Source organism: Paenibacillus sp. J22P15, from assembly GCF_056269345.1.
The window spans coordinates 115343-173013 of sequence record NZ_JBWDNT010000009.1; the positions used below are offsets into that span (position 1 = coordinate 115343).

Below are 57671 nucleotides of genomic sequence, written 5' to 3' on the forward strand. Positions count from 1 at the left end.
AGCCCATGAAGGAAGAGGCACCTTCAAATGTTGCGATAATGGGGCGTTATATTCTTAGTCCAAAGATTTTTGGCATTCTTGAGAATCAAAAGCCTGGGGCTGGCGGTGAGGTTCAATTAACTGATGCCATTGCGGAATTGAATCGGGTAGAAGCTGTATATGCTTACGATTTTGAAGGTGTTAGGTATGATGTGGGGGAGAAGTTAGGGTTTATAAAGACTAATGTGGAATTTGCTTTGCAACGGGAAGATTTAAAATATGACTTACTCAAATATTTTAATAGCATAATTGATCAACAGGGTCTATTAATTAAGAAATAATTATTTTATTATCGATGGAATTTTCTGATAGGGGAAGATAAGAGATGGCAAGTCAGACCGATAATATGACTAAGAATAAAATCTACCTCTCATCACCACATATGAGTGATGAGGGTTATGAAATGCAATATATTAAGGAAGCATTTGATACTAATTGGATAGCACCTCTTGGGGAAAATGTAAATGAATTTGAAAAAGAACTGGCAGCAAAGGTTGGATCAAAAGCTGCAGCGGCACTCTCTTCTGGAACTGGAGCCCTCCACCTAGCACTTAGAGCAGCTGGAGTGGGAGAAGGGGATGTTGTGTTCTGTCCAACATTAACATTTTCTGCAACGGCTAATCCGATTATCTATCAGAATGCAATCCCAGTATTTATAGATAGTGATTTTGAAACTTGGAATATGTGCCCTATAGCATTGGAAGAGGCTTTTGGGAAGTACCCGGATGTAAAGGCGGTAATAGTAGTTCACCTTTATGGTCTTTCTGCTGATATGGATAAGATTATGGAGATTTGCAAGAAACACGATATTGTAGTTATAGAAGATGCAGCAGAATCTTTGGGTGCTTACTATAAAGGGCAACACACTGGAACATTTGGTGATTATGGAATTTTTTCTTTTAATGGTAATAAGATTATCACTACTTCTGGTGGTGGAATGTTAGTTTCTAATAATGAAGAAAGAATTGCTAAGGTGAGATTTTGGGCTACACAAAGTAGAGATCAAGCAAGGCACTACCAACATACCGAATTAGGATTTAATTACCGTATGAGTAATGTGGTTGCCGGGATCGGCAGAGGGCAGCTTAAGGTATTAGATAAAAGAGTTGAGAAGAAGAAATATATATTTGAGTTTTATAAGAGAGAGCTTGGAGGCCTTGAGGGTGTTGAATTCATGCCTAGCAATGAATGGAATGAACCTAACTATTGGTTAAGCTCAATCACTTTAAGTGGCCATGTTAGACCAATAGATATTATGACAGTTCTTGAAAAAGAGAATATCGAATCCAGGCCAATTTGGAAACCAATGCATATGCAACCGTTTTTTGAAAAGTACGATTATGTTGGAACAGACGTGTCGGAGAAACTATTTGAGAATGGTGTGTGCTTGCCATCTGATACAAAGATGTCAGATGGGGATTTGGAGAGAGTTGTGCAGATTATTAAAAAGTTGTGGTGGAAATAATGGAGCCTTCTAAAGGTGGTATCTATAGAACATTTATAAAAAAACCAATGGATTTTTTACTATCTTTGATTGCAATTATTGTTTTAAGTCCAGTACTAATAATTGTTACTTTGTTGGTAAGGGTTAAGTTAGGAAGCCCGGTGATTTTTAGTCAGAAAAGACCTGGGTTAAATGAGAAGATTTTTACCATGTATAAGTTTAGGACAATGACAGATGAGAGAGATGTGAATGGCGAATTACTACCTGATAGTGTTCGTCTTACGCAGTTTGGAAAGTTCTTACGTTCTACTTCACTTGATGAGTTGCCAGAACTATTTAATATCCTTAGAGGGGATATGTCAATAATAGGGCCTAGACCATTACTGGTGCAATATCTACCTTTATATAATAAACAACAAAAACGACGTCATCACAGTAGACCTGGATTATCAGGTCTAGCTCAAGTGAGTGGTAGGAATGCGATTAGTTGGGAAGAAAAGTTTAATCTCGATGTAGAATATGTAGAGAATATAAGTTTTATCAGCGATTGGAAGATTATTATTTTAACCTTTAAGAAGGTTTTTATAAGAGAAGGTATTAATTCAGGGACTGCTGTAACGATGAAACCTTTTAAAGGAAGTTCAAAGGAAAGTATGGGGTTATGAAAAAAAACATCTCATAATTGGTGCTAGTGGCCATGGAAAAGTTGTTGCAGACATCGCATTGAAAATGAATAAATGGAAAAGTATATCTTTCCTAGATGATGACGAAAGCATTAACTCATCAATGGGACTAGAATTGGTTGGCAAATCAAGTGATACCTTTAGAAATGTGAAAAATTGCGACATCTTCATAGATATTGGAAAAAATGCTACAAGAGAGAAGCTCCAGGAATGGCTTGGAGCTGAAGGGGCTAGTATACCTGTTTTGATTCACCCTAGTGCTATTATCGGAGAACAGCAGTTGGGTAGGTATTGGAAGCGTAGTAAGTAATAACATAAACATAACTAGTGATTGCAAAGTGGGGGCTGGAGCAGTGGTGATCAAAGATCTATCCGAAACTGGAACATACGTAGGAGTTCCGGCGAGGAGAGTATAAGGCATGAATATACTTTTTTTAACACTTTTGGATTTTATAACGATTGATGAAAGCGGCATATATACTGATTTGATGCGTGAATTCGTAAAAGATAACCATAAAGTATATATTATTTCTCCAACTGAAAAAAGGAAAAAACAACCTACAAGATTAATTGATAATGGAAATAATAAAATACTGAAATTACAGATTGGTAATACTCAAAAAACCAATATGATTGAAAAAGGTATTTCAACTCTTACCTTGGAATCTAAATTTCAAAGAGGCATTAAAGATTATTATTCCAATGTTAAATTTGATCTAGTAATTTATTCAACACCACCAATTACATTACAAAAAGCGGTTGAATATGTAAAGAAAAGAGACAAGGCTAAAGCATATTTATTATTGAAAGATATATTCCCACAAAATGCTGTAGATCTCGGCATAATGAGAAAGACTGGAATCCAAAGCATTTTATATAACTATTTTAGAGCAAAAGAAAAAAAGTTGTATGAACTATCGGATTATATAGGTTGTATGTCACAGGCAAATGTAGATTTTATTTTACAACATAATCCAAAAATATTACCTGATGTTGTTGAGATATGTCCCAACAGTATCGATCCATTACTAATAATACAAGAGGAACAAAAGATAAATATAATTAAAGAAAAATATAACATACCATCTAATAAGACTGTGTTTATATATGGTGGAAATCTTGGTAAACCACAGGGCGTTGACTTTCTTATTAAGTGCTTGGATGCTAATAAAGCTAATGAACAAGTGTATTTTGTTATTGCTGGGGCAGGAACAGAGTTCAATAAAATTAAAGAATACTTTGATAAAGAACAACCAACGAATGCACAATTGTTTCAACAGTTACCCAAAAGCGATTATGAAATTTTGGCAAACTCATGTGATGTTGGACTTATTTTTCTTGATAAAAGATTTACAATACCCAATTTTCCATCAAGACTTCTTTCATATATGAATGCATCAATACCAATCTTAGCTGCCACTGATATTAACACTGATATTGGCAATGTAATAGGAGATGGGAAATTCGGGTATTGGTGTGAGAGTAGAGATGTTAAGGAATTTAATCAACGTGTGCAACTACTTTGTGATGCGCAATTGAGAAAGCAAATGGGCAAAAACGCTAGGAAGTATTTAGAAGAAAATTACACAGCAAAGCATACATATGAAATTATTATGAAGCACTTTAAATAAAATGAGAGAGGTTTGACTAAATGTTTGGAAATAAAACGTTATTAATTACTGGCGGAACAGGTTCATTTGGAAATGCAGTTATGAAAAGATTTTTAGATACAGATATAAAAGAAATTCGAATCTTTTCTCGTGATGAAAAGAAGCAAGACGATATGCGAAAACTTTATAAGAGTGAAAAACTCAAATTTTATATAGGCGATGTAAGAGATTTAGCTAGTGTAAAAAATGCCATGTATGGTGTAGATTACATCTTCCACGCGGCAGCATTAAAGCAAGTTCCATCTTGTGAATTTTTTCCATTGGAAGCTGTGAAAACAAATGTCATAGGGACAGATAACGTTCTGACAGGAGCAATTGAAAGTGGTGTGAAGAAAGTTATCTGCTTATCAACAGACAAAGCTGCTTACCCTATAAATGCAATGGGAATCTCTAAAGCAATGATGGAAAAGGTAACTGTTGCAAAATCAATGACGGTAGATCCAGATAGGACTTTAATCTGTGGTACACGTTACGGGAATGTTATGGCTTCTAGAGGTTCTGTAATTCCATTATTTATTGAACAGATAAAAAATGGACAGCCGTTAACGGTTACAGATCCTAATATGACAAGATTCTTGATGAGTCTTGAAGAAGCTGTAGAACTTGTAGTATTTGCATTCGAAAACGCTGAACCTGGGGATATCATGGTACAAAAATCACCTGCATCGACTATTGGAGATCTAGCAAAAGCAATCAAGGAGTTATTTAATGCAGACAATGAAATAAAAGTTATTGGCACTCGTCATGGTGAAAAACTATATGAAACCCTACTCACTAGGGAAGAACATGTAGTTGCACAAGATTTAGGAGGATTTTATCGAGTACCCGCTGATAAAAGAGATCTTAACTACGATAAGTATTTCGTAGACGGTGATGAGAAATTATCTTCTGAAGACGAGTACAACTCTCATAACACAGAGAGATTAAATATTGAGGAGATAAAAGATAAGTTACTAATGCTTGACTATGTTCAGGAAGAATTGAAGGGTTGGAATAAACGATGAAGATACTAGTGACCGGAGCAAAGGGGTTTATTGGTAAAAATCTTGTTGCAGAATTGAGAAACCGGAACTATACAGATATCTTTGAATATGGTAGAGACACTGATTCTACTTTATTTGATGTGTATTGTAAGGAAGCAGATTTTGTATTTCATCTTGCTGGGATAAATCGTCCCCAGGATCAATCCGAATTTATGGACGGTAACTATGGTTTTACATCAACACTACTAGAAACGTTGGAAAAACATAAAAACACTTGTACAGTAATAACCTCATCTTCTATCCAAGCTGAAGTGGATAACCCATATGGAATTAGTAAAAAAGCAAGTGAAGACTTACTTTTTAAATACAGTAAAGAAACAGGAGCAAAAGTGCTCGTATATCGTTACCCAAATGTTTTTGGAAAATGGTGTAGACCGAATTACAATAGTGCAGTAGCAACATTCTGTCATAACATTGCTCATGAATTCCCGATCACTGTAAATGATCCTAGTGTAGTGATGAACTTAGTTTATATTGATGATGTAGTGGAAGAACTGATAAATGTTTTAAACGGTAATGAAAACTCAGTTGGGGATTTTTGTGAAGTCCCAGTAGTTCATACTATTACTCTTGGAGAAGTCGTTGATTTGATTTATTCTTTCAAAAAAAGTCGGGAAGAACGTTCTATTCCTAATATGTCAAATGCATTCACGAAAAAATTATATAGTATGTATTTAAGCTATTTGCCAGAAGATGAATTCAGTTACGATCTTAAGATGAATGTAGATCAAAGAGGTTCTTTCACAGAGTTTATTAAGACCCCTGATAGAGGGCAAGTGTCTGTTAATATATCTAAACCTGGTATTACTAAAGGGAACCACTGGCATCATACAAAGAATGAAAAGTTTCTTGTGGTAAGTGGAAAAGGGGTTATTCGTTTTAGAAAGATTGACTCAGATGAAATCATTCAATATTTTGTAAGTGGAGATAAAATGGAAGTAGTGGATATACCTATTGGCTATACACACAATATTGAAAACCTTGGTGAAACCGATATGGTCACTATTATGTGGGCAAATGAGTTCTTTGATCCAAAGAAACCAGATACTTACTTCTTGGAGGTATAAATGATGAAGAAATTAAAAGTCATGACAGTCGTAGGTACCAGACCTGAGATTATAAGACTGTCAGCTGTAATTAATAAATTAGAAGAATCAAATGCAATAGAACATATACTTGTTCATACAGGACAGAATTATGATTATGAATTAAATGAAGTGTTTTTTAAAAATTTTAAATTAAAGAAACCGGATTATTTTCTCAATGCAGCGACTGGAACGGCAGTTGAAACAATAGGGAATATCCTGATTAAAATTGATCCTATTATGGACGAAGTTCAACCAGATGCGATCTTAGTGCTGGGAGATACAAATAGTTGTTTATGTGCTATCGCTGCTAAGAGAAGACAAATTCCAATCTTTCATATGGAAGCAGGAAATAGATGCTTTGATCAGAGAGTACCAGAAGAAACTAATAGAAAGATTGTCGATCATATAGCAGATATTAACCTAACCTATAGTGATATAGCGAGAGAATATCTATTAAGAGAAGGGTTACCTGCTGATAGAATCATCAAAACAGGAAGTCCTATGTTTGAAGTAATAAATTCTAGAAGAGATGATATAGAAAACTCAGACGTACTAGAAAGATTAGACCTTGAAGAAGGAAGATATTATGTAGTGTCTGCTCACAGGGAAGAAAATATCAATTCGGAAACCAATTTCTTAGATTTAGTTGATAGCTTGAATGCTATTGCTGAAAAATACAGTATGCCTATAATTGTAAGTACACATCCTAGGACAAGAAATATGATAAATGCTAAAGGAATAGAGTTTAACCCATTGGTCAAAACGATGAAACCTTTAGGATTTAATGATTATATAAAACTCCAATTCAAAGCAAAAGCAGTACTTAGTGATAGCGGAACTATAAGTGAGGAATCTTCTATTCTTGGGTTTAGGGCTTTAAATATTAGGCAGGCTCATGAAAGACCTGAAGCGATGGAAGAAGCATCTGTTATGATGGTAGGCTTAAAGAAAAAAAGAATTATGCAGGGACTGGAGATTCTAGAAACTCAAGAGAAAAGTACATTAAGGCTTGTTGGGGATTATAGTATGCCTAATGTATCAGATAAAGTACTAAGGATAATATTATCATATACAAATTATGTGAATAGAGTTGTTTGGGGGAAAGTTGAATAATATGAAATTATATGAAGCAATAAAGAATAAAAAAGAAAAAATCTCTGTAATTGGGTTAGGATATGTTGGTATGCCGTTAGCTGTAGCTTTTGCTAAGGTCGCGAATGTAGTGGGATTCGATATGTCAAGAGAAAAGGTGCAAAAATATATAGAAGGTATAGATGTAACTAATGAAGTTGGTAATGAAGTTATTCAGCAAACAAGTGCTATGTTTACGTGGGAAGAGGAGAAAATTAGAGACTGTAAATTTCATATAGTAGCAGTACCAACACCAATTAATCAGGACAAAACCCCTGACTTAAAGCCTGTATTGGGCGCAAGTAGAACAGTGGGAAGGAACTTAGTAAAAGGTTCCATTGTGGTTTTTGAATCAACTGTATATCCAGGGGTTACAGATGATATTTGCATTCCTATTTTAGAGGAAGAATCAGGATTAACATGTGGAGTAGATTTTAAAGTCGGCTATTCACCAGAAAGGATAAATCCAGGAGATAAAATCCATAGGCTCGAAAATATTATTAAGATAGTTTCAGGTATGGATGATGAATCTTTAGACGATATTGCAAGGGTTTATGAGATGGTAATCGAAGCAGGTGTGCATAGAGCAGAAAGTATAAAAGTTGCTGAAGCAGCAAAAGTAATAGAAAACTCACAAAGGGATATTAACATCGCCTTTATGAATGAGTTATCAATTGTTTTTAATAAAATGGGGATTGATACCAGGGCAGTTTTGGAAGCGGCAGGAACAAAGTGGAATTTTCTTAACTTCACTCCGGGACTTGTTGGAGGACATTGTATTGGAGTTGATCCGTATTACTTCATTTATAGAGCAGAGGAACTAGGATATCACTCACAAATTATACTTGCTGGAAGAAGAATTAATGATGAAATGGGTAAGTATGTGGCAGAAAACACCATCAAAAAATTAATAAAAACAGGAAAGCAAGTAAAAGGAGCAAATATTGCTGTCTTTGGAATAACATTTAAAGAAAATTGTCCAGATAGTAGAAATACAAAGGTTATAGATATTATCAAGGAACTAGAAGATTACGGAGTAAACGTTATGGTAGTAGATCCAGTAGCAAATAAAGATGAGGTATGGGAAGAATACTGTATTGATCTTCATAACATAAAAGAAATCAGGGATGTAGATGCAGTTATTTTTGCTGTACCACATGATGAATTTTTGAATATTACATTGGAGGATGTTGGTGAGTTTTATAAAAAAACTGGGGGTAGCCTCAGTAATGACAAGGTTGTATTAATTGATGTAAAGGGTATTTTTGATCGTAAAAATGTGGAGCTATTGGAGTATTCATACTGGAGACTTTAATTTATTTGATGAACTGTTTGAATAAAAGTGTTAAGTTTTTGGGGAATGAATCTACTAAATTAAAATCCTATTTTATCATTCATGTATCAATTTCATAAATCTGAGCCCAAGAAGCTCAAAGTTTTTAAGCGTAGAAAAGGAGTACCTCTCCAAATTTCGAATAGTGTCTATATTTTCGACCTTGAACATTTGAATCCATGCTTATCAAAATCTCCAAAAATACGATCTATGGAGCACCTACAGAGTATGCTATGGTCACCCGAATCATCGAGCGAATTCCTACCATCAAAGACTTGCAGAAACGTTTGAAAAATGACTTCATTTTACATTCGGATTGCGAATTTCTTTTCTCTGATCAGCTCCCTTCTGAGTCGGAATTTGGTCACGAAGGTCATTGAAAGGAAAATCAAGTTGAGTAGCAATGGATTTTTCAAACAGGCCCTGTGGAGTAGGTTTTTTCTCTTCCGATTTGGCCTGGTCTCGCGATTCAAAGTGCGTGGAATCGATGCCAACAGCATCATCATCAACGAAAACTTTTTGAAAGGCTTGAAGGTGAATATAGTTTTTCGTCATTTCATGGACTATGCAGTTCTCTAGTTATGTATCAAGCGGAAAATGACATTGGAGCCCACTTGGGTAATCAATAAAAGTAGCGAAGGAAAGAACATCTTTTAGTATGGATTTAAAGGGTGTCTTGCGGTAGGAACAAAAAGCCAGTACATTTTGGATTCATTGATCTCATCGGGTATCTTAAATGATGTCTAAGGAGCCATTCCAATACTGAATGGATCGAGAAACTGCCTCTTTCCATACGCTACATGATGGACGTAGGGTGCGACTATGTCGCCATCTATCAATCGATTCATCGCAAGGAAGCTCAATCCATTATCTCGAACAACAAGAGAATGAACAGAACTGGTCGGCTTTAATCAAAATTTTGCTCCAACCTGAGTTGCGTGAACATTCTTATCGATAAGACACGATAAGACAGCTATGACACAAAGTACTAAATGCTCAAGAGTACTCGTCCAGAAGAATATAAGTATTGTCCATTAGCCCATGATTCATTATGCCAAAGGTTTACAAAGTTCGAATGGAGACTGATTTGCCTTGCTAATTCGGCACCTGCCGCGGTAGTCAAACATGGGAAGAGAGTCAGAGTCCATTTTGATCTTGTCACCCTTGTTTATAATGCATCCTATTTAGCTACTGATCGTATTCGAAAGCAGATGGAAAAGCAGCAGCTTAATTAAAAAACTTAATATTCGCCATAAAGAGCAGTCTAGGTTTCTACAAAAGGCAATCATGAAATTGATTCGTCTATTAGACTTTACTTTTAGAAAAGTTGAGATGTTTTTTGTAGATTATTAAAGGTTAAGAGTGTATAGTGCGCTTTATAATCGATACTTATGTTTTATATAATTTGGAGGAGAAAAATTTGAAATTTGTTGTAGTTAATGTTGCTGCTTCTACTAGTGGAGCCCTCTCAGTACTAAATGATTTTTATAAATATGTTTCAGAAAATGAAAAACATCATGAGTGGTTTTTTATAGTAAGTACCCCATTTCTTAAAGAATCCGAGAATATACATGTATTAAGATTTCCATGGATTAAAAAAAGTTGGTTACATCGTATTATTTGGGATCTTATAGTGGTAAGGAAAATAATTCGTAGTTTAAATCCAGATAAAATCTTATCACTTCAAAATTTATCAATCTTTAATATTTCTATTCCACAGGTTGTTTACTTACATCAAGCTATTCCTTTTCAAAATATAAAAAGGTTTAGCTTTATTAAAAAAAATGAATTGATGCCTGCAATTTACCAACATATTATAGGTAATTTAATTAGGTTTTCTATAAAAAAATCAAATACAGTTATAGTGCAAACAAACTGGATGAAGCAAGAAGTTTGCAAAAAGTCTAATATTAAAGCGGAGAAGATACATGTTATTCCACCTCATATTTCTGACATAGTAACAATTCAAGAAAGAAATATAAACCAAGGAGATACTTTAAAAGTAAATGAATTTTTCTATCCTGCATCTCCATCTATATATAAAAATCAAAGCTGTATTGTTAGTGCAGTGAAAAACCTTGCTGAACAAAATGTTGCTAATTTCACAGTTAATTTAACAATGAAAGGAAATGAGAACGAGTATTCAAAAGGTGTATATGAAAAATCAAAAAAATTGGAGGGATATATAAATTTTGTAGGATATTTAGATAGAAAAGAAGTTATTAAAAGATTAGGAAGGTCTGTCTTAATATTTCCATCTTTTATTGAGTCATACCCTCTACCTTTAGAGGAAGCAATGAACATGAGGAGTATAATATTAGCTTCTGACTCTCCTTTTTCACATGAAATATTAAAAGACTATCCTAATAAATTATTTTTCGATCCATTCTCCCCAAATACACTATCAGATGCGATGCTCAAAGTACTAAATGGAAGTTTCAAATATAGTTCTTATGATAAACTTACAGAAAAAAGAGTGAATACTTGGAGAGATGTAGTAAAGGTACTAGAAAAAAATTGCTAATTTATATTAGTGTAGAAAGGAAAATTAAAAAGTGAGAATTTTATATCTAACAAATATCCCTGCACCCTATAGAGTGGATTTTTTTGATGAATTAGGAAAAATATGCGATCTAACTGTTCTGTTTGAGCGTGGGACAGCGACTAATCGCGAAATTGATTGGATTTCTAAGGATATGAAAAATTTTAAGGCTGTATTTCTTAATGGTATAAACTTTAAACAAGAATCAGCAATATGTTTCTCCGTAACAAAATGGTTGAGAAAAGATATGTTTGATTTTTTCATAATTGGAGGTTACAGTACTCCAACTGGTATGATTGCAATTGAGACTCTAAAGTTGCGCAAAATTCCTTTTTTTATTAATACTGATGGGGGCATAATTAGTAATGAGAATAAAATAATTGCAACTATAAAAAAACACTTTATCGGTAGTGCTGCTTGGTGGCTCAGTACTGGAAATGAAGCTGATAAGTATCTACATCATTATGGAGCGATTAAAAAAAAAATTTATAGATATTCATTTACATCTTTAAAAGAAAAAGACATTTATATACATCCTGCTAAATATGAGGAAAAATATACATTGCGTTCACAATTAAATGTTACTGGAAAGATGATTGCTGTGGCTGTAGGACAACTTATAATACGTAAAGGGTTTGATACTCTAATAAATGCTTGGAGAAAATTACCAGAAGACTCAGTGTTATTAATTATCGGAAGTGGCCCAGAAGAGAAAAATCTTAAACAGCTAATAAATTTCTATAATCTAGAAAATGTTCACCTACTAGGTTTTAAGAGTAAAGAGGATCTAAAAAAATATTATCGTGCTGCAGATTTTTTTGTTTTACCTACACGAGAAGATGTTTGGGGACTAGTAATAAATGAAGCAATGGCTTGCGGCCTTCCTATAATATCTACAGATAAATGTGTAGCAGCACTTGAATTAGTTAAACCAAATTATAATGGATTTATTGTACCTGTAAATGAAATAAATACTACTTCCGAAAGATTAATAGAATTGTGTAGCTATCAAGAAGAGAAACTTCTAAGTATGGGTTGCAATAGTCTTAAAACAATACAAAAATATACGATTGAAAATATGGCGAAAGAACATATTGATATATTAAGTCGATTATAAATCAAAATTTCGAGAAATTTTAAAAAAACGCTTTACAAATAGCGTTTACGGTTGTATTAGGTATTTTAATATCAATATTAGAGTAATCAGTAATGTCCACTCTATGTCAATTTTTATTAATATTTTTATGAAAAGGAGAAAAAGTAAGTGGATAAACCCCCATTAAAGCTAATATATACTCTTGATTATCCTATTGATTCTATCGGAGGGGCACAAACATCAACTTATGTCATAGCTAAATATATGCTATATAATGGATACGATGTAGTTATCCTTACTCCCGAATTATTGGGAAATTCGAATATTGAAATTGATAAAAATTTAAAGATATTAACATATAAAAGTTATGAAAATTTTTTAGTTAATTTATTTAGTAAATTTATAGTATTTAGAAGAGTTATAAAATTTGAAAAAGCAGATATAATTCATGCTCAAATGCCATTATCAGGAGTAGTTGTTGGTATGTTAAGTAAATTTAAATTAATATCAAGAAAAATAAACATAATTTATACAGATCGGGGACTATTATCAAAATATAGAAATCATACAAAATTTTTGTTGTATAATCTTAAAAAAGTCGCTAATTATGTAATTTGCACTACTAATTTGAATAAATTAGATTGGGATAAGATGGATAATGGTAATAAGAATGTCAAAGTAATTCCGAATACCGTTAGTGATTATTTTAACATTTACAATAATGAAAATAGAGAGAGAGAAAGAAATAAACATAATATAACGGAGAATAAAATAGTATTGGGTTTTTCAGGTAGAGTAACGGGGTTTAAGAATTGGCCATTAGCCCTAAAGATATGCAAATTATTAAAAAATGATAATCGTTTCAAGGTTATTGTAGCTTTTACTGCATTTGCCGAAGAAGAAAAGAAACAAATGAATGATTATATAGAAGAGTTACAACAATATTTAGGGAAAGATAGGGTAATAGCATATACTGAATTAAATCAAGAAGCAATGAGTCAATTTTATTATAATGTAGATATTTTTATCGTTACTTCACTTTTGGAATCATTTGGTAAAACTGCTATCGAAGCAATGAGTAGACGATGTGCTGTTATTTCTACTAATGTAGGTGGCTTACCGGAAGTCATAAAGAAAAAGGAAAATTTGTTTGATATAAACGATGAACAAGGTTTTGTAAATAGAATTTATTCTTATGCAAACGATAGGATCCAACTGGATCTTGATAAAGAGTGGTTTTTGTCAAGATTTCAAGAAAATTTTACTATAGATTCAACAATGGGAAAATATAATAAATTATATCAAAGTTTGGGTAAACCCAAATGAAGCAAAGGTATTTTACCATAATTTTATATATAATTACTATTGTGAGTTTAATCTCATTATTTATGCCAAATGGATGGATGGTGCGAGATCCCTCTGTTATAGTTGTTATTATCATTGCCTTGCTGTATAAAAGAAAATCTTTTTCAAGGAATATTATTCTTTTACTATTATATAGTACGTTTAGTGTTTTATTATATATAATATTTAACGGGCTTGACCTTTTAGCTTTAATGACAATAAGGTTTATTTATATATATCCATTGTTAATGCTTTTAGGTATGGTTCTAAAAGAAAAAAATATTCAAATCAAAAACTATATTACCTTTCTTAATATGATAATAATTTTTGTAGCTATTGGAGGATTAATTGAGCTAATTTTACCTAATCTTTTTAATAATTTAGTAGGAATAATAAATAAAAATTATTCTAATCTATCTCTATTACGTAGTGGATTAGGAATTGGATTAGGTTCATGGTTTGGGAGCCGGATACTATTATCAATGAGTGTCTGTTTTGGCCTAATCTTAGTATTTACTGATGAAAGGTTTACAGGGATTGTTAAACTAAGTCTAACGGTTTTATATGCAATATTGGTTGTTTATTCCCTTAATAGAACAGCTATTTTAATATTCTTCATTTTATTGTTATATCTATTAATGAAAAACCCAAATAAGTATTTAAATAAGAAAATAATTATTATTTCACTTTTTTCTTTTAGTTTCTTTAGTATTTTTTTATTTATATTTTGGAGTCAACCTATATTAAATTATATTTATGTTTTTCAAAATTCTTTAGGTCATATGGATTTAACTATGTCAGGTCGAACTTCATTATGGGGAACTATAATAGATGAAAAGTTAAGTTTTGGACCAAATTTCAGTGTTTTTGGCTCTTCTGATTTACTTCAGGAGAAGGCTGGAGTAGCTGACAGTTCGTATATTAAACTTATAATAAGCTATGGCATACCATTTATAATTCCTTTTTTACTGACTTTATTTAATTTTCTTAAGAAAGCAATTCCAAGTAAGGATACTTTACTAATTGGTATTCTAATCTTTTTGGGGGGGTTTTCAATTACGGTTGATATATTTCATGTGATAATTGTTATGATACCAATTTGGATAATTATTGGATATAAGGTGGGAGAATTTAAATTAAGAAATCAATGTCAGTAATTCGGTTAGGAGCCCATTTTATTAATATAAATAAATAGAAAGCGAGAAATTTAATATGAATATTGGTTTTGTTTCAACATGGTTTGAAAGAGGTGCAGCGTATGTTACCAAATCATATATTGAAGCCATACAAGATGGGCATAATGTATTTGTATATGCAAGAGGAGGAGAAAGCTTTGCGAAAAATGATTTAGCTTGGGATAAGACTTATGTAACTTGGGGGTATCAGTTACCCGGTACAAATATAAATAAAAAGCATTTTTATAGTTGGATTAGGGAAAATCAGATAGAAACAATATTTTTTAATGAACAGCATGAGTTTGAAATTTTGTTATATCTAAAAAAAGAATACCCGAATATAAAAATAGGTGCTTATATTGACTATTACAAAGAAAATACTGTTAAATTATTTAGTATTTACGACTTTCTTATTTGTAATACAGAAAGGCATTATTCAGTATTTTCATGGCATCCACAATGCTATTATGTGCCTTGGGGAACAGATATTGAGTGTTTTTCTCCAAAAGAGAAACCTAAGGAATATAGTAACGAATTAGTATTTTTTCATTCCATGGGGATGTCACAAAGAAAAGGGACTGATTTGTTAATAAATGCATTTATTGATGGCGAGTTATACAAAAAATCAAAATTATTAATTCATACTCAAACTAGTTTGAAGGAAATATTGAATTTTTCAAATGAAAAACTGAAAGAGTTTAATATAGATATTGTGGAAGATACTGTAACGGCTCCTGGGCTTTATCATTTTGGTGATGTTTATGTGTATCCAACTAAGCTCGAAGGACTAGGTTTAACTATTTTTGAAGCTCTTTCATGTGGGTTACCAGTTATTTTACCTAATAATGCACCTATGAATGAGTATGTTGATGATAAAGTAGGAAAGTTAGTTGAAATAGACCAATTTCATTCTAGATCCGATGGCTATTACTGGCCAGTAGGGATATGTAATAAAAAATCTCTAATTGAATCAATGCAATATTATATTGATAACTTGAATAAAGTCGAAGAATATAAAAAGTTAGCTCGTTATTATGCTATAAATAATTTTAATTGGAAAGATAGATTCAATATAATAAATGAAATATTTGAAAATTCTGTAATTTATATTAAGGATGATACTGATAAATTACTAAAAAAACTTAAACGACAAAAACTATCTCATTTAATTTATTTACTACCGAATAATAATATTACTCAATATATTTTAAAAAAGATAAAAAATAAATCGTAATTGAGATAAAAAATAAAATTAATAATTTAAGGCTATGGATATGTTGGTAATATTTGAATTGTATTTTATATATATTTCACAATTACATCTCCTTCCAAAGCCCTAATACAAAGAAGGAGGAATATGCGATTAATAATTTATTTAAAAAATTCCTATCGTTTTCATTTGGAAGTTGGGTAACATTATTTCTTGGATTAATTAGTACTCCATTAATAACTAGGTTAATAGAGCCTTCAGAATATGGAAAAATGTCAGTCTTTCTAATCTTTATTAATATTATTTCTATAATTACTTCTTTAGGGACAGATCAATCTTTTATAAGATTTTTTTACGAGGAAAATGAAGATAGAAGAAGAACGTTATTATGGAATTGTCTTAAAATAACTTTTATTTTATCTTGCTTAGTTTCAATTCTTATAATTATATTTTCAAGGGAAATTTCCCTGCTGTTATTTAGTAAATATTCAGGAATAATCGTGTCAATGTTAGTTATTAATACATTACTCTTGTCTATTAATAGATTTGCATTTGTTGTTGTAAGGATGCAGCAAAAAGGTAAATTATATTCTTTTTTACAAATATATCAAAAACTATTATATATTTTATTTATTATATGCTTAGTTTATTTTATGAATAACAACTATAAAATACTCATTATTGCATATACCTTTGCGAACATTTTAGTTACAATAATTGCTATTTGGTCTGAAAAGAACTATTGGAATTTCACCAATATTCGAAATCAGCTATCAACTAATAAAAATAAGCAAATATTGACTTATGGAATTCCCATGACGTTCACATTATTAATAACTTGGATTTTTCAGTCAGCTGATACACTAAGTTTAAAAACATGGGGATCACTAAAAGATTTGGGTATCTATTCGGCAACTTATTCATTAATATCAATATTACTTATAGTTCAAGGGGCATTTTCTTCCTTTTGGACTCCAGTTGCTTACGAGTATTATGAAAAGGGACGAGAAGATAAAAGCTTTTATGTAATGGTCAATAATATAGTAGGATTTTCCATGTCGTTAATTGCTATATTATTAATTATGTTTAAAGATGTACTAGTTTTATTACTTGGTGAACAATATAAAGAAGCAACTAGCTTATTACCATTCCTTGTCTTTATACCATTAATGTATACTGTCTCTGAAACCACAGTATTAGGTATAAATTTCAAAAAAAAGCCTTCCTATCATATCTTCATTGCACTGATATCTTGTTTGTTAAATCTTGCACTTAATTATAAATTAGTTCCTATATTGGGGGCTAGAGGTGCTGCTATTTCTGCATGTATTTCTTATATTATGTTTTTTATTTTAAGAACATATATTGGTAATAAATTGTTTGAAATTAAATTTAGATTAATGAGATTTAGTGTTTCAACAATAACAATTTTAATATTTGCATTTTATTCTTCATTTTATGAAGTTAATTTAGTTGGCAATTTATTAGTAGGTGCTATTTTATTTGTATTTGTTAGTGTTATATATATTGACGTAATAAAAATTTTAAAACAACAATTAAGTGCCTACAACAATAAATCTCTTTTGAATAAGGGTTAACCATTTTTGCATTCACTTTTGGTGATTTTTTTAGATATATATTTTTTGATTAATAAATAATTCCATTTTATTGTTTAAATCATACAATATTTATAATTAGTTATGCTGAGCCTATTTGAATACTCAATTCAGGATATAATATTGTAATAATTTGGTGATTGAAATACAAAGATACTAGATTCCAGTTAAGAAAATGGATAAAGAAAATATAAAATTGACGTGGGTCTTGGGGTTAAAGCTGTAGGAGAGTCAATACCACTGCACTATTATCATAACATTACCTGAAATGGGGTCAGACCCCTTTGAAGGGGAGTGCTACCGAGAGCGAGAGTGTGTTCCTATCTAGGAGAATTTTAAACTTAGTTCAACGAATCCTTATAGGCGCACCAAACTGATGATTTTAAGATTATATTCATGTAGTAGATCTTGCTATTGGTCATTTTAAAGCTCTTGGATATGTCAAATTAATAATCGGTTTGGAGAATCTAGGAAAGGGAAGAGGATAATAATTACTTGAGATGATGGCAGCCTTTGAACATGCATGCGGTAAAAAAATTCCTATTCCATCGTTTACCAAAGACCTGGTGATATTGGGGAATGCTTCGCCGACCCATCAAAAGTAAAACAAGAACTGGGTTGGGTAGTACACCGCGGAATTGAAGAAATGTGCATCGACTCTTGACGCTTGTTATCTAATCTCGATGGCTATATGAGAGTGCCTGTCACCACCCGAAATGTCGAATTAATGTGTGTGAAATACCCGATCTACTATTAAGGATGATCGGACGTACTATGACGGCGAAGCCCCGCTTCATGTTGGACGGTATCTGACCCCTATCAAAACTCTAATGCACCAAGCAAAGGTTTGTTTTGTAATAAACTACCCATATAATATGATGCAACTACATCCATGTAGTAAGACTAGGTTGAAGCGTATAGATGCACCTCTTCTCATTCAAAAGTACCAAGATATCCTAGTATGGTGGATCTAGCGATAATAGAAGTGTATACCTTAAATAAGTTTCTTTGAAAAGAGGAATTAATAGATGGCAATATTAGTAACTGGAGGGGTCGGTTATATTGGTAGCCATACCTGTGTGGAGTTATTAAACGAAGGCTATGAAATAATCGTTGTAGATAATTTGTCAAATAGTAATATGATATCCTTACATCGAATGCAAGAACTGACAGGTAAGATTATTAAATTTTATAACCTAGATTTATTGGATAAGGATAGTCTAGAAACTGTTTTTTTAGAAAACAAAATTGATGCTGTTATCCATTTTGCTAGCTACAAAGCACTCGGTGAATCAGTGCAGATTCCCATTAATTATTATCATAATAACATCACAGGAACACTTATTCTTTGCCAAGTAATGCAAAAATTCAATATAAAGCGAATGGTATTTAGTTCTTCAGCTACAGTATACTCGCCAGCAAAACCTGGGGCTATTTCCGAGGATTTCCCCCTGGGAGCAACTAATCCTTATGGACGCACAAAATTAATGATTGAAGATATCCTACGGGATCTCTATATTTCGGATAATAGTTGGAGTATATCACTCTTACGTTATTTCAACCCGATAGGTGCTCATTCAAGCGGTCGGATTGGTGAGGATCCTAACGGCACTCCGAATAATCTAACTCCATTTATTACGCAAGTGGCGGTTGGAAAGTTGGAGAATCTACGAGTTTTCGGCGATGACTATCTAACTCCAGATGGAACAGGGATAAGAGATTATATTCATGTAGTGGATCTTGCTTTGGGGCATCTAAAGGCTATTGAGAAAGTAATGTTTTCTACTGGCGTGGAAGCTTACAACCTTGGAACTGGTAAAGGTTATAGCGTACTGGAGATGATCCGTGCGTTTGAACAAGTATCGGGCAGGAATATTCCCTATACTATCGTAGATCGAAGACCAGGTGACGTTGCAGTATGTTACGCTGATCCGTCTAAGGCAAAGAGAGAATTAGGGTGGGTGGCAGAAAGAGGAATTGAAGAAATGTGTACGGATGCTTGGTTTTGGCAGTTAAATAACCCAAACGGTTACGAAGAGCACGCAGTTAAAATAGAAATGATATGAAATGCTGATCCCTCTAGCGGACGTTATAAGCCAATTTCTGATTACCTGATAACCGCTAATGATGTTTAGCGGTCATGGTTTAGAGTAGTGAAAAAACGCGCCGCAAAGCTATATACGTCCTTAGCGATATTGGCCCGACTCCCAATAGAATTATCCAAAGTCAGCTCCTGTTTCTTAAGGAGCTTATTTTTTGCTCGACTTTCGATAATTCACTATTCAAACTGTTAAATTGGAGCCATGGAAGTATTTTATAAATTCAAATTAAGTACAACCTTATCTAGATCATCCTGAATGATCCCAATGTAAGCCAGCGTAACTCGTGGCGACGAATGGTTAAGCAACTTCTGTATTATCGTAATATCCACACTTTGCTGAAAGGCATGATAACCAAAAGTTGAGGATAATTCAGCTTATTCAATATTACTGATAAGCGGAACTTCAAAGAGGATTCCATGTCGCCGCTGGCTTTAATCCTGATCTGTCAGCCTAGCTTGCGCAACCAGCTTAAGCCGAGGCATTTGGACGCCATTGATCAGCGGATCCAAACCAGATACCAGTTCCAAGGGTTCTCAGAAGAGGAGATGAGAGCCTACATCCAGCACCAAGTCAGAGTATCTGGGTCTCTTCAGGAGATATTTTCGGAGGAAGCGTTGGTCGCGATTCACCAATTTGGTCATGGTGTGCCTAGAAAAATTAATACCCTGTGCAGCCAATCTCTATTAGATACATTCGTTCGTGAAAACAAGATTGTTGGTGAAGCGCACGTCCACCGAGCCATGAACGAGATGTAATTCCGACACACATCTAGGCTGGGTACTGTCGGTCAGTGGCAGTACGAGTGACCATACCTGAGTTGCTACGACAATGCCACTGGCCATTCATCCGACAAGGAGACTGGCTGCGGACACCATACCTACAACAGGTTATATGTTAGCAATATGCTTGAATTCTAGACCGTTATGGGCTGAATTAGGTGTAAGTCCTATACAACCTCCAATTATTTTGTTAACATATCATTAAATAAAACAACTGCATAACCCACACGATAAAGGCAAAACCATTGAAAAATGGTGACGCAAAGCTAAAGGGGCTTATCTTTTTTCAAAAGACTGCCAGCCAGCTACCGAATATCGTGCCTCCCGTCGTGGTTTATGTGGAACATGGAGGTTATTATTATGTTCATGCGCGCGAACGTTGTACGTGAATGGCATCAGATCTGTATAGTGTTCCATGAATTGCTGTGGGAAGACTGCTTAGATGAGAAGAAGCGCATGGAGATTTATTTGAGAATTGTTTATCATAAAAATAAACTAGCGGCTGTCGCTCTCTCGTAAACTAGCTCGTAGCATATCATTTGTAGATCTAAAAAACGCTATACCCGTAAGCTGACGCCCTGTCATTATGAAGCGTCAGCTTTTTATATTCCAAATAAAGTTAAGGAGAATCATATGCGTTCATTGCTCTTGCAATCGCCCATATGAAACCAAAACGATGAAAAAATCAAACAAAATAATCATGATTATTGCAGGTGCACTAGTGTTTATCGGTATCGTCATTTATGGAAGTGTAAGCCTGTACTCAAAGTTAAACCAAGTCGATGAGTTAAATGGGCGTCTAGAGGAAACGGCTGATTTGGAAGCAAATGAGCAAACGCCGGAAGTTTCGGGACAGCCTGAAGAACAACCGACTAATCAGCCTGAGGTGACTCCAGAAGGGAATGTAACACCAACGCCAGAGTCTGATCTAGTTCCGACGACTCAGCCTGAGGATGCTGCACAACCTAGTCCAACTGCAACTTCGACACCGATTGAAACGTCTAATAACGTAGACAAGGGCCAGAAGCCGGAGAAGGAACCTACGAATTCGGAGGAAAAGTCCCGGAAGAAGAAAGAGATTGATGCTTCAGTTACAGCAAAGCTGGGTAAGTTGAAGTCTTCATGCCAAGCAACCAGTAATAGCTTAGTTCAGCAGATTGCAAATGAATTGAGCGGAGATGAAGAGGCGACTTTAGAAACTATTCAGAGTAAGTATCTGAATAAGGTATTTTCTGCGGAAGCCGATTGCGATGTAAAGTTTAATCAATTGATTAGTAATGCACAAAGCGAGTATAAAGCAGCCGATTTAGGTAACCAATCTCTTCCTGATTGGAGCGCGCAATACGAGAGTGCGAAGGCTAGTGCTAGAGCTGATGCGCTCGCAGTTATTGCAAACTCGCTCAAATAGTTAGCTCTATTATTCTAAGGAGGCCCTATGAAAAAGTCACGTATTTTATCTATTTTTCTAGTTGTTATGATGCTATCATCTGTACTTGCTACCGCTGCTTCTGCAGCAATAGCTACAATTAAGACAACAACCCAGCCGATTAAGCTGCAATTTGATGGACAAGCGCTTAAACTGCCGGACGGTCAATATTCTTTTATTTATCAAGGTCGTACCTATGTACCGATTCGTTATATCTCCTATGCGCTGCAAAAAACGGTGAACTGGGATGGCGCGAAGGCAACCATCTCGGACCCAACAGAGAAGGAGCTCGCTGCGCTTAAGAAGCAATTGCAAAGTGCCTCTACGGGCAGCCAGAAGCCTCAAGCGAGCATTGCCATTGCAATACAGCCTATGAAGGCAACTCTAGTATTTAATGGGAAGGTAAAGCCATTACCAGCCGGTCAGTCCATTTATGGCTATAAAGGCTCGATCTATGTTCCGATTCGTTTCTTGTCGGAGTCCGTTGGTACACAAATCAGCTATAATCCTGTAACAAAGACGGTTAGCGGTGAGTCGGCCGCTTATAAAGCGGAGCAAGGAGCAGGTGGCGGAATTGGTCTTCCAGGAACAGGCGGGGGCAATGGCGGCACAGGCAACGGAGGTGGCGGTGGAACGGTAGTTAAACCGTCGTATGAGCAGATAACGGCTGAAGCCGAGAAGAAGCTTGCTGCACTGAAAGAGAGCTGCATGGCAACTTTAATGGATCTTGTCCTATTATACAGCACAGCCAGTGCCGCAGACCAAGCTTCGTTGAAAGCAAAAGGACTTCAAGAGGTTGATAATTGCTCCGCGAAGTTTGAAGTCATTATTACGGAAACAACGTCAAAGCTGACTGCGAACGGATACAGCACGGACGTGATTGCATCTTATCGCGAAGCCTTTAATAAAGAGCTTGAAGCTGGAAGAAAACTTGCGGAGAGTTTTGCGTAACAGTAGTTTCATACCAATATAATCTGAGCTAACCTTGTAAAATAAAAGGAAGGGCAGTAGGTGAAGTCGCAATGACTTTTCTACTGCCTTTTTGGTATATCCTATTGACCAGTTCAAAAGTTGTAAAAATGATATTGTGGAAATATGTCGATGAATGTATAATTTATCCAATTACATAAATTATACGATAATGGCAAAATTAGGTAAATTCAGTGACGCAAAGCTAGAGGGACTAACTTGGGAAATGTTTGGGGATATTTACACTCTAAAATAACGGCTATTTTCTCAGTCTTCGCCGTTTGGAGTCCCGGAATTTAAACCAAATTTTTTCATCATCGTCTATGAAAAACTTAATACCCATGATCTTCAGAGGGGTCCATAATTCTTTGAAATAATAATTAGGCATAGAAAGATCCTCCCAAATTGGCTTCAGTAGATTTATTCTAACAATATTTCCATGAAAAGTAAGTCGAAATATGTTGGTGCAATCATAAATATTATTCGATCGAGAATCAAAATAAGAGTGGGTTGGAACTACTTGCCCACATCCTGTAAGATATATAAGGTATCTAGATTATCTATAGTTCAAGATTGTTAATTTTAAATCCGTTGGCACACAAATCAGCTATGATCCTGTAACGAAGACGGTTAACGGTGAGTCAGCCGCTTATCTGTGAAGTTTGAAGTCATTATGACGGAAACAACGTCAAAGCTGACTGCGAACGGATACAGCACGGACGTGATTGCATCTTATCGCGAAGCCTTAACAGTAGTTACCTACTAATAAGTACATAACTAATTTTGCAAAATAATAGAAAGGGCAGTAGTGAAGTCGCAATGACTTCTCTGCTGCTCTTTTTTTGCTAATCCTATTGATTGGTGTAGATGAGGTAGATAAGTGCTGCTGCTTCCGCTTTGGTCGTTGTTTGCTTCGGCTTGTATGTGCCGTCTTGGAAGCCTGTAATCAGCTTCTGCTGCTTCAGGAGTGATACGCCGTATTTTGCCCAGCAGGTAATGGAAGATTCATCCTTGAAGCCTCTGAGTAGCTCTGAGCTCTCTTTGCATTAATTTGTTGTGAAAATGTAAAAAAAATACTCATTTCTCTAACAAATCCACTACCATAGTACTAAAATTTGCATTACACTAGCATTATGGACTAACCTAAAATCATACAGTAGTGGTAATGTAGGGGGACTATGGACATATTTAATTTGTGTTTGGAGTATGTGCTGCAGGAGCTTGCCCGGTTGTTGGCAGAATAATAGGTTTGGCGAGGAAACATCTGATGAGATTGATCGTATTAAGCTTAATTAGGAAGAGGTGAGGGTCCATTAATAGAGATACTGTTCTACACAAAAAAAAGCTAGAGCAGACGATTGAGCTGCTGCGGCAGGATATGATCGATAAGCTATTAGTGAGCCAGTCTTACCAAGCTGATGAAGTGCTAGGAGCAAGTCAAGCACTTGATCTTGTTCTTAATTGCTATGATTGTATAAGATATGAGAGAGAATGTAGAGACAAAACGAATTGCGTATCGTTTGGAAATTCGCCAGATTTAAAGTAGCTCTATTTGAAAAAACGTTTCCGCTTATTTTGTTTGAATTTGTACCAGTAATGTCCGTTTTCATCCTTAAAGATTCTAATTCCGAACAATTTCAATGGTGTGGATAGTTCAGTGAACATTAAATAACTAGACATCACAATCAACCTCGTTTCTTGTCTTTTAGTAATAATACCAAACTTTAGGCATATTGACTATATATAAATTAGGACTTTTATACCTGAATACAAAAATGGTATAGATGGGTTATATTTCTTTTAATGCATATACAAAGAATTTACATTGCCGCCGGCTGCTTTACTTATACAAGTAAGCCGGTTTTTGGCATTTCGTTCGGGCTGCTATAATGACAAAATTTTGTTTGTGCGTTTTTTTCAAGTATGATAGAGAGAAATAAGTAAACGGGTTGTTTGGCAGGAGGTGCAAGTGAACATGTACAAACGAGTAAAATGGTTGCCGATCCTATTATGGGGATTATTGTTAGTAGGGTGGCTTGGGCTCTTATTTCTATTCTCATCCCAGACGTATGAGCAGCAGAGTATTCAGCCGTTTTTGCGCAGCACTTTTAGTTCTGAACAGCTTATAAGGTGGCTGCCTGATATGACAATTAAGTATCGAACAAGCATCATTAATTCACATGATCGGCCATATAACTTTATTGAGTTTCTATTCCGCAAGGGAGCACATTTGTTTGTATATGCCACGTTGGCTGCTTTGCTGTTCATGTTCTTTCGTGCACTTAGCCGCGGGCGCTTGATAGTTTCGATTGTGCTTACACTGCTGGTTGCAATCGCGGTTCCGGCTTTGGATGAATGGAATCAACTCGGCTCTGATGAGCGTACGGGCAATGCGACGGATGTTGTGCTTGATTTTGCAGGAGGATGTACGGGCTTGCTCGTTTGTTTGTGCGTGTTGGGGATGGTTAAGCTAAGCCGATATTTAAAAAGAAGGTAATTATCTTAGTATAGGCATTCTATGAAAATAGTTGCGGACAAAGCGGGCTGCTATCCATTATAATCGTCTTTGGTATTATTAAGATTCGATAAATGTGGGGGAATTGCAGCTTGCAGCGCTATGAGGAATTAGATTCACTTCGAGGATTGGCGGCACTTGCCGTTATGGTTGGCCATTTCTTACTGGTGTTTGCACCAATCGCGCAAAATACTTCGGAACTTGGCTTTCTAGATTACCCGCTTAACCTGTTTAAATACACGCCGCTGCATGCGATATGGGGCGGACATGAAGCGGTCATTATGTTTTTTCTGCTCAGCGGATTTGTGCTTTCCTTACCGTTCTTCAGCAACCGCCAGCAGTTGTATTCCAAATATGTAATTAAGCGGATTTGCCGCATTTACATTCCGTTTCTTGTTGCTTTGGTCATCGCTATTATGATGAGAGAAGTCGTCTATGTGTCAAAGCTGACGAATTTAACGAGCTATTATAACAATTTGTGGGTCATACCGCCGAATGTAACCTCGATTATTCATCATTTGCTGTTTGTTGGAAACTACAATACGACGAGATATGATCCGATCATCTGGACACTTGTTCATGAGATGCGTATCTCACTATTATTCCCTTTTATTATATTTGCAGTTGTGAAAGGCGGCTGGAAAGTCGGATTGCCACTCGCGCTTTCGTTATCTATTGGTGCAGAAATATTGCTTGCTAACTTTGAGACACGTTATACGACTAACTTTGTAGTCTCACTGCATTATGCCTCATTCTTTATAGTAGGCGGGCTGCTAGCCAAGTATCAGAGTGAGCTGAGGGCAGCATTCTCAAAGTTAAACGGCTGGTGGGTCACCATCCTTCTTATTCTTGCACTTTGCTTCTATTCATTCAAATGGATCGGCTACGGCGAAGATTTTCATGACATGTTCATGCCGCACGGCGGCGATTGGATGACGGCTATCGGTGCGTCAATCTTCATTATTGCAGCAATATCGTCTGTGCGATTATCGCGGCAGCTGCAGCGGAAGCCGTTGTTATTTTTGGGTAAAATCTCTTATAGCCTCTATTTATATCATATGATCGTGCTGTTATCGCTCATTCATCTGCTGAATGGTGAAATAGGTACACCGTTTATCGTGATGCTGGCGTTTGTAGCTTCGTTCGGTGCAGGGGCGCTAAGCTACTATTTCATAGAGCTGCCGTCCATTCGCTTAGGCAAGCGGCTTACAAGCTGGGGCAATCATCCGAATTTGGCTGCTGGAAATCGCGGAGACGGTGTTTCACCAGGTGTATGATAAAAAAATGATAAAACGAAGGAACGGTTCTCCAAGCGGGAGCCGTTCTTTTCTTTGTGTACGCATCCTTATCCGTGAGAGAACCGTTGTCTATATTTGCGAGGCGAAATATTCTCATATTTGGCAAAGCAGGAGGCAAAGTAAGCCGCGTGGTTGAAGCCAACTTCCTCTCCGATACGGGCAATAGGCAGGTCCGTTTGGAGCAGCAGCAGCTTCGCTTGTTCGATCCGGAAACGCATAAGGTAATCGAATGGGGCACAGCCAAATTCTTTCTGCATGCATCTCGCAATATATACCGGATGAAAGTTAATGCTCTCCCCCAGCTCCTGTGCGGTTATGCTTTCCCGATAATGCTCTCGTAAATAGGATGCAGCCTGTTCGGCGCATAAGGTGGAGGGCGAAGGGCCTTCGGCTTCCATGGAGGCAGATAAATGCTCGATCACCTCTTGGAACACCACCTGCTGCTTCCATCTCACGCTGGGAATGTGATCATTCATATTGAGCTGAACCAACTGACGCACCAGGCTGTCCATCTTGGTGGGCTGCAGCAGTTTAGCAAACTGGGGCAGCTGTTTCGTAAAGGTTTGTGTCGTGTAAATGTTCGAGGTAAGTATTCTTGTTTTGGCACTGTCTGCTTGCACCTCTGGAGCGGATTGATCCGAAATGCTCCATACCCCGGTCGTCTGGAAATGAATCCAATAATAAGCCGTTTGCTCCTCACATGCACGTGTAGCGTAATGATGAGCGTCCGGTCTTAGAATGAGTGCATGCCCTGCCCTCACTTCATAGTGCTGATCCTCTTCTCCCATATATAAACAGCCGCGCGTGACGACAAGCAAATCAAACACATTAATGTTGCGTCTGCTTGGATGCCTGCGTCCTATAGGAGCAACGGTATACCCTCCGATGATATAGTGCGGAAGCGGCGGGATCGTCATATGAATGATCGTCATATTAGCAGTTTCTCCTTCAAATGTTGAAGTTTGAATCGTTATAGTTTCGGTTGTAAAAATGATACATCAAGCTCAGTATAGCATCTATAATTTGAAATGACGATTGACGATATGACCACGGATACGGCCTCTCAAAGGCGACCGATGCAGGAGGACAACAAGATGGCTTTACCTGACAAAAAAATTTCGCTCTGGATGCTGGCTTGGCCCATTTTCATAGAGCTGTTTTTACAGTTTTTACTCGGAGCGGCGGATACGCTGATGGTCAGCCGAATATCGGATGATGCTGTTGCCGTAGTTGGCTTCTCTAACCAGCTGTTTCAAGCATTGACGACTTTATTTATTACTATCGCTAGTGGGGCAGGTATCCTTATTGCGCAGAAGCTAGGCTCCAAAAATAGTGAGGATGCGCGTACAATTGCTATTATGGCAGTGAAGGTGAGCGCCATCATTGGGCTTCTGCTTAGCGGTCTGCTGATTCTCATTCCAGGCGAGATTGCTGCGGTGCTCCAGCTTCCAGAACATTTAATTCCAATGGCAAAAACGTATATAACCATTGTCGGGGGCGGCATGGTGTTGATCGCGTTGATGTCAGCGCTTAGCACATCGATCCGTAATACGGGCAACACAAAAGGACCTATGTATACGGCGATTGGTATGAATGTGGTGCATGTTTTTTTGAACTATGTGTTTATATTCGGTGCATTAGGTTTTCCAAAATGGGGCTTGATGGGCGTTGCCATCTCAACTGTACTTTGCCGCTTTCTCGCCACGATTGTGCTGTTCATTATGTTTCTAAGCTCCTTTGAGCGTACGATTGCTTTGCGCGATCTTAACCTATTTAATCGTAAGCTGTTTGGCGAGATTTTACGTATTGGATGGCCGCTTGGCGTAAATATGTCCTGCTGGGTATTTACACAGCTGCTAATTTTCACCTTTTTGGCAATTCTCGGCTCTAACGAGCTGGCGGCACGAACCTATATGAATACGCTGGAATCGTTCTGCTTCATGCTTGGTTATTCGATTGCGCTGGCCGTGCAAATTCAAATTGCCCATTTATTTGGCGCAGGACGCATAAAAGAGGCTTATCATGTCGCCTTCCGAGCGATGTGGATCGGACTTGCGGTGGTGACGGTTAATGCGTTTATTATTTTCTTATTTGGCCGTCAGCTGCTGGGTATGTTTACAGAAAACAAAGAAATTGTAGCGCTGGGCGTATCTCTGCTCGGAATGAATTTACTGCTGCAGCCAGGTAAAATGGTTAATATGGCGCTCGGCAACTCGCTGAATGCGGTAGGCGATACCCGGTTCACGATGTGGATCTCGGTATTCTCGATGTGGCTGATTGCGACGGGGCTCTCTTATTTTGTAGGAATCCACCTTGGCTGGGGCTTGATCGGTATTTATGCCTGTATGATCTTGGATGAGTATGTCCGCGGAGCGCTCTCGCTCATTCGCTGGAGAGGCAAGAAATTTCTGCGTAGAGCGGAGCGGGATGAGACTGAGGGGAGAATGATCATAGATAGCGGCAAAGATGCAACGCGTAAACAAACCGCGCTGGACGTCTAATAAAAGCGTATAATAGAGGAAGGGAATATGACAGCTCTTATCAAGTAAAGCTGCTATTTTCCGTATTCACGGTAAGGGAGCGATAGGCTGACATGGCATCGATGGTCATTATGAATGAAAAGATACGTGCCTCCGAGGTGCATTTGACGGGCTTGCGGGGTGAGGATCTTGGCATTATCTCTCGCGATGAAGCGCTGGCGAAGGCGCGAGAGTTGAAGGTGGATTTGGTTTGCACCTCGCTGATGAGCAGTCCCCCGCCATGCAAGCTGGTAGCGAAAGGACAAGCGAAGAAGCAGGCGGATCAAGAGAAACGCGGTGCTAAGGTGAAGGAGCAGCCAAGTAAAATCAAGGAGCTCCGCTTGACTGCGCATATTGAGGACCATGATTATGATACGAAGCTGCGGCAAGCGGCGAAGCTTCTTGCTTCCGGCAATGGTGTCCAGCTTGTGGTTCGTATACAAGGCAAGGAAGGACCAAAGGCAAAGGAACTTCTGGAGCGTATGCTGAAGGATCTAACGGAGAGCGGCAAGAAGCAATCTGGCATACAAGTAAGCGGAAAACAAGCGGCAGTGCAAGTTCTCCCTCTGTGAAGCTAAGCTTGCTGGTATGACGACGGTGGCAAGCAACAGGAGGAAGCGGAAGCTTTCTCCTGCGGCTCTTTGGGATGTTGGAAGGGGAAGGCTGGACGATGGGGTGGCAGCGCAGAGTAAATCATTTTTTTTAAAAAATGAGTTGTATACGCTTACTTTGTATGTGATGGTTTATTGAGATACATGTTATTCATTCCATAATGATCATTAACGAGGTGAATTATTAATGAAGAAAACAATACATACAGGTCCGATTAAACTGCCTAAAGTGCCAGATCCGAAGCTGTGGGTGAGTAAAGCGCCTTTTGGACTAGGGCGCATCAAGCCGCACCACATCCGAGATACGATCAAAGTCGTATGGGATAACAGAGACAGCTTGCCCTATGCTTTCCGAATCTTGACGAAGGGAGTGTGCGATGGCTGTGCGCTTGGCGTATCCGGACTATATGACCAGACGCTGGACGGCCCGCATATTTGCACGACGAGGCTGAATGTCCTTCGTCTGAATACGATGCCTGCAATTAAAGCTGAAGTGCTTCATGCTGATATCGATGAACTGCGCAAGCTGGACAGTACACAATTGCGCAAGCTGGGAAGACTGCCATACCCACTTATTCGAAGCAAGGGGGAACGAAGCTTTCGCAGGATTTCATGGGATGAAGCGCTAGACCGCATCGCTGCCAAAGCTCGAGCGATTGACCCGAAGCAGCTCGCCTTCTACTTAACGGCGCGAGGCATTACGAATGAATCGTATTATGTGGCTGCGAAGGCAGCTAGGCTTATCGGTACGAACAATATCGATAATGCCTCCCGTATTTGTCATTCCCCATCCAAGACGGCGATGAAGCGTTCGATTGGTGTAGGAGCCTCAACCTGCAATTATAAGGACTGGATCGGCACGGATGTGCTTGTGTTCTGGGGCAGTGTGGCTGCGAACAATCAGCCGGTATCGACCAAGTATATGTATGCGGCTAAGCGTAAGGGAACCAAAATCATCGTGATCAATCCGTATCGCGAACCGGCAATGGAGGGCTACTGGATACCGTCCATACCGGAATCGGCTCTCTTTGGCACGAAGCTGGCTGACGATTTCTATCAGGTTAATATCGGCGGTGACATTGCATTCATGCACGGCGTAATGAAAGTCTGGTTCGAGATGGAGGAAGAGCAATTAGGCTCGGCAATCGATCATGCTTTTGTAAGCGAGCATGCGAATGGATATGAGGAGCTGAAGGCTCATATTCAGCAGCAGAGCTGGGAGCTGCTGGAGCAATCGTCCGGACTTACAAGAGAGCGGATGCGGGAGTTTGCAGCGCTGCTTGCTGCTGCAAAGTCAGGAGTATTCGTGTGGAGCATGGGTCTGACACAGCATCGGTTCGGTACGGACAATATTTCGCAGGTAGCGAATCTTGCGCTGCTGCGTGGTTTTCTTGGGCGAGAGCATTGCGGCTTAATGCCAATTCGCGGCCATAGCGGCGTTCAAGGCTCAGGCGAAATGGGGGCTGACCCATTCAGCTTGCCTGGCGGTGAATTTAAAGGCGAGGATATTCACCGTGTGGAACAGCTTTGGGGCTTTAAGCTGCCGGATTGGCAGGGTGACATTGTAGGCGTGTCGCTTGAGAATGCTTTGCTGAAGGAGCGTGCTGATCGAAAGCTGAAGCTGTTCTATACGTCGGGCGGCAATTTTATCGAGACGATGCCGGACCCCGATTTCGTGAAGCGCTGTTTAGAGAGTGTTGATCTGAGAGTGCATCAGGATATTGTACTGAACAGCTCGACGCTGCTCGATGCGAAGGAGGATGTTATCGTTCTGCCTGCGATGACCAGGTATGAGCAGCCGGGCGGCGGAACGTCGACCTCGACGGAGCGGATGGTTTATTACTCACCAACGATAGATGGACCGCGCATAGCAGAGGCGCGTGCGGAGTGGCAGATCTATGCGGATCTGGCTGCCCGTATTCGACCTGAGCTTAAGTCGGCTATTACGTTCAAGGATGCGGCTGCTGTAAGAGAGGAGATTGCTCTGGCCTCGCCGAACTACGACGGTATTCAGAAGCTGCGGAACCAAGGTGATGTGTTTCAATGGGGCGGGGCATGGCTGTGTGAGGATGGTCATTGCCCAACTGATGATGGCAGGGGCAGTCTGCTGCCGATCGAACTGCCGGAGCTGCGCATACCGGAGGGACATTTCTATGCCACAACAAGGCGCGGCAAGCAGTTTAACTCCATGATTTATGGAGAGAAGGACGCCTTTAACGATGCCGGGCGCTACGATGTGCTGATGAGTAGTGCCGACTTAACTGCGCTGGCTATCGTTGAAGGGGATGCTATCGTTGTATATAACCGAAACGGAAGCTTCCATGGCAGAGCGAAGCAAGCGGATATTGCGCAAGGCAACATCGAGCTGTATTGGCCGGAGGGCAACAGTTTATTTGCCAAAGGTGTATATGAACCGCTAGCAGGCATACCTGAATATAACGTTTCGGTCATTGTGGAGCGGGCTGACACTTATCATGCTTTTAAGGATACGAAATATATCGAGAAGCGGATTGTAGAGCTGGAGATGGAGCCGCCGGCTTAGAGTTGCGGAGTTTGGAACAAAGCATAAGTAAGCTGAGCGTGGAAGGGGAGCATTCGAATGGATCTTTCAAACACGACCAAATGGCGCATCCTCAAATACGATGGCAGTGCCCATTGGGAGAAGGATGACGATATCGCTTCGGAATATCCGCTTACCTTGAAGGTGGACGGCGAGGAGTTTGCAACCATGGTATGCTCGCCGTCCTATTTGCAGGAGATGGTCATTGGATTCCTTGCTTCGGAAGGGGTTATTCGCGAGGCAAGGCAGGTGAAATCGCTGCGGATCGAAGAAGATACGGGTTTTGCCTATGTTGAGCTTGAGCATAAACAGACGATAAGTCATGATCATTACGCCAAACGGTTTATCGGATCATGCTGCGGGAAGAGTCGGCAGTTTTATTTTCACAATGATATGTTGACTGCCAAAACAATTATGACCCGCACGAAAATTTCGGCTGAGCAATGTATTCGCTTTATGCGCGGGCTGCAGGAGGCGTCCTCAGAATTTCGCAGCACAGGCGGTGTTCATAATGCAGCGATCGGAACGCCTTCAGAACTGCTCGCTGTAAGAACGGATATTGGGCGTCACAACGCACTTGATAAGCTGTTCGGTTATTGTTTGTTGCACGGTGTTCGGACATCAGATAAAGTCATTGCATTCAGCGGCAGACTTTCCTCTGAGGCGGTATTGAAAGCGGCGAAAATCGGCTGTGGCATTATGCTGAGCAAGTCGGCGCCTACTGATCTTGCGCTGCGCTTAGCGGAGGATTTAGGCATCACCTGCATAGGTTTCATTAGAGGCGGGGAGATGAATGTGTATACACATCCTGAACGAATCGATTTTGATGATGGATTGACAGCATGGTAGTGATTGTATATCATTTTAAATGAAAATGATTATCACTACGTGAGAAGAAGGAGTTAATGATGCTTTTACGATTTTTTTCCTACTATAAGCCTTACAAAAAGCTGTTTATGCTCGATTTCTGTTGTGCGGTGCTGCTGGCGATTCTTGAGCTGTGCTTCCCCTTGGCGGTCAGTTATGTAATAGATACGCTGTTGCCGGACGAGAACTGGGGACTTATCGTTACAGCTTGTGCGATCTTGCTGTTGATTTATATTATTAATACGTTTTTATCCTATGTGGTCACCTACTGGGGGCATATGCTTGGTATTAATATTGAGACAGATATGCGGAAGAAGCTGTTCGATCATGTGCAGAAGCTTTCCTTCCGTTTCTTCGATAATACGAAGACGGGGCATCTGATCTCGCGACTTACGAATGATTTGTTCGAGATCGGCGAGGTTGCCCATCATGGACCGGAGGACATGTTCATTGCTGCAATGACGTTAATTGGAGCATTCGGTATTATGGCCTTTATTAATGTGAAGCTAGCTATTCTTACCTTTGTTATTGTTCCTATTATCATCTGGCTCGTTCTGATGTTCAATGGCAAAATGACGAAAGCGGCTAATCGTTTGTTTTCGGATATGGCTGATTTTAACGCGCGTGTTGAGGATACGGTTGGCGGCATTCGTGTTGTTCAAGCCTTCTCGAACGAAAGCCATGAGAAGAAGCTGTTCAAGGTGAATAACCTGCGTTTCCGTGAAGCTAAGCTTATATCGTACAAAATTATTGGTTTGAACTCTTCGATCACTTACATGCTGATGAGACTGGTTTCTGTATTCGTGTTGATTGCAGGCACCTGGTTTGTTATTAAGGGAGAATTGAAGTACGGCGAGTTTGTGAGCTTTGTTTTGCTGACGAACATTTTCTTTAAGCCGATCGAAAAAATCAATGCGGTGATCGAGAGTTATCCAAAAGGCATTGCCGGATTCAAACGTTATGTCCAGCTGCTGGAGACAGCGCCTGACGTTGCGGATAAACCGGATGCTGTGGAAGTTGATCGATTACGCGGAAATATTGACTATCGTAATGTTACGTTTGGTTATGAGGGCGAAGCGAAGGTGCTTCAAAATATTAATCTCACGATCCGTGCAGGCGAGACGATTGCATTCGTGGGACCTTCCGGCGCAGGTAAAACGACGCTTTGCAGCTTGCTGCCGCGCTTCTATGAAATCAATGGCGGAGGCATCTCCGTCGATGGTTATGATGTTCGTGATTTGAAGCTGGAATCACTGCGGAAGCAAATCGGAATCGTACAGCAGGACGTGTTCCTGTTCGCGGGTACGATTAGGGAAAATATCAGTTACGGCAAGCTAGGCGCATCGGATAAAGATATTTGGGAAGCTGCGCGCAGAGCGAAGCTAGAGGAGTTCATCCACGCTCAGCCGCAAGGGCTGGAAACGGTAGTCGGTGAACGAGGCGTGAAGCTGTCTGGCGGACAGAAGCAACGGCTTGCCATTGCGCGGATGTTCCTCAAAAACCCGCCAATTCTTATTCTCGATGAAGCGACTTCAGCGCTTGACACCGAAACAGAAGCGGCAATTCAGCAGTCGCTAGCTGAGCTGTCCGTAGGTCGGACAACACTAGTTATCGCGCATCGACTGGCTACGATCAAGAACGCCGATCGTATCGTCGTCGTTACGGAAGAGGGCATTAGCGAGCAAGGCCGCCATGAAGAGCTTGTTACGGCGGGCGGTATCTACAGCCGCTTGCACCAGGCTCAGTTTGGGAATAGATAGTTTGGGTTTGAGATGGCTGCCGATGCTTAGGAATCGGCAGCCTTTGATTGTTTGTTAGGGAGTACCGCCACGTGTAACTAACTAAACACTGCTTGCTAAACTCCATAGACACATATTTATTTAGGCAGTTCTAGGTAGGTTATTTCAATTTGAAGGCAGCTGCTCCCGTATGAACTGCTATGCTGCACAAAACGATCAATGTATAGCAGAATTAGTCGGCCAGCATATTGCATAGTTAGCGGATATTGGACAATAAACATTGAAAATTATAAGACAGTAGGGAATACTTATCAAGATGCCGTTGCTGATGCAATAAGTAAAATAAACAGCACAATTAGTGGGAAGAAAATATATAAAGTTATTTTCCCAAACAAAGACATTGAACTTAACAATACTATTAAAATCAAGTCTAATATGTTTATTGATTTGAACGGATGTAATATTAAGAGAGCTAATGGACTAGACTTCCACATTTTTAGCACTGATGAAACCATTTTGAAAAATATAGTAATAGCCAACGGAACAGTTGATGGCAATGGTGCAAATGTTACAGGGAGTGTCAACGGGAGATTTTTAGAGTTAAATAACAGTCAAAATGAAAATATAATTATAGAAAATGTAGTATTAAAAAATAACAAATCACATGTAATATCTATTGCCAATGGTACGGATATTACTGTACAAAATTGTTAAATTATTAGCGATTTAAATGGAATTACAAGTTCTGCGATATTGATTTATTATCCAGCAAAACCAGGTAACAAAAGAATCAAAATACTCAATAATTATATATACAATGTCACTGGTGACAATATAGTTATAGGGGGAACCACGGAATATAAAGGTACAGACTGTATTATCTCAGGTAACATAATAGAAAGACCTTGTTCTGGTTCGAACTCCAGTAATAGACTAGGAGCAATTCAATGTGAAGGCGGTTCTGCTCAAAAAGCCATTGGTTTTGAGAATATTATTGTTACAAATAATATTTTAAAAGGTTTAGATTCAGCAGGTACCAATTATGATGGAATTATGATTGTATCAGGGAAGAATGTTATTATTTCAGGAAATATTATTAATGGCACAACACATGGAATTTCAACTTCTCAGAGCGAAACTATTATCATTTCGGATAATATTGTTGAAAAAACACAACAAAACGGTATTTTTTTAGTGGAATTAAGGCTGTAATAAAGGTTAATAATAACAACGTTATTGAACCAAATAAAAACACAACAGAAATAAAAGCAGGGATATTATATTCCATTTTACAGGATAATTTGTATGGCAATACAAATGTGATTATATCTGATAATTTTATTTTAATGGCATCGGATTCTAATATAAACTCAAGAGGTATTTGGATTCAAGCTACTGTTGCTTTAACAGCATCGATGGGAAGTGTTACTTTAAAAAACAACGAAATTATAAACAATTTAAACAATGGCTTTAGTATGAAAATGGAAGGAGGTTCCTACGTAGATTATATTATCGAAGGTAATATAGGTTATTAAACTCGAAGCAGAGGTTCCGTTACTATGTTGGCTGGAACAGGTGTAGTAGATTTCCCTCATGGACTAGGATCTGTACCTATTTTTTGTGACTTGACTGGTAGGTCAAATAATGCCACTGACTTGTGGGTCGATAGTTTAGTTTGGTCTTCTGGGAATAGAATAAGAATAAAGAACAAAACTGCTGTAATTGCTGCTACTATAATAGATTGGTTAGCAGAATGTTAGGAAAAAACTCCTCCTATTAAGAGACCGCTACAAAAGGTAGTGTTTGTGAAAAATAAAGAATTTAGGGGGTATAAATATCTCTCCCTGAAGGCGAAACGAGCCTTAGAAGCGATTCTAGAGGCTCGTTTTTTTAAACTCTTTTGTTGTTCTGGAAAAAAATGGACTTTTGCAGCGGTCTATATTAAACCATTATTTTTTTTGATACAATTGAAGAGTAAAATAATGTAATGGAGGAAAAATGGTGCAAAGAAATAATGGTAGATACGAAGAATTAGATTCACTAAGAGGAATAGCATCTGTCATAGTTATGATTATGCACGCATTAAATGTTTTTATGATATGGGACTACCTTAATCCTATAGTACAAAGAAGTCCGTTAAGGATTTTTTGGGCTGGGCATCAATCAGTGATTTTATTCTTTGTTTTAAGTGGTTTTGTTTTAACATTACCATTCTTAAAAGGTAATCAAATATACTCAGTCTTTATGATAAAAAGAATTTGTAGGATATGGATTCCTTACATCATAGCAATTTCGATTGCGTTAAGTATGCGTATTGTATTTGGCGAGGGAGAAATTGCTGGGGTTTGGGGAGCGGATTTGACATTTAACAATATCCTCAATCATGTATTGTTGATTGGGACTTTTGATCAGTCAACAATAAATCCGGTCGTATGGTCATTAGTACATGAAATGAGAATTTCACTTATTTTCCCCGTATTAATTCTAATGATTATTCGATTTGATTGGAAAGTAAATTTTACAATTGGACTTTTACTCTCTATTTTAGGTGTAACATTACATCTTGTATTTATTGACCGGGTGGATGAACTAACAAATTATTTTTCAACACTACATTACATTTCCAGTTTTATTATTGGCTCCTTAATAGCCAAGAAATTAGATTTACTAAAAAAAATGTTTATTTCATTAAAAAAGATTGCTCGCATCTTGTTAGTTTTAGCTAGTTTAACAATATTTGCTTACGGAAGTTATTTAAATAAAAGTTTATTAACTGAGTACATTTCAGATTGGGGAGTAGGGCTTAGCGGTGGGTTAATTATTATTGCATCACTAAGTTTAAAGCAGCTATCAACTTTTTTAAATTTACGACCAATTTTATATATTGGAAAAATCTCTTACAGCCTTTACCTTTATCATTTGTTCATCTTTTTGGTCATTCACTCAGTCTTTTCAACGCATATAAACATATTGATTCTTTTGACAATATCAATAGTTCTAACTTTTATTATTTCAAGTCTTTCTTATCATTTTATCGAAATGCCTAGCATTAAATTAGGAAGACAATTAGTCAGTAAATTAAGCAGAAAGAAAGTTTCCTTACAGCTTGAAAAGAATCAAATTCTGTAATAGGAACATATTACACAATCGGTGGATACTGAGAATTACACAGTTTGGTTGAAATTCTTTTCATATGAGTTAATTTTTGTTATTATTAATTTTTATCTTGTAAGGAGGCTGAAATATATGAAATCAACGCTTTTTGAAGTGGATCAATTAAGTTTGAAATGCATAACAAATCCCGATACCACCAGTGAGTATCCTTATCTTTGGCATTTCCATATCCCTCTTTTGCCTGCCTATTCAGTGGAGTACTTTACAATACAATTAGACGGGGTTGTAGGCTCATCTAGTGGTGAAGATAGAATTGATGGGACCAATGCAATAATTGCGTCAAAAGTAAGCCAGATCGACAAACCTTTTTTATATATACTGATAGAACTACACTACCACGGTATTAGAGATTATAGTCTTCTATTTCCTTGGATAACTGATGAAGAACTTCGAATTAGGCTAGGTATGTTTTATGAAGAGGCTGAAAAAAACTTTGACCAAGGTGCGTGGCTTTCATTCGCATTAATGTGTGGAGCTGTATTCGAAGGTCTGTTGTTTGCAAAGTTCTATTATCCTTTAAGTACTGACACGTTTAATACAATGATAAATCAGGCTGAAAGTGCAGGACATATTAACTCTAATCAAAAAGCCATAATGCATAAAGTTCGAGAGTTAAGAAATATTGTACACGGAAATAAATTCAATACACCTTATATAACAAGAAAAGAAGCAATGGATACAAGAACAACTTTAAATAAATTGGTTAAAGAATTCAGTATAAAGTAAGTGGTCGTTTCTTAAATTAACGATTTTAGAAAGTTAACAGTGGAATATTGCACACTAGCAGAGTAGGATCATATTACGCAACACAAACTTGGAACTTGTTACATCGACTAGAATTTTTGCACGTAAATGCAATGTTCGCATGCTCGTCCGATATTTTCTTTCGTTGTTGGGTGTCTGAAATACGTTTCAAAGTCTCCACAGACTGAGCATTCTACATCATGAACGGGTTCCCGTTCGCCAAGAATTTCATCTAATAAAAAATCGAATTTCTTCATTTTACCTCCACCTTTCTGAATTTATTAATGACTACATTAACAGTAAATTGTTGAAAAGTACGTCGAAATTAGAATGTAGAAATTTAGGGGGTTTTCAAATGAATTGGACTAAGAAGTTCGTATGTAAAATATATAACTTCGCATTTGGATCATATTACGCAACACAAACTTGGAACTTGTTACATCGACTAGAATTTTTGCACGTAAATGCAATGTTCGCATGCTCGTCCGATATTCTCTTTCGTTTTGGGTATCTGAAATATGTTTCAAAGTCCCCACAGACTGAGCATTCTACATCATGAACGGGTTCCCGTTCGCCAAGAATTTCATTTAATAAAAAATCGAATTTCTTCATTTCACCTCCACCTTTCTGAATTTATTAATGACTACATTAACATTAAATTGTTAAAAAGTAAGTCGAAATTAGAATGTAGAAATTTAGGAGATTTTCAAATGAATTGGACTAAGAAGCTCGTATGTAAAATATATAACTTCGCATTTGGAACATACTGCGCAGCAACATAGTACAAAAAAGACCTTCTCGAGAAGAACCTCGAAATGGTCTTTTTTACTTCAAATAAAAAATGCAGAACTATATGGTTGACTAATCTCTTTTCAGACGTCGTCTTGGCTTAGACCACGTTTTGATCCACACTTGGTCTTCGTCATCACGGTAAAAACGAATCCCAATCATTTTCAATGGAGACCATATTTCTTTGAAATAGTAATTCGGCATTTGTTGTCTCTCCTAATGAGATAGTATATAAATAGTACTATATTCCCATTTGTAGAATTTTTTTGTAACATTCTATGTGATAATTGTGATTTTCTTTACTTAATAGATCTATCGAACTTAGTGTAGACGATCCAATAGAAACCTGACATTAGGCTAGAAATGGAGGAGACTTTGCAGAAACACAGTTCATCACCCTGCTAGACTAATATTGAAAGGCTTGAAAAACAGCTAGCTCGAAAAACCTTGTCGATTACTTCTAAATAAAATGATAAATTATAAATAGTGGAAAATGAGTGAATTCGTGATATCCATTATCTATTTCCATGAAGCGAGAGTAGAGGAGGAGCCAACAATGAATGAAAACCACTGTCTCGGTTGTCAGCTTGCCAATCATTTGATTGATACACATATCATATATGAGAATGAGTTGGTGACTTGTTTTCTAGATATAGAGCCATTAAATGAAGGGCATATGCTCATACTCCCCAAGCAGCATTACCTTGATGTTGATGACTTAGATGAAATGACGGCAAATGAGATTATGAAAGCATCTGCGATGATGACGCGGTTATTAAAGAAGCATTTTCAGCCAGATGGTATAACGGTTATTCAGAATGGCGGCAAATTTAATGATTTGACGCATTATCATATGCATGTGTTTCCGCGTTACGATTCGGATGGGTTTGCATGGGTGGAACCGCTAGATCTTACAAATGCGAAGGAACGTCTTAGCGAGACACGAGAGAAGCTTACAAAGGAGTGATCTCTTTTGCAGAAAATCATTGTAGTGCTCGGTTGTATCGTCCTTATCATTGCTGGAGCCTATATTTATTTGAAAACCAATCCTCCTTTATCCGCAGGCGCAAGCGCTTCTTCAAACGATAGGCAGGTCGTCTTAGTTAGTGTTGGTAATGAAGGTTACTACGGAGCAATTGAAATCGAAGAGGTGTTTGTAAATGTTAACGCTGCCCCAGCTCGGGTGAAAATGCAAGTAAGCAATCATTCGAAAGGATTTATTATATCAGACCGCTTCGAAGGGACGGAAGAACGAAATTACACGTTTAAAGCGCTTGATGAGGTAACCCTTCCAACAGGATCATCCCCGCAAGAACAAATGGACAAAGTGAATAGCGGCAAAGCCACACAGGCGGATCTTATTTTTGCCCTTACAATTGGTCATACAACAACGATCGAAACCGTCACCATCAAATACCACCACCTCGGCATCTCTTATAAATTAACGATCTCAACTACGGCGGTTCAACTCTAAAACTGTAAAAGTTTAATGATACGAATAGGATTACTAGCTGCAACATTAACATGGTTATTATTTTATGACGCTAACGATGTATAACGATAAATGATATGGATTAGCAATGATTTTAAAAACAAGAAGGATGGGATAGATTGAAAAATAGTTCATTTGAAGGTTTGGAACACGTTTCGTTTTTTCTGAGTGATGAAGTACCAGTGGAGAAAAATGCGCTCGAAGAGCTTTCATCTCTGTTACAAGTTAGGCAAACGATTGAAAGGTTAATCGATGCTGATCCAGGGATGTTTGCAGATGTCACGCCCGAGCTTTCAGAAATAGCGATTACACCTGATTTTCACAAAGGAAGCGGCATTCCGATTGGTACGACGATGTTAACCAAAGGATTTGTACTGCCGCAAGCGATTGGGAACGATATTAACTGTGGGATGCGTCTATATACTACAAGTCTTGTAGAAGAAGATATCCGCGGAAACTTGGAGTCTCTGGAGAAAACGATACGCCATCTGTTTTTTGAGGGAGGGCGCAACATTCCGATGACATCCGTTCAGCGTGAAGCTCTGCTTAAAGAAGGGTTAGAGGGTTTGCTAGCGACACACGGAACTATGAACAAGAAAGGAATCTGGGACGCGTATGATTCTGCCCAACAAGAAGAAGATCTAAAACGGGTCAATGCACGAGGTTCTTTTAAAACAGAGCAAGCAGAAGGGTTAGAATCGTTTATCGGTAGTCGTGAGGTTGGCTATGATGACCAAATTGGGTCAATTGGCGGTGGCAATCATTTTGTAGAGGTTCAGAGGATAAAGTCCATAAAAAACGGTGCGATTGCAAGAGAATGGGGGCTTAAGGTCGGTCAGGTCGTTGTAATGATTCATACGGGCTCCGTGTCGGTCGGTCATCATAGCGGCGGGAGATTCAAAGAGATGTTGATGGGGCTTTACCCGAAAACGCTGCCCCGTCCTGATAACGGTATCTATGTGCTGCCACAATCGGAACGGTATGCCAATGAATGGGGAAGATTCTGGTCCTTGCTTCATAACGCGGCTAATTTTGCCTTCGGGAATCGATTATTTCTAGGCCTCATGATGAAAAAAGCACTGCAAAAGGAAGTTGGAGACTTTGACTACAAATTACTCTACGATGCACCTCATAATTATCTCTGGCAGGAGAACATAGATGGACAATTAGGATATCTGCACCGCAAAGGTTCATGCACGGCAAAGTCGGCGGAGCAAATGGCAAACACACCGTTTCAGTATACGGGAGAGCCTGTATTTATTCCTGGTTCTATGGGCGCTAGCAGCTTCATCCTTGCAGGGCTCGGCAATCGGAGCAGCCTCTTTAGTGCAAGCCACGGCGCAGGCCGTCGATTATCAAGAGGAGACTCTCTACGAGTTGATGATGAACAGTTTCGAGCGTTTGTAGCGAAGTTTAGAGTAATCACCCCGATCGACCCGAAACGCCATGATCTAAAGGGACGAACGGATATTGTTAAGAAATGGGAAGAGGAACTGAAGAAAGAAGCGCCTTACGCGTATAAGGACATTTCGCCAGTCATTGAGACACACATAAAATATGGCATGGCAGATATAGTTGCGGAAGTTGAGCCTATTTTGACTGTAAAAGGATAAGCAAGTTATTCATTCCGATGAAATATTCCTTTAGTGCAATGGCAGGCTCTTTGGGATGCATCCTATTAAGCAGTCTTTTATTGTTTTTTAACCCCTATTCGAAGACGATAGCCGACAAAGAGACTATTTTAATCGTGATAATCATGTTAATAGTCTCGGCATGTTTAGGAATGGTAGCTTCTTTTTCGAAAAACCGAATCTTAATGCTGATCTGATAGTATTGGTTTCCGTTATAGGCAAACAGATAAATACGGTGTCACATGGCAATTAAATCTTGAATAGAGCTGAATGCTAGGAAATTTATAAAATACTGCTAAGAAGCTGATGCAGAAGGTGATGGAAGTATTCCGCCGCCTTCTGCACCGTTTTGACGCAGCTTAGCGTTTGATGAAGATACTATAGAATTTCAGTCCTTAAACCGGGAAAATCCGTTTCTATTGCAGCTAAACGCTCTGCCAGTAGAGCCTTATCAACATTATTCTTAAAAATGTCCGGATTTGGCTTAAAGGTAACGCTGGTACCTGTTTCTTTAGTAATCCCTATGATCAGCAGCTCATTCTGCGGAATGCCATGTTTGAAATCTTGACGGAATACTTTCCCTTCCCGACGAACTTCTACGGAAAGTCGTTCAGACAAAGCGTTTACGACAGGCATATTAATACCTTTGAGTCCTTCGTTAGCAACGACGGATGCGCTCGGATTATAATGTCCGAGTTCCGTAAGAACGGTTTGTACAGGTGTTTTTTTTGAATGAGGGAAGGCTTGAATAGGAATCCCGCGGCCATTATCGGCAACGGTTATACTTCCATCACTATGGAGTACGATACAAATCTCAGAACTATACCCCGCTTGGTGCTCTACCACCGAGTTATTAATGATAGCCCATAAAAGATGATTCGGATCATGCCCCTCTTGATTTTCGCCTAGATAGGCGTCTACGTTGTTTCTAGCCTCGGTCAACTCCATATAATGGCTCGTATCGAGCAGATCAGAAATGGCAGTCAACAGGAGAAGCAGCGGCAGCGTACGATGAGCAGGCAATGAATATTTACCTCCGCGTTCTTCTTGGATTAAAAGATCGGCGCCAAGCAATGCTTTGGTATGATGATAAAGCTGCCCCGTTGTTCCCAAGTTTAGTTGTTCTACAATTTCAGAGCCGGAGAGCGGTTGCTGCAGAACGGAATATAAAATGTCCAAGCGTTGTTTATTCCCTAGTGCAGCGAGTACTTTTGCCACTTTGTCTGTATCGAGGTCAAGTAAATGGCCGATATCCTTTTGCCTAGGTTCCCATCGCAGCCCATCGTGCCCACGATATTGTCCTGAATAAAATAAGGTACCTAAATCATCTGGAGTGTCATTATTTATAGGATTCTGACTATGCTCTACTGTCTTTGGTTGTTTTTGAGAAGGACGAGCGTTGATGACTTGATTAAGCATTTGTTTGAGCTCGTTCATCTCTTTGGTAAGCAGATCAAGCTCAGTGCCGTAATCTCTCGAAGCTGTCAAATGACATCACCTCTTGTTTATTTTGTATTACGTAATTACGTAATATTGTAATTATATCACTATTAGATTGGGAGGCACAAGTCATGTTCTCAAAAAAGAGACATATAAGCATTTCTATGGAGAGTTTGGTGGAGGGAGATAGCGATGCTCAGACCTCAGTTATCGTCACGTTCCCGGATTCCTCACAATGGATGGCGAATTTCTATACGTTTAACTGTATTGAATCGAATCGTGCTGACTATCTGAGCAGAGGGGATACGGAGTATATGTGGTCAGCAAATCCGTTGATTATCGTTGATAAAATAAGCCGAGCACATATCGAGCAGATGATCGATAAAAGCATTGATCAGAATATGTTTGATTATTTTTTTGAATATTTCGGTAAGGTTGAGGCAAGGGAGTACGGACAATATCCGGAAGGTTTTTTGAATAGTGAATCCACGATTGATCCAGATATTATCGTTCGTCAAGCGAGTACGCTGCTGCAGCTGCTGGAGCATTCAAATGATGAAATGAAGGAGTGTATTAAGCAATATCTGTTCGGTGAGCGGAAAGTGGGGATAGAGCATATCAAGCTGGTACCCAAGCTCGAAGCCAAAAATATCAGTGCTGTCGAGGCAGATATGGAGGGTGATGATTTAAAGCTTGCGTGGGAGCGGGTTTTTGCACGAGAATTGAATGCTGACGAAAAGGCTGCTATCTATTTTGAGCAGTTTTCATGGCATGTTTTTAGCTATAGGAAAACCCCTTGCTTGAGCAAGGAGCAGGCAGTGGAAGCATTCCTGAACGAAGAGAAAAGAGGGTGTTATGTCTTTTATCAGAATCATGATTTTGCCTTGTTCATCCAAGATGCAGCTCAACTAACCGCGGAGGATCTGGAAGATGAGCAGGACATCTACATTGTAGATAAGGATTTTAAATGGACCTATGTGGTGACCCATGAGTCTTCATGCGGACCCTATTTCGTTAAGGTACCGTATACTCGCTAATCGAGATTTTAGGATCAGAGCTATTTTTGAACGTTTCGCCTGGGATTGAAATGTCCTTTATTTTATTACCTTGCCCATCGACCAAAGTATGCCGAATTCCTCTAACTGGCCGAAGGCTGGAGGTTTTGTATATACCGTTTTCCGGTATTCTAATGACTTCATATCCTTTTTCCTTTGGGATGGGTGGATAATTAGCATCTCCATAATAGATGACGACAGTACCGTGAAATTGCTCAGGAATCTGATGGATAACAGGTCTATTTTTCTCAATTTCTGAGGTCAACATGTTAATGGGCACGTAGATGATGATTAGGGATGCAAGCAAAAACACTATATATCCTCGATCTTTTGTAGCTATGATTGAGCCTATCGTAAAGACGAGAGCGGAGCTGGCAAAAAGTATCATAAAAAGTCCGAACTCTGGTGAAAAAACATCCCTAATTCGCCATATCCCAAAGCCCATCAGGAAGGGAACGGATGCCGCTGCAATGAGGCTTAATCCAATAAGGAGGGCAGCACGCAGCATTATAGCTGCTCTTCGCAAGCGGAACATCAGGGTGTAGAACGGGAGAATAATGAAGAGATATGGCGGCAGCGTCCATATGACTAGCTTGCTTGCATCGCCTCCGAGCCCTTGGTCATAGATAAGTGACAAATAGGCTAAATAAGCGAGTACTCCTGCAAAATAGCTCGCTATAGCGACAACGACGTAAAATAGCTTCTGCTTCATATGCTTCTGCACCTCTTCTTCTTGTATAAGGGCATCGTACCTCTAAAGCATATCGTTTTCGCATATCGAGCAGTAGTTCTATCTTTTGTAGTACCGAATCGGGAAGGGAATGGAGTGCCTTGCTTCGTTAAATCCAAATTGCTGCAAGAGTTGAAACAGTAGTCTGAGAACACAGTGTGAAGCTGTTCGGGGGAAAGTAGCATATTGTCTTTACAAGTAAACTCCTCAAAAACCTCCAAAACTTATTTCCACGAAGCAACCTGCATGCTCGATCCAGAATCAGGAGCAGTGATTCCACTGTTTGTAACTAACTATTACAAGCCTACACAACCCAATCGACACACATTAGTTAATGGTGTTAAACGCCGCTGTTCCACTGTTAGCGGAATTCGTAGCCAACATTCTCGCTACATTGCAGTAAATACAATAGAAAGCTTACATGTGATTCGAAATAAGTGGCTACGTTGCAGAAATGCAGTAGAAAGCGACGCTTTAGGAGGGAATTGGGGAGGGTTTGGAGGTTTCTGTTGTAGAAACTGCAACGTAGCAGGGGATGTTACTTTATCGGGGCAGCTACGTTGTAGAAAGTGCAATGTAGCTGCCTCACCAACACTCGAATGATTAGTTACGTTATACTATTGGAACATGTGAGAAGGCATACTTTCGGTTTATTGTAGAGAGGCTTAAAAAGTATAAACATCACGAAAATAGATCTAGAAATTAGATCTAAATGCGCCAAACAAATCAAATCCGGACAAATAGATCTAGAAACTAGACTTAATACGTCGCGTGCCCACTCAATGTGCCTCAAAAGCCCGTTTATCACGAAAATAGATCTAGAAACTAGATCTAAATGAGCGAAACAAACTAAATCCGCACAATTAGGTCTAGAAACTAGACTTAATGCATCGCATCACCACTCAATGCGCCTCAGATGCACCGAGTTTCAAGTAAATACTACTCTGCCCGACTTTTGAATTATCGCTTAAACCGATACATATGGACTGATTTAAGACATAATGTCTACATGAACGAGAGAATCTTCCGTTGTATTGTATTTGCCTGAGAAAAGATACAGTAATAGGAGACGTTCGTTTCAATTAATTTTGTTGTGAGGAAGATGAATAGTTAACGCTCGCCCATGTGACCACCTAAACAAATAAGCTGCCCAACCCGCACTCACGAGGGGGTTGGACAGCTTATTTTTATCAAAGCAATTAAATCTACAAGTAATTTTCTATCGCGTACCCTATATTTCTTTACGAGTGAAATAAAGCAGGCCAGCTGCAAAAAATAGTACAAAGCTGCCCATGACCGTAACGAGCAAAGTTTCTAATGGAAGCGCAAACGCGCCAAACTCCTGTTCGCCGAAGCTCAGCATCGCGAGCATCGGCTGCGCCCAAGGATAAAAGGGAGCGAAGCGCTCCGAATTGACGATGAGCATATTAGGCAGGGTGAACATTACATTAATGACAAGCGGAGCGGCGAAGCTGCTCCAGCTCACAGATACGAGCAGCTGCAGCGCAGCGAGCGGGAGACAAGCAAGCCATCCGCTGCCGATTCCCTTCAGAAGCATCTCCCATGGCAGTCCGCCAACAATACCATGATAAGACGCCGCAAGGACGACAGCTCCAAGAAACAGCAGCTGTGTGATGGCAAGCAGCATAGCGACTACGTTGAATTTTGCTAAATAAAGGCCGACTCTAGATACGGGAAGTGTCAGCAATTGCTTCCAGCCTCCGCCAACATGCTCGTATCTGCATACGAAAGCGGAGAGAATTCCCGTTAAGATAGGCAGAAACAGCATAGAATGGAAGGAAGCCATCGAAGAAACGAGTAAAGCATATTGCATAGATTCCGATGTGGCATCATACGAATCAAACGATATTAACATGCCGATAGCTAGTGAAAGCAATGGGCTGAGCGGGATGAGTATCCATATAAAGCTTTTGGCTAATTTGAGCCGTTCTGCGGCGACGAGGCGAAGGAATCCATTCATTTCAGTTCACATCCTTTTTGATGAAATGAAAGGTGCCGAGTAGACACAGAATACAGCCGAGTAGAAAGCCTGCACCAACGAACAGCTCTTGCTGCGGGTCTCTAAGGCCAAGCATTGGCCAGTTTAAGGGCAGCAGTCTCGCCCAATCTTTCGATATTAGGCTTGTAAATACGGAGCTAACGGCGACTAATACACCAAGTGTAATCGGGATTGCCTGATTTTTAATGGTCATGCAAAGCCATAAGAACAATGCCAGCGCAGGAAGCGCGGCAAAGAAGGGCAGAAAGCTGAGCTTCAAAATCGCGGTGACTGGCATATCGTCGATTCCAAATCGTAAAGAAAGCCCAAGCGCAATAGTACCTATGACGAGCAAAGTACAGGATAAGAAAAGCAAAAGAAAACTTAATACAAACTTTGAGCGGAATACAGAACCCTTGGAAATTGGCAAAGCGAGAAGCTGTTTCCATGCATTCGTGTTATGCTCAATATTCGCAAGCAGTGACGAAACGAGAGTAACGCCGAGGAAGAGTGAGATGGGGACAAACATTTGGATATCCTCCAGCAGAACCTCCCACAGTCTCCCTGCATATCTTTGAGTCAAATAGTCATAGCGAAGCCCGAAATTAAGAGCCTGCATCGCTATTAACCCGATAGGTCCAATAAAGATTAGTAACCAAAGACCCTTGCCGCGTATTTTTAAGAAGTCGGCTGAAAGTGCTTTGACCATCATAGCTGCTGTCCCTCCCCGACAATTTGCAGGAAGAGATCCTCAAGCGACTTTCGTTTCTCCTCGACTCTATAAATAGAATGATCGCGCTCAACAAGATTTTTTACGATGCGTGCAAGGGCAGGGTTATCCGTATGCTCAAGCAGAAGTGAAGGACCGTCTTGTATAGCCTCCACGCCTTGCCGCTGTAAGGCTGCTAGAGCCAGCTCCGGCTCGGAGACGACAAGCGATATTCGCCCTTGAGCCTGCTCGTGCAAGTGGCTGATCGTATCCTGAAAGACGAGCTCTCCCTGCCGAATGATGCCGACTGTCCCTGCTGTCAGCTCAACCTCGCTTAACAAATGGCTGGATATGAGGACGGTTATGCCATGCTGCTTAGGCATTTGTTTAATTAATTCGCGTATTTCCAATATTCCTGATGGATCGAGTCCATTCGTTGGCTCGTCGAGCAGCAGCAGTTCTGGACTGCCAAGCAGCGCGCTTGCGATGCCTAATCGCTGCTTCATCCCAAGCGAGTAGCCTTTTACGGGCCGCTTCGCTTCCTTGGTGAGCCCAACAATGTCCAGCACCTCAGCGATTTTGGATACGGGCGAGCCGAGAATACGGCGAATCGCTTCCAAATTATCGACGGCGCTTAAATGCCCATAATACGATGGGTACTCCACGAGTGAGCCGACTCGGCGCAAGATGGACAGACGTTCCTTGTTCAAGGGTTGCCCGAATATATGAACTGACCCGCCTGACGGTTGAATTAATCCGAGCAGCATACGGATGGTTGTTGTCTTTCCAGCGCCGTTCGGTCCAAGAAAGCCGTAGATATCACCTTTTGCAATTTTCAAATTCAGATTGGATACTGCATAACGTCCTTTATAACGCTTGCTGAGTCCTCTTGTTTCAATAACCCATTCATTCACGTTAATCACCTCAACACTTACATTAACGGACGAAGGTTAAACCGAGAGCTCCTCAAGTTTAAGTTTTGTTTAAATTTGAAAGAAGAGGCCTGATCATTTTACAAAAATATAGACGGTAGTTCCGCTAGCTTGGTTATCCATCTGCCATCCGAATTTCATCTCTTGCAGAAGGTAATCGACAATAGCTAGTCCTATTCCAGCGCCCTTGCCATTCGAAGCGGATTCCAGCCCATTGCCGTGATCCCTAATAACGAGAGCGGAGCGCCCGTGGTAGGTTTCGACTGTAATACCGATATATTTGCCGCTGCTCGCATGCCTCGTTACATTTTGAAATAAGTTATTCAGCACACGGCGGAAGCCTGCTTTATCTACATGATGGAGCATCGGCTCGTCAGGCAGCTCAACCTCGGCAACGATACCTGACTGTTCCCAAAGGGGATACCAGAATGCCGCGCTTTCCCTCACTAAGCGAAGTAAATCATGTCGCTCTAGATTTAACGGATAACGCCCGCTTGTCATGAGCGTGTAGGAAAGTAGATTTTCAATGAGGCTGTCCAGGCTTGTGATTTTTTGCTCCATTTGCTTGACTGCTGCTTGTGCTTTTAAGCTTAACGGTTCCTTTTGCAGCGAGTAAAGATGGCTGTTCATCACCGTGAGCGGCGTCCGAAGATCATGGGATAAGCTTGCAATAAGCTCTTTGCGAAGCTCCTCCTCCGCACGTTCGCGTTCGGTGCTTTCACGGAGCTGCTCAACCATTCGGTTAAAGGCTTCTTCCAGCTGTCCGATTTCATCATTTTTCTTTAATTGGATGGGCTGAGGAAGACCGTTGTCGCTGTGCAGTGACATAGCCGCCTGCAGACTGAGCAGACGATTGCGAATATGCCTGAAGAAAAGCAAGGACAGCAGGAAGAATAAGGCGAACATAATAAACAGAAACGTCAAATAAAACGGTGTCCCCGAGCCGATCGGAGCTTCTAGCTGAATAACTGATCGCTGTATCTGCATGACCATGAAGGCTGGACCTTTGTGGTCTGTCCCAAGTAACGAAACGATGGTAAAGGGATCGCTATCGATATTATCCTTCATGAATTGAATCGCATCAGCAGGCGACCATTGGCTGGGCAGCTGTTCTTGTACGGGAAGCTGAAGCTTTGTTGAGCCAGTAGAGTCCACCCAGAATATAGAGGCTTCAGGATATTTCCCCTTCAGCTCGTGAAGCTTGCTGTTGATCTGTTCTGCATTGCTTTCCGTTAGCTGAGCCGCTTGCGAATGCCACATTTCGGTTAGTTCTTTTCCGCTGCCATACTTCAAATAGTCTGTACTAGCGGTTTGAGTATTTTCTTGAATGAGCATATAAATAATAGAAGTTAAAGGGAAAATGATCGGGATAAAGAGAAAGGCAAATAAAATGATAAGCAAATAACGGGATAATAAGGATTCGTGAAATCTCCTGCCGCTCGCGCGTTGTTTTGCCTTCTTCATGCGCGCACCCGATAGCCGATGCCGCGAACGGTCTCAATGATCTCAGGGGCAGCAGGGTTTCGTTCGATCTTCTCCCTCAGATAACGAATATGAACCATTAACGTTTTATCTCCCTCAATGAAGGATTCTCCCCAGACAGCCTCGTAAATTTGTTCCTTCGTTAACAATTGTCCCAAATGGCGAAGCAGATAGCTGAAGATGTGAAATTGCTTGCCCGTTAACATTATTTCTTCTCCTGTATCTCGGTTTTCGACACGATTTTGCTGTTCGTAGACGAGCAGATGCTTTATAACGAGCGGCTCCGCAAGTCGAGCACCCGATCGGCGAAGAAGTACCTCGATACGAGCCGTTAATTCATCGGGATGAAAAGGTTTGGTTAAATAGTCATCAGCGAAATGGAGACCCTGCAGCTTATCATCGATGGAGGTGCGTGCTGAGAGCATAAGAATCGGAATATCCGGCACAGCCTTCTTAAGCCGCTGTCCAATCGTAAAGCCATCGAGTCCAGGCAGCATGACATCGAGAATAACAAGCTTGCAGCCCGCGGCAGCTTCAAGTGCCTGCTCACCGCTTTTCAACCATTTAACCTTATAGCCTTGCTCCTGCAAATGCTGAGAAACAAAGCTTCCAATTTCGATATCATCTTCAATATATAATAGCGATGCAGTCATGTTATTAATGGTTCCCCTCATTATTTATTATAATTAGATTCAATATTTTACCTATTGTATATTGATTATAAGGCAGAAACTCGAGGATTGCATGTAATGAATGAGAGCTATGAAATCCCGTTATAATAAAAGCTTATAATTGCGGTAAAGTTAATCATCCTCGTTATTGCGCAAATAAAAAAGGACCTGGTCAATAATGACCAGGCCCTTTGCTATATGGTTATCAATCCTCGCCTGTCTGTACTTTAGCTTTCTTTGGCTTTTCCCATCTGAAAATTTTGTTTAAGCCATAAAATACATACTTCGATTCCTTCGTCAGAAGGGGTCCTAAGATCGCCAAGATGAGTACGTATAAGGCGGCGAATGGCTGCAGCAGATCAAGCAAGCCGCCTGCTTTGCCGAGGTTCGCCATAATGATGGAGAACTCGCCGCGAGATACGATGGTCAGGCCGATATTGGCAGATGCCTTCGGCGACAAACCTGCGGTTTTTCCGGCGAACATGCCTGCAATGAAATTACCAAACAGTGTAACGGCAACTGCTCCAATGGACAGCCACATCGCACCGCCAAGCGCGAACGGGTCAATGGTCAGACCAAAGCTGAAGAAGAAGAGCGCGCCGAAGAAATCGCGGAAAGGCAAAATGAGATGCTCAATCCGCTTCATGTGAACGGTCTCAGCCAGTACTAAGCCAACTAGCAAAGCGCCAATCGCTTCTGCTACATGAATCGTCTCAGAGAAACCTGCTACGAGGAACAAGAAGCCGAACACGAGCAGCAGAAACAGCTCATTCGAGCGAATATTGAAAATCTTGTTTAGAAGCGGAGCTGCTTTCCGTCCTATAATCAGGAATAGAAGCATGAAACCTAATGCATAAGATGCAGAAAGAAGTACACCGCCTAATGTTGAAGAGTCGCTGAGCACGAGTCCAGAGAGGACAGAGATATAAACTGCGAGGAAAATATCCTCGAACATAATAATTCCAAGAATCATTTCCGTCTCTGGGTTAGCCGTCCGTTTCAAATCGACAAGCACTTTCGCCACGATAGCGCTCGACGATATCGTTGTAATGCCGGCCATGACCATCGTTTCCTCGATAGGGAAGCCGTTGACGAAGCCGAATATCAAACCAAGTGTGAAATTGATAACAATATAGATGGTTCCGCCTATCGCGATAGAGCGTCCCGATTTCATTAATCGACCCACAGAAAATTCTAGACCTAAATAGAACAGGAGAAACAGCACGCCTAGCCGTCCCATGAATTCAATTAGTTCCCCACTATGAATAAACCTGAAGTCCAATATGCCAATGTGTGGCGCATGAGGACCTACAGCCATGCCGATTAAAATGTAGAACGGGATGACGGAAAAACGAATTTTTGCAGCTAACAGCCCGACTAAGGCGATGAGTATAACAGCAAGACCGATTTCCAGCACCATGTGATCCATAATTAACGGCTCCCGTTTTGCAGCATCAGCTTAAGCAGCTTCAAATGCTGCCTTTCACCTGCAACAATGAGTGTTGTATCTGCTTTGAAAATATAGTCGGGGCCGGGATTAATATGCTTTGCCTCTTTCTCAACAGCGGCGATAATGGTCGCGCCAGTCGTCTGACGGATATTAGCCTCACCGATTGTTCTGCCAATGCATGCTGCATTTGGTTCAATCTTGTACCATTCAATTGTCAGGTCATCAAGTGCGACCTCAATTGTTTCAAGAGCTTTCGGCTTATAGGTCATACCTCCGACAATAGCGGCAACTTGCCTTGCTTCTTCATCCTCAAGGGTTACCATAGAAATGCTATCGTCCGGGTCCTCATAATCAAAGTGGTACATCTCGCGGCGTCCATCATCGTGAATGATGATGACAAACTTGTCACCGCTTCTGGTCATGATTTGGTATTTGCGCCCAATGCCGGGCAGATCGGATTCTCTAATGTTCATTTTGTGTGCCTCCTCATTTGTTGTTAGATTACAAACCAAATGAAAAGACTACCCAACAAAATGGGAGGTGAACTTAATAGGAGTCATAAGTAAATCTCGCAATCGTTGTCGAACAGACGAATGGAGAGCGGATAATGTGATGGAACGCCAGTATATGAGCAGGAGTGCATGCACATAGGCGATAAGGGGTTCGTTCTCGGGTGAAAATGTTTTGGCAGTGGTGTTTTTTTTGCACGCGGTTGTAGTTGCGTATCTCGAAGCTGTTTTAATTCGACTCGCACCAGCCGTCAACTCGAACATATTGCCAGCTTGGTAGGCGAACAGCGCTGCAAGCAGCAGCGGAACAATAATAAGGATGTGCATCATATGCTTACAGCTAACACGTCCAAAATCAAGTAAGCGATTGTTCATCTGTTCACCTCCAATGCCATTTGATAATATAAGTATAACTTATAAATTGAAAAATAAAAAGCGAATCCAATCATTTAACAGTGAAAAAATGAAATTTGCCCTCTATTCCCACCTGTTTAATGAATTGACGATATACAAGATGCGTTATAGAATGAATAAACGATTTTTTTAAACGAAATGTAGGCTAGAGATAAAGAAAGAAGGTTGAAGTGGATGGGAGTACTGGTGAAACAACTGTCCCCTCTCGTGGAATCGCTCGGATTGAAAGAGCATATTGAGGGTGGATGGTATAAGGAAATTTGGAAGGCTGGCTTTGAAATTCCGCAGGAGGTGCTTGGCGCTCCTTATTCAGGACCGCGTTTTGCGGCATCATCCATTTACTATCTTTTGCATCCCGATGAGTTTTCTGATTGGCATACGGTTTATTCAGACGAGCTATGGATGTGGCATGCCGGCAGTCCTTTGATGCTGACGCTGGGCGGTACAGAAGCGGAACCTGAGCTAAGGAAAGAAATCATTGTTGGTCCGGATGTGCTCGCAGGACATCAGCCGCAGGCATTGGTACCGGCGAACGAATGGCAAATGTCACGTCCGCTGGGGGACGAGCCTGTACTCGTTTCCTGCGTTGTAGCACCAGGGTTCCACTACGATGATTTTAAAATCATTAAACGATAATTCGCTATCATTTATACAAATGAAGACAAGAGCCATCCCGGGGAGTGGAAATCCCTTTGCGGATGGCTCTTGTCGTTAGTATGGCACATAACAATCTTTTCCTTTGCGCTTCGCCTGATAGAGTGCTTTGTCAGCATGGGTGAACAGCTCTTCCTGCTTTGCAGAGCATCCAGGCTTCCACGTAGAGGAGCCTAGACTGATGGTAACATAGGGAAATTCTGCTGATTCAGCATGAGGGATTTGTAGTTGTCTAACCGCCTCAATAAGTCGGTTCGCGATGTTTGCAGCACGTTCTTCATTCGTTTGAGGCAAAATAATTCCAAATTCCTCGCCTCCATACCGGGCGACGATATCAAGCGGGCGCTTTAAGACGCTGCGCATAGCGGCGGCGATTTGTCTTAGACATTCGTCGCCTTTTTGATGTCCAAACGTATCATTGTATAATTTAAAGTTGTCGATATCGCCTAACATCAGCGTAATGGGCATATGGTGGCGCTGCGCTTCCAGCCATTCGTTGTTCCAAGACTCATCAAATGACCGCCGATTTGCGATAGCGGTCAATTCATCAACATGTGAGAGCTTATGCATCAATTGATATTGCTCAATCATTTTCAGCTCAGTTTCTTTACGAGGAGTTACATCTCTTGAGACACATACAATCGTTTGTGTACGATCCCCGTCATTATAGACGATTCGAGATGTCGTTTCGAACCATCGATAGTTGCCTTCCTTGCGTCTTACTCGATAAGTAATTGTATTTGCTTCAACATTGTTGTAAATAAGCTCCTGATTATCAATCATTCGGTTTCTATCATCAGGATGGTATAGTGCGAAGGGAGATGATCCAATAAGCTCATCGTCACGGTAACCAAGAAGAATATAGCAAGCAGGAGATACATAAGTAAACAGGCCGTCACGATTATGCTTGGATATCATATCGCTTGAATTCTCGGCAAGCAGGCGGAAGCTTTTCTCACTTTCGAGCAGCTTGTCAGCGATTTGCTTCCGTTCTGTGATTTTTCTTATATGAACGGAGAGTCCAAATTCGGATGGGTATAGATTCGTTTCAAACCAATCATTAAGCCGCGGAATAAATTGTTCGTATATGCGGTGTTGATGTGTATCCATAGAAAGCTTATATTCCAGATGGCTGATCGACTCAGCGAGCCAAGGGAATAGGCTCCAAATACTATAGCCGATTAATTGTTCCTCGTTTAGCTTAAACAGCTTTTGAGCTGCATTGTTCGTATAAATGAACCGGAGTTCGTGATCAAGTGCGAAGAAAGCATCTGAAATGCTCTCAAGAATCACTTCTGATATCGCTTCGGTTTTCACTGTAATATCCATCAATTGATATATAAAATGCTGAGGATTGCCTCTTTTATCATTTACGAGTGATACGGAAAGAAGCACGGTCAACAAATCTCCAGATTTTTTGATATATCTTTTTTGCATTTGAAAGGTGTCGATTTTGCTTTCAATCAATTGTTTTACATAATAAAGATCTTGTTCCAAATCCTCTGGATGACTAATTTGCGCAAAAGTAACTCCGAGAAGCTCGTTCTCCTCGTAGCCCAGCATCGTTTGAGCAGATGTATTGACTAAGATAAAGCGGCCATCTAAATCAACTAAAGCCATGCCTATCGAGGCATAATGAAAAGCGTTGCTGAATAAATCTGCTTCTCTCTTTGGTTTCGAAAACAAGGACAAACTGCGCACCTCTTCTGCTGTTCATACTGGATATCATTGTTAGAACATATATATAGTAAAGAATAGAACACAACCTTTCGTTTGTCCACACTACTTCTGTAGGAAAAGTTCTGTTCAGATGGGATGTTAAGCTATTGGCAATAGGGCTGATTCTCTATTTGCAAAGTGCGCGAATAAAAAAGAAGCTGCTCTTAAGTCATTATAGGCAGCCTAAGTAAACAAAGGTTGTTTCAACGGTCATTTTTGGATAGGATAGTGACGAGGCGTATTAGAAACTTGATCTCCTGTACAAAGGAACATATAGAATGAAAGTGGAGGAAACAATAATGAATAACGGCATGAATTACTCGCCAGCGGAAATTGCGGCGATGATCGATCATACGATACTAAAGGCGGATGCGACGAAGGATGAGGTTTTGCAAATTTGTCGTGAGGCTAAACAATATCAGTTTGCAACGGTTTGCGTGAACGCAGGCTGGGTAGCGACAGCTGCTGAGGAACTGAAGGGCTCAGGAGTCGGAATTACGACAGTAGTCGGCTTTCCGCTAGGAGCGACAACGACAGCTTCAAAAGCGGCAGAAGCTAAGTTTGCAGTGGAAGACGGAGCGACGGAAGTGGATATGGTACTGAACATCGGATTGTTGAAATCAGGCGATCTAGAAGGCGTGAAGCGTGATGTTGAAGGCGTAGTCTCAGCAGTTAAAGGACAAGCTGCACTTAAAGTTATTCTTGAAACAGGTCTTCTTACAGATGAAGAAAAAGTAGTTGCATGTGAAATTTGTAAAAACGCTGGCGCCGACTTCGTGAAGACATCAACGGGTTTCGGGAAAGGCGGGGCGACGGTAGAGGATATCGCGCTTATGCGTCGTACAGTAGGGCCAGATCTCGGAGTGAAAGCATCCGGCGGAGTACGTGATCGCGAGACTGCACTGCAAATGTTTGCTGCGGGTGCAACACGCATCGGAGCAAGCTCCGGCATCGCTATTGTTACAGGCGGTCAAGGCGAAGGATACTAATCCAAGGATGCACATAGGATCGAATAAATAAAGAGAGGGACACCTTACTAAGGTTGAGAATTTTCTCATGGAAAGTTAGGTGTCTCTCTCTTTTGTGATTTACTGTTATCTCTGCTTCGAATGACTCGAATAAATGGAGCTGTACTTAACGCTCACAGCTAATCGTTAGGTTGGCAAACAGCTCTTCGCCGGCGTTCAACATGACGAGCTCCTCTTGACGATTGAGCTCACTCGTCATAGCCATCCACGGCTCCACGCATACGAATGGCCGATCCTCTACGGACCAAAT

Annotated in this window: 54 protein-coding genes, 1 pseudogene and 1 riboswitch (2 of these 56 running past the window's edge); of the genes and pseudogenes, 38 read left to right on the forward strand and 17 right to left on the reverse strand. The window is 39.7% G+C overall.

Features of this window, described 5'->3' with window-relative positions; all coding sequences use genetic code 11:
• The 9 genes from galU to AC0YN6_RS19150 form a co-directional block, all read left to right on the forward strand.
• Positions 1 to 320, forward strand: partial view of a UTP--glucose-1-phosphate uridylyltransferase GalU gene (gene galU / locus AC0YN6_RS19110; RefSeq protein ID WP_475748743.1) — the 3' portion only. Its footprint begins 568 nt before the window's first position; the window shows 320 of its 888 coding nt (coding positions 569-888); its start codon lies beyond the left edge, outside the window; the stop codon is at positions 318 to 320.
• 44 nt (positions 321 to 364) lie between these two features.
• Positions 365 to 1504 carry a DegT/DnrJ/EryC1/StrS family aminotransferase gene (locus AC0YN6_RS19115; RefSeq protein WP_475748745.1) on the forward strand — a complete coding sequence of 380 codons (1140 nt, stop codon included), beginning with the start codon at positions 365 to 367 and terminating at the stop codon, positions 1502 to 1504.
• A complete protein-coding gene (locus AC0YN6_RS19120) occupies positions 1504 to 2148 on the forward strand; it encodes a sugar transferase (RefSeq protein ID WP_475748747.1) in 645 nt (214 codons plus the stop codon). The genes AC0YN6_RS19115 and AC0YN6_RS19120 overlap by 1 nt, the downstream gene beginning before the upstream one ends.
• 64 nt (positions 2149 to 2212) lie before the next feature.
• Positions 2213 to 2476 (forward strand): PglD-related sugar-binding protein, encoded by a 264-nt coding sequence (locus AC0YN6_RS19125; RefSeq protein ID WP_475748848.1) that lies wholly within the window; start codon positions 2213 to 2215, stop codon positions 2474 to 2476.
• A 109-nt stretch (positions 2477 to 2585) separates the two neighbouring features.
• Complete coding sequence (locus AC0YN6_RS19130; protein WP_475748749.1) at positions 2586 to 3797, forward strand: glycosyltransferase family 4 protein; 1212 nt, start codon at positions 2586 to 2588, stop codon at positions 3795 to 3797.
• 20 nt (positions 3798 to 3817) lie between these two features.
• Complete coding sequence (locus tag AC0YN6_RS19135; protein ID WP_475748750.1) at positions 3818 to 4840, forward strand: polysaccharide biosynthesis protein; 1023 nt, start codon at positions 3818 to 3820, stop codon at positions 4838 to 4840.
• The gene (locus AC0YN6_RS19140) at positions 4837 to 5946 is read left to right on the forward strand and encodes a capsular polysaccharide biosynthesis protein CapF (protein ID WP_475748752.1); all 1110 of its coding nucleotides are present in this window, start codon (positions 4837 to 4839) and stop codon (positions 5944 to 5946) included. The genes AC0YN6_RS19135 and AC0YN6_RS19140 overlap by 4 nt, the downstream gene beginning before the upstream one ends.
• A gap of 3 nt (positions 5947 to 5949) precedes the next feature.
• The gene (gene wecB, locus AC0YN6_RS19145; protein WP_475748850.1) at positions 5950 to 7080 is read left to right on the forward strand and encodes a non-hydrolyzing UDP-N-acetylglucosamine 2-epimerase; all 1131 of its coding nucleotides are present in this window, start codon (positions 5950 to 5952) and stop codon (positions 7078 to 7080) included.
• Between the two features lies 1 nt (position 7081).
• Positions 7082 to 8413: a nucleotide sugar dehydrogenase gene (locus tag AC0YN6_RS19150; protein ID WP_475748851.1), complete on the forward strand. Its 1332-nt coding sequence runs from the start codon at positions 7082 to 7084 to the stop codon at positions 8411 to 8413.
• Between the two features lie 318 nt (positions 8414 to 8731).
• On the opposite strand, the gene AC0YN6_RS19155 is transcribed toward AC0YN6_RS19150, so the two are convergent.
• Entirely contained in the window at positions 8732 to 8986 is a 255-nt protein-coding gene (locus AC0YN6_RS19155) for a hypothetical protein (protein WP_475748754.1), read from the reverse strand.
• An 865-nt stretch (positions 8987 to 9851) separates the two neighbouring features.
• Between AC0YN6_RS19155 and AC0YN6_RS19160 the strand changes: the two genes are divergently transcribed.
• From AC0YN6_RS19160 to AC0YN6_RS19210, 11 genes are all read left to right on the forward strand, one after another.
• Positions 9852 to 10955, forward strand: coding sequence for a glycosyltransferase (locus AC0YN6_RS19160; RefSeq protein ID WP_475748756.1), 1104 nt, complete (start codon positions 9852 to 9854; stop codon positions 10953 to 10955).
• A gap of 31 nt (positions 10956 to 10986) precedes the next feature.
• Positions 10987 to 12090, forward strand: coding sequence for a glycosyltransferase family 4 protein (locus AC0YN6_RS19165; protein ID WP_475748758.1), 1104 nt, complete (start codon positions 10987 to 10989; stop codon positions 12088 to 12090).
• 147 nt (positions 12091 to 12237) lie between these two features.
• Positions 12238 to 13395 (forward strand): glycosyltransferase family 4 protein, encoded by a 1158-nt coding sequence (locus AC0YN6_RS19170; protein ID WP_475748760.1) that lies wholly within the window; start codon positions 12238 to 12240, stop codon positions 13393 to 13395.
• On the forward strand, positions 13392 to 14570 hold the full coding sequence (locus tag AC0YN6_RS19175; RefSeq protein ID WP_475748761.1) for a hypothetical protein: 1179 nt from the start codon (positions 13392 to 13394) through the stop codon (positions 14568 to 14570). Before AC0YN6_RS19170 ends, AC0YN6_RS19175 begins: the two co-directional genes overlap by 4 nt.
• Positions 14571 to 14625: 55 nt before the next feature.
• Complete coding sequence (locus AC0YN6_RS19180; protein ID WP_475748763.1) at positions 14626 to 15822, forward strand: glycosyltransferase family 4 protein; 1197 nt, start codon at positions 14626 to 14628, stop codon at positions 15820 to 15822.
• A gap of 53 nt (positions 15823 to 15875) precedes the next feature.
• Positions 15876 to 17396 (forward strand): lipopolysaccharide biosynthesis protein, encoded by a 1521-nt coding sequence (locus AC0YN6_RS19185; protein ID WP_475748764.1) that lies wholly within the window; start codon positions 15876 to 15878, stop codon positions 17394 to 17396.
• A gap of 1046 nt (positions 17397 to 18442) precedes the next feature.
• Positions 18443 to 19480, forward strand: coding sequence for a UDP-glucose 4-epimerase GalE (galE, locus tag AC0YN6_RS19190; protein WP_475748765.1), 1038 nt, complete (start codon positions 18443 to 18445; stop codon positions 19478 to 19480).
• Between the two features lie 452 nt (positions 19481 to 19932).
• Positions 19933 to 20271, forward strand: coding sequence for an AAA family ATPase (locus tag AC0YN6_RS19195; protein ID WP_475748766.1), 339 nt, complete (start codon positions 19933 to 19935; stop codon positions 20269 to 20271).
• Between the two features lie 249 nt (positions 20272 to 20520).
• Positions 20521 to 20608: riboswitch (cyclic di-GMP riboswitch) on the forward strand.
• 47 nt (positions 20609 to 20655) lie between these two features.
• Positions 20656 to 20814, forward strand: coding sequence for a hypothetical protein (locus AC0YN6_RS19200; protein WP_475748767.1), 159 nt, complete (start codon positions 20656 to 20658; stop codon positions 20812 to 20814).
• 157 nt (positions 20815 to 20971) lie between these two features.
• Complete coding sequence (locus AC0YN6_RS19205) at positions 20972 to 21703, forward strand: hypothetical protein (protein WP_475748769.1); 732 nt, start codon at positions 20972 to 20974, stop codon at positions 21701 to 21703.
• Positions 21704 to 21730: 27 nt separating this feature from the next.
• On the forward strand, positions 21731 to 22672 hold the full coding sequence (locus AC0YN6_RS19210) for a copper amine oxidase N-terminal domain-containing protein (protein WP_475748770.1): 942 nt from the start codon (positions 21731 to 21733) through the stop codon (positions 22670 to 22672).
• A gap of 869 nt (positions 22673 to 23541) precedes the next feature.
• On the opposite strand, the pseudogene AC0YN6_RS19215 reads toward AC0YN6_RS19210, so the two are convergent.
• Positions 23542 to 23694 (reverse strand): annotated as a pseudogene (locus tag AC0YN6_RS19215) (S-layer homology domain-containing protein); the annotation flags it as partial.
• Between the two features lie 353 nt (positions 23695 to 24047).
• Between AC0YN6_RS19215 and AC0YN6_RS19220 the strand changes: the two are divergent.
• The 3 genes from AC0YN6_RS19220 (at position 24048) to AC0YN6_RS19230 (ending at position 26482) form a co-directional block, all read left to right on the forward strand.
• Positions 24048 to 24236 (forward strand): aspartyl-phosphate phosphatase Spo0E family protein, encoded by a 189-nt coding sequence (locus tag AC0YN6_RS19220; RefSeq protein ID WP_475748853.1) that lies wholly within the window; start codon positions 24048 to 24050, stop codon positions 24234 to 24236.
• Positions 24237 to 24665: 429 nt separating this feature from the next.
• A complete protein-coding gene (locus AC0YN6_RS19225; RefSeq protein WP_475748771.1) occupies positions 24666 to 25187 on the forward strand; it encodes a VanZ family protein in 522 nt (173 codons plus the stop codon).
• A 110-nt stretch (positions 25188 to 25297) separates the two neighbouring features.
• Positions 25298 to 26482, forward strand: coding sequence for an acyltransferase family protein (locus AC0YN6_RS19230; RefSeq protein ID WP_475748772.1), 1185 nt, complete (start codon positions 25298 to 25300; stop codon positions 26480 to 26482).
• 68 nt (positions 26483 to 26550) lie between these two features.
• Here AC0YN6_RS19230 and AC0YN6_RS19235 read toward each other — a convergent pair whose 3' ends face one another.
• A complete protein-coding gene (locus tag AC0YN6_RS19235) occupies positions 26551 to 27435 on the reverse strand; it encodes an AraC family transcriptional regulator (protein ID WP_475748773.1) in 885 nt (294 codons plus the stop codon).
• A 162-nt stretch (positions 27436 to 27597) separates the two neighbouring features.
• On the opposite strand from AC0YN6_RS19235, the gene AC0YN6_RS19240 reads away from it, so the two are divergent.
• The 9 genes from AC0YN6_RS19240 to AC0YN6_RS19280 all read left to right on the forward strand — a co-directional run bounded on the left by AC0YN6_RS19240 (position 27598) and on the right by AC0YN6_RS19280 (position 38699).
• Positions 27598 to 29004: an MATE family efflux transporter gene (locus AC0YN6_RS19240; RefSeq protein ID WP_475748774.1), complete on the forward strand. Its 1407-nt coding sequence runs from the start codon at positions 27598 to 27600 to the stop codon at positions 29002 to 29004.
• 101 nt (positions 29005 to 29105) lie between these two features.
• Positions 29106 to 29594 carry a translation initiation factor IF-3 gene (gene infC / locus AC0YN6_RS19245; protein ID WP_475748855.1) on the forward strand — a complete coding sequence of 163 codons (489 nt, stop codon included), beginning with the start codon at positions 29106 to 29108 and terminating at the stop codon, positions 29592 to 29594.
• A 226-nt stretch (positions 29595 to 29820) separates the two neighbouring features.
• Positions 29821 to 32175: an FdhF/YdeP family oxidoreductase gene (locus tag AC0YN6_RS19250; RefSeq protein ID WP_475748775.1), complete on the forward strand. Its 2355-nt coding sequence runs from the start codon at positions 29821 to 29823 to the stop codon at positions 32173 to 32175.
• Between the two features lie 57 nt (positions 32176 to 32232).
• A complete protein-coding gene (gene fdhD / locus AC0YN6_RS19255) occupies positions 32233 to 33042 on the forward strand; it encodes a formate dehydrogenase accessory sulfurtransferase FdhD (protein WP_475748776.1) in 810 nt (269 codons plus the stop codon).
• Positions 33043 to 33101: 59 nt separating this feature from the next.
• On the forward strand, positions 33102 to 34820 hold the full coding sequence (locus AC0YN6_RS19260; protein WP_475748856.1) for an ABC transporter ATP-binding protein: 1719 nt from the start codon (positions 33102 to 33104) through the stop codon (positions 34818 to 34820).
• Between the two features lie 198 nt (positions 34821 to 35018).
• Entirely contained in the window at positions 35019 to 35513 is a 495-nt protein-coding gene (locus AC0YN6_RS19265) for a hypothetical protein (protein ID WP_475748777.1), read from the forward strand.
• Positions 35514 to 35552: 39 nt separating this feature from the next.
• Positions 35553 to 36011 (forward strand): right-handed parallel beta-helix repeat-containing protein, encoded by a 459-nt coding sequence (locus tag AC0YN6_RS19270; protein ID WP_475748779.1) that lies wholly within the window; start codon positions 35553 to 35555, stop codon positions 36009 to 36011.
• Positions 36012 to 36797: 786 nt separating this feature from the next.
• Entirely contained in the window at positions 36798 to 37928 is a 1131-nt protein-coding gene (locus tag AC0YN6_RS19275; RefSeq protein WP_475748780.1) for an acyltransferase family protein, read from the forward strand.
• 117 nt (positions 37929 to 38045) lie between these two features.
• Entirely contained in the window at positions 38046 to 38699 is a 654-nt protein-coding gene (locus tag AC0YN6_RS19280) for a DUF4145 domain-containing protein (protein WP_475748781.1), read from the forward strand.
• A 107-nt stretch (positions 38700 to 38806) separates the two neighbouring features.
• On the opposite strand, the gene AC0YN6_RS19285 is transcribed toward AC0YN6_RS19280, so the two are convergent.
• Both AC0YN6_RS19285 and AC0YN6_RS19290 read right to left on the reverse strand, forming a co-directional pair.
• A complete protein-coding gene (locus tag AC0YN6_RS19285) occupies positions 38807 to 38974 on the reverse strand; it encodes an acyltransferase (RefSeq protein ID WP_475748782.1) in 168 nt (55 codons plus the stop codon).
• 604 nt (positions 38975 to 39578) lie between these two features.
• Positions 39579 to 39710: a hypothetical protein gene (locus AC0YN6_RS19290; protein ID WP_475748783.1), complete on the reverse strand. Its 132-nt coding sequence runs from the start codon at positions 39708 to 39710 to the stop codon at positions 39579 to 39581.
• A 352-nt stretch (positions 39711 to 40062) separates the two neighbouring features.
• Here AC0YN6_RS19290 and AC0YN6_RS19295 point away from each other — a divergent pair, with 352 nt between their 5' ends.
• The 3 genes from AC0YN6_RS19295 (at position 40063) to AC0YN6_RS19305 (ending at position 42611) form a co-directional block, all read left to right on the forward strand.
• Complete coding sequence (locus AC0YN6_RS19295; RefSeq protein ID WP_475748784.1) at positions 40063 to 40473, forward strand: HIT family protein; 411 nt, start codon at positions 40063 to 40065, stop codon at positions 40471 to 40473.
• 6 nt (positions 40474 to 40479) lie between these two features.
• Positions 40480 to 40980 (forward strand): hypothetical protein, encoded by a 501-nt coding sequence (locus AC0YN6_RS19300; RefSeq protein WP_475748785.1) that lies wholly within the window; start codon positions 40480 to 40482, stop codon positions 40978 to 40980.
• A gap of 137 nt (positions 40981 to 41117) precedes the next feature.
• Positions 41118 to 42611 (forward strand): RtcB family protein, encoded by a 1494-nt coding sequence (locus tag AC0YN6_RS19305; protein WP_475748786.1) that lies wholly within the window; start codon positions 41118 to 41120, stop codon positions 42609 to 42611.
• 396 nt (positions 42612 to 43007) lie between these two features.
• Here the strand turns inward: AC0YN6_RS19305 and AC0YN6_RS19310 are convergent, their stop codons facing one another.
• Positions 43008 to 44117, reverse strand: a complete 1110-nt coding sequence (locus AC0YN6_RS19310; RefSeq protein WP_475748787.1) for an ATP-binding protein — start codon at positions 44115 to 44117, stop codon at positions 43008 to 43010.
• Positions 44118 to 44200: 83 nt separating this feature from the next.
• Here AC0YN6_RS19310 and AC0YN6_RS19315 point away from each other — a divergent pair, with 83 nt between their 5' ends.
• A complete protein-coding gene (locus tag AC0YN6_RS19315) occupies positions 44201 to 45106 on the forward strand; it encodes a DUF4275 family protein (protein WP_475748788.1) in 906 nt (301 codons plus the stop codon).
• On the opposite strand, the gene AC0YN6_RS19320 is transcribed toward AC0YN6_RS19315, so the two are convergent.
• The 9 genes from AC0YN6_RS19320 to AC0YN6_RS19360 form a co-directional block, all read right to left on the reverse strand.
• A complete protein-coding gene (locus AC0YN6_RS19320) occupies positions 45084 to 45836 on the reverse strand; it encodes a DUF6843 domain-containing protein (RefSeq protein WP_475748789.1) in 753 nt (250 codons plus the stop codon). The two genes, AC0YN6_RS19315 and AC0YN6_RS19320, sit on opposite strands and share 23 nt — an antisense overlap.
• Positions 45837 to 47085: 1249 nt before the next feature.
• Positions 47086 to 47835: an ABC transporter permease gene (locus AC0YN6_RS19325; protein ID WP_475748791.1), complete on the reverse strand. Its 750-nt coding sequence runs from the start codon at positions 47833 to 47835 to the stop codon at positions 47086 to 47088.
• A 1-nt stretch (position 47836) separates the two neighbouring features.
• Positions 47837 to 48565 carry an ABC transporter permease gene (locus AC0YN6_RS19330; RefSeq protein ID WP_475748792.1) on the reverse strand — a complete coding sequence of 243 codons (729 nt, stop codon included), beginning with the start codon at positions 48563 to 48565 and terminating at the stop codon, positions 47837 to 47839.
• A complete protein-coding gene (locus AC0YN6_RS19335) occupies positions 48562 to 49476 on the reverse strand; it encodes an ATP-binding cassette domain-containing protein (RefSeq protein ID WP_475748793.1) in 915 nt (304 codons plus the stop codon). The genes AC0YN6_RS19330 and AC0YN6_RS19335 overlap by 4 nt, the downstream gene beginning before the upstream one ends.
• A 93-nt stretch (positions 49477 to 49569) precedes the next feature.
• Positions 49570 to 50958 carry a HAMP domain-containing sensor histidine kinase gene (locus AC0YN6_RS19340; protein WP_475748794.1) on the reverse strand — a complete coding sequence of 463 codons (1389 nt, stop codon included), beginning with the start codon at positions 50956 to 50958 and terminating at the stop codon, positions 49570 to 49572.
• Entirely contained in the window at positions 50955 to 51629 is a 675-nt protein-coding gene (locus AC0YN6_RS19345; protein ID WP_475748795.1) for a response regulator transcription factor, read from the reverse strand. The genes AC0YN6_RS19340 and AC0YN6_RS19345 overlap by 4 nt, the downstream gene beginning before the upstream one ends.
• 223 nt (positions 51630 to 51852) lie before the next feature.
• Positions 51853 to 53076: a cation:proton antiporter gene (locus tag AC0YN6_RS19350; protein ID WP_475748796.1), complete on the reverse strand. Its 1224-nt coding sequence runs from the start codon at positions 53074 to 53076 to the stop codon at positions 51853 to 51855.
• A 2-nt stretch (positions 53077 to 53078) separates the two neighbouring features.
• A complete protein-coding gene (locus AC0YN6_RS19355) occupies positions 53079 to 53570 on the reverse strand; it encodes a cation:proton antiporter regulatory subunit (protein WP_475748797.1) in 492 nt (163 codons plus the stop codon).
• Positions 53571 to 53618: 48 nt separating this feature from the next.
• The gene (locus AC0YN6_RS19360; protein ID WP_475748798.1) at positions 53619 to 53981 is read right to left on the reverse strand and encodes a hypothetical protein; all 363 of its coding nucleotides are present in this window, start codon (positions 53979 to 53981) and stop codon (positions 53619 to 53621) included.
• A 222-nt stretch (positions 53982 to 54203) separates the two neighbouring features.
• Here AC0YN6_RS19360 and AC0YN6_RS19365 point away from each other — a divergent pair, with 222 nt between their 5' ends.
• Positions 54204 to 54656 (forward strand): cupin domain-containing protein, encoded by a 453-nt coding sequence (locus tag AC0YN6_RS19365; protein ID WP_475748858.1) that lies wholly within the window; start codon positions 54204 to 54206, stop codon positions 54654 to 54656.
• 75 nt (positions 54657 to 54731) lie between these two features.
• Here AC0YN6_RS19365 and AC0YN6_RS19370 read toward each other — a convergent pair whose 3' ends face one another.
• Positions 54732 to 56366, reverse strand: a complete 1635-nt coding sequence (locus AC0YN6_RS19370; protein WP_475748799.1) for a GGDEF domain-containing protein — start codon at positions 56364 to 56366, stop codon at positions 54732 to 54734.
• Positions 56367 to 56692: 326 nt separating this feature from the next.
• Between AC0YN6_RS19370 and deoC the strand changes: the two genes are divergently transcribed.
• On the forward strand, positions 56693 to 57382 hold the full coding sequence (gene deoC, locus AC0YN6_RS19375; protein ID WP_475748800.1) for a deoxyribose-phosphate aldolase: 690 nt from the start codon (positions 56693 to 56695) through the stop codon (positions 57380 to 57382).
• A gap of 145 nt (positions 57383 to 57527) precedes the next feature.
• Here the strand turns inward: deoC and AC0YN6_RS19380 are convergent, their stop codons facing one another.
• Positions 57528 to 57671: the end of an aldose epimerase family protein gene (locus tag AC0YN6_RS19380; protein WP_475748801.1), read on the reverse strand. The gene runs 729 nt beyond the window's last position; only the last 144 of its 873 coding nucleotides appear in the window; the start codon falls outside the window, past its right edge; its stop codon occupies positions 57528 to 57530.

Coding starts and splice junctions, on each gene's coding strand:
- AC0YN6_RS19115 (WP_475748745.1), top strand. CDS start 365: ATGGCAAGTCAGACCGATAATATGACTAAGAATAAAATCTACCTCTCA.
- AC0YN6_RS19120 (WP_475748747.1), top strand. CDS start 1,504: ATGGAGCCTTCTAAAGGTGGTATCTATAGAACATTTATAAAAAAACCA.
- AC0YN6_RS19125 (WP_475748848.1), top strand. CDS start 2,213: ATGAATAAATGGAAAAGTATATCTTTCCTAGATGATGACGAAAGCATT.
- AC0YN6_RS19130 (WP_475748749.1), top strand. CDS start 2,586: ATGAATATACTTTTTTTAACACTTTTGGATTTTATAACGATTGATGAA.
- AC0YN6_RS19135 (WP_475748750.1), top strand. CDS start 3,818: ATGTTTGGAAATAAAACGTTATTAATTACTGGCGGAACAGGTTCATTT.
- AC0YN6_RS19140 (WP_475748752.1), top strand. CDS start 4,837: ATGAAGATACTAGTGACCGGAGCAAAGGGGTTTATTGGTAAAAATCTT.
- wecB (WP_475748850.1), top strand. CDS start 5,950: ATGAAGAAATTAAAAGTCATGACAGTCGTAGGTACCAGACCTGAGATT.
- AC0YN6_RS19150 (WP_475748851.1), top strand. CDS start 7,082: ATGAAATTATATGAAGCAATAAAGAATAAAAAAGAAAAAATCTCTGTA.
- AC0YN6_RS19155 (WP_475748754.1), bottom strand. CDS start 8,986: ATGACGAAAAACTATATTCACCTTCAAGCCTTTCAAAAAGTTTTCGTT.
- AC0YN6_RS19175 (WP_475748761.1), top strand. CDS start 13,392: ATGAAGCAAAGGTATTTTACCATAATTTTATATATAATTACTATTGTG.
- AC0YN6_RS19180 (WP_475748763.1), top strand. CDS start 14,626: ATGAATATTGGTTTTGTTTCAACATGGTTTGAAAGAGGTGCAGCGTAT.
- galE (WP_475748765.1), top strand. CDS start 18,443: ATGGCAATATTAGTAACTGGAGGGGTCGGTTATATTGGTAGCCATACC.
- AC0YN6_RS19195 (WP_475748766.1), top strand. CDS start 19,933: ATGTCGCCGCTGGCTTTAATCCTGATCTGTCAGCCTAGCTTGCGCAAC.
- AC0YN6_RS19200 (WP_475748767.1), top strand. CDS start 20,656: ATGTTCATGCGCGCGAACGTTGTACGTGAATGGCATCAGATCTGTATA.
- AC0YN6_RS19205 (WP_475748769.1), top strand. CDS start 20,972: ATGAAAAAATCAAACAAAATAATCATGATTATTGCAGGTGCACTAGTG.
- AC0YN6_RS19210 (WP_475748770.1), top strand. CDS start 21,731: ATGAAAAAGTCACGTATTTTATCTATTTTTCTAGTTGTTATGATGCTA.
- AC0YN6_RS19225 (WP_475748771.1), top strand. CDS start 24,666: ATGTACAAACGAGTAAAATGGTTGCCGATCCTATTATGGGGATTATTG.
- AC0YN6_RS19235 (WP_475748773.1), bottom strand. CDS start 27,435: ATGACGATCATTCATATGACGATCCCGCCGCTTCCGCACTATATCATC.
- AC0YN6_RS19240 (WP_475748774.1), top strand. CDS start 27,598: ATGGCTTTACCTGACAAAAAAATTTCGCTCTGGATGCTGGCTTGGCCC.
- infC (WP_475748855.1), top strand. CDS start 29,106: ATGGTCATTATGAATGAAAAGATACGTGCCTCCGAGGTGCATTTGACG.
- AC0YN6_RS19250 (WP_475748775.1), top strand. CDS start 29,821: ATGAAGAAAACAATACATACAGGTCCGATTAAACTGCCTAAAGTGCCA.
- fdhD (WP_475748776.1), top strand. CDS start 32,233: ATGGATCTTTCAAACACGACCAAATGGCGCATCCTCAAATACGATGGC.
- AC0YN6_RS19260 (WP_475748856.1), top strand. CDS start 33,102: ATGCTTTTACGATTTTTTTCCTACTATAAGCCTTACAAAAAGCTGTTT.
- AC0YN6_RS19265 (WP_475748777.1), top strand. CDS start 35,019: ATGTATAGCAGAATTAGTCGGCCAGCATATTGCATAGTTAGCGGATAT.
- AC0YN6_RS19275 (WP_475748780.1), top strand. CDS start 36,798: ATGGTGCAAAGAAATAATGGTAGATACGAAGAATTAGATTCACTAAGA.
- AC0YN6_RS19280 (WP_475748781.1), top strand. CDS start 38,046: ATGAAATCAACGCTTTTTGAAGTGGATCAATTAAGTTTGAAATGCATA.
- AC0YN6_RS19285 (WP_475748782.1), bottom strand. CDS start 38,974: ATGAAGAAATTCGATTTTTTATTAGATGAAATTCTTGGCGAACGGGAA.
- AC0YN6_RS19290 (WP_475748783.1), bottom strand. CDS start 39,710: ATGCCGAATTACTATTTCAAAGAAATATGGTCTCCATTGAAAATGATT.
- AC0YN6_RS19295 (WP_475748784.1), top strand. CDS start 40,063: ATGAATGAAAACCACTGTCTCGGTTGTCAGCTTGCCAATCATTTGATT.
- AC0YN6_RS19315 (WP_475748788.1), top strand. CDS start 44,201: ATGTTCTCAAAAAAGAGACATATAAGCATTTCTATGGAGAGTTTGGTG.
- AC0YN6_RS19320 (WP_475748789.1), bottom strand. CDS start 45,836: ATGAAGCAGAAGCTATTTTACGTCGTTGTCGCTATAGCGAGCTATTTT.
- AC0YN6_RS19325 (WP_475748791.1), bottom strand. CDS start 47,835: ATGAATGGATTCCTTCGCCTCGTCGCCGCAGAACGGCTCAAATTAGCC.
- AC0YN6_RS19330 (WP_475748792.1), bottom strand. CDS start 48,565: ATGATGGTCAAAGCACTTTCAGCCGACTTCTTAAAAATACGCGGCAAG.
- AC0YN6_RS19340 (WP_475748794.1), bottom strand. CDS start 50,958: ATGAAGAAGGCAAAACAACGCGCGAGCGGCAGGAGATTTCACGAATCC.
- AC0YN6_RS19345 (WP_475748795.1), bottom strand. CDS start 51,629: ATGACTGCATCGCTATTATATATTGAAGATGATATCGAAATTGGAAGC.
- AC0YN6_RS19350 (WP_475748796.1), bottom strand. CDS start 53,076: ATGGATCACATGGTGCTGGAAATCGGTCTTGCTGTTATACTCATCGCC.
- AC0YN6_RS19355 (WP_475748797.1), bottom strand. CDS start 53,570: ATGAACATTAGAGAATCCGATCTGCCCGGCATTGGGCGCAAATACCAA.
- AC0YN6_RS19360 (WP_475748798.1), bottom strand. CDS start 53,981: ATGAACAATCGCTTACTTGATTTTGGACGTGTTAGCTGTAAGCATATG.
- deoC (WP_475748800.1), top strand. CDS start 56,693: ATGAATAACGGCATGAATTACTCGCCAGCGGAAATTGCGGCGATGATC.